We start from the raw sequence: 56,595 nt of genomic DNA, 5'->3' as shown, positions 1-56,595 counted from the left end.
ATTCGACAGATAACAGCGCCTGGCTGGATATGATCAAGTGGGATGCCGATGGCCTGGTACCCGCCATTGCCCAGGATGTTCACAGCCAACGGGTACTGATGGTCGCCTGGATGAATCGCGAAGCGCTCGCGCTGACCGCTAGCGAGGGCCGCGGCATATACTGGTCACGCTCGCGGCAAAAGCTCTGGCGCAAGGGTGAAGAATCAGGCCATGTGCAGGTGCTGCACGAGCTACGGCTGGACTGTGATGCCGACGTCATTATTCTGATGGTCGAGCAGTTGGGCGGGATGGCCTGCCACACCGGACGCGAAAGCTGCTTCTACCGGGTATTCAGAGAGGGCCAATGGCATAGCGTTGACCCCGTACTCAAGGACCCAGAACAGATTTATGAACACAAACATGACTGACACCCTGCGCCAGCTCGCCGAAGTTCTTGAGCAGCGTAAACAAGCCGATGCAGACAGCTCCTACGTAGCCAGCCTGCACGCCAAAGGTTTGAACAAGATCCTCGAGAAAGTCGGCGAGGAATGTACAGAAACGTTACTGGCTGCCAAGGATTGCCAGCACAGCGACGACAAGTCGGATCTGATTTATGAAACCGCCGATCTCTGGTTTCACAGCCTGGTGATGCTCAGCCATTTGGGCCTCGGGCCGGAAGACATTCTGCAAGAACTGGAGCGACGCTTCGACCTTTCCGGCCTAGCCGAAAAGGCCGCGCGACAACATACATAGGGCATGGCCCGCGGCATAGGGCATCAGCCCCTGGAGGTCTGAAATGGGTTTTGGCGGCATTAGCATTTGGCAACTGGCGATCGTACTGGTCATCGTCATCCTGCTGTTCGGCACCAAACGACTCAAAGGCGTGGGTAGCGATCTGGGTGAAGCCATCAAAGGCTTTCGCAAATCCATCAATACCGATGAAGACAAGCCGAATCACGAACACAAAAGCGGTGACACGCTAGACGTTGAGCCTCAACGCAAGCAGGAATCGCACACCAAGGACTGATCCTCATGTTTGATGTCAGTTTCCTGGAGCTGCTGGTGATTGCGGTCATTGCTCTGGTAGTGCTCGGCCCCGAGCGCTTGCCCGGTTTTATCCGCACCGTTGGGTTGATGATCGGTCGCGCCAAGCGCGGCTTTGCCGACGTGCGTGCGCAAGTCGAGCGCGAGATCGGTGCGGATGAAATCCGTCAGCAGTTGCACAATGAAAAGATCATGTCCTCGCTTGAGAAAGGCGGCAAGGATCAGGACAAGAACCTGAGCAAGCCTGTCTCGAATGTGAAACGCAATAGCAGCGAAAGTGTCACAGCAACTGATCAGACTACAGCTGCCGTGTCGGATCAAGAGGCCGCGCTAGAGCCAACCGACCTCACGAGCACAGCGGATCACCCAGGCACACTGGATAATCCGGACGCCACCGTAGCCGAGCCGCAGACACCACACCATGAGCGATAAGCGTACCCCGGTGCAGTTGGCCGAAGACATGCCCCTGGTAGCCCACCTGACTGAACTGCGCTCACGTTTGCTGCGCATCATTCTGATCTGGATGGTGATTTTCGCCGGCCTGTTCTATTTCGCCAACGACCTTTACACCTTTATCTCCGAGCCGCTGCGCGCCTTCATGCCCGAAGGCACGAGCATGATCGCTACCGACGTAGCCTCGCCCTTTCTTACGCCGTTCAAACTAGCGCTGGTCAGTGCGCTGTTTATCGCCATGCCCTTTGTGCTGCACCAGTTGTGGAGCTTTATAGCGCCCGGTCTGTACAAGCACGAGAAGAGGCTGGCCGTGCCACTACTGGCTTCCAGTATCGTGCTCTTTTACTCGGGGATGGCCTTCGCCTATTTCGTGGTCTTCCCCCTGGTCTTCGGCTTTTTTACCAGTACCGCGCCAGAGGGCGTGGCGGTGATGACCGATATCAACAAGTATCTGGACTTCGTGCTGACGCTGTTCATGGCGTTCGGGCTGGCGTTTGAAATTCCGGTGGCGACCATTCTGCTGGTGCTCGCCGGCGCGGTGGATGTAGCCAAGCTGCGGCAGATCAGGCCCTACGTGGTTGTCGGTTGCTTTGTCATCGGCATGGTACTTACCCCACCGGATGTGATCTCGCAGGCGCTACTGGCGATTCCCATGTGGCTGCTTTATGAGGTCGGCATTCTCTTCAGCTCAATGCTCAAACCCATCCAGCGCGATGCTGCCGAGACCGACCCGGAACAACAGCCACCCGCATGAATCTGCTGCTGCTGCGCGACGAGGATTTCATCAGTGCTGACCTTGTGCTGCTGCGCGGCAGGCGCTTGCAGCATCTGCTACAGGTGCATCAGGCAGCTGTGGGTGACAGCCTCAAGGTGGGCCAACTGGGTGGGATGATGGGCCGAGGCGAGCTCCTCGCGCTGAGCGCTGAGCACGCCGAGCTCAGCGTGCAACTGGACCAACCGCCACCTGCCAAACTGCTTTTGACGCTGCTGCTGGCGATGCCCAGACCCAAGATGTTCCGCCGCATACTGCAGCACTGCGCCACTCTGGGCGTTGCCGAGATCATTCTGCTGAACAGCTTCCGGGTGGAAAAAAGCTTCTGGCAAACGCCATTTCTGCAACCGGAGCAGATCGAAGAGAATCTGCTTCTTGGCCTGGAACAAGCCCGCGATACCGTCTTGCCGCGGATACAGATCGAAAAACGCTTCAAGCCCTTCGTGGAAGATCGCCTGCCAGCTCTCATCGCTGAGCGACTGGCTTTGGTCGCTCATCCTGGCGACTACCCAGCCTGCCCGCGCGCGGTCACTCAACCCACTGCCCTGGCTATTGGCCCGGAGGGCGGCTGGATTCCCTATGAAGTAGATAAACTGGTAGAGGCCGGGTTCCAGCCAGTGCAGCTTGGCGCGCGCATACTGCGCGTGGAAACAGCGGTTACCGCGCTGATAGGACGTTTGTTCTAAGGCTCCCGGCACCTCATCTACTCCCTCCGATATCGCAATTTTCCGAGCTCGACCATCACCCGTTTGGGCGCATGGCACAGTGCGTCCATCAAAGTTAGTCTTTGCCCTTATTGCAGACGCTTTGCGTGTTTGTCTCACGCACAGCTCGCGTCTGTTATTTCGGAAGTAGTCACCGCAAAGGATAACAACAATGAAAAACCCTATTAGCGCCAGCACGGCGCGCCCCACCCTCACCGCGCTCACCGCCGCGCTGATGTTCGCTACCTTGAGCGGCTGCTTTTCCGGCGGCGGGGGTGGCTCCAGCGCCAGCCCTACCCCGGAACCCGTCCCGGATCCCTTGCGAATCACCACTACCGAAGGCGATATTCAGGGTATCGAGACTGAAAGCATGCGGGTATTTCGCGGCATCCCCTATGCACAGCCACCCGTCGGCGAGCTGCGTTTCGCCAGCACGGTAGCAGCCGAGCCCCGTGAGGCGTTACTGGAGCTCAGCGATGCATTCGGCAATATGTGCCCACAAACCAATATCACCACTCGACAAGTCCAGGGTAATGAGGACTGCCTGTTTCTGAACGTCTACGCCCCGGCCGAAGCAGATGGCCTGCCGGTGATGGTGTGGATTCATGGTGGCGCCTTCGTATTTGGCAATGGCGGCGGCGAATATGATCCGACCCGACTGGTTGCCGAGGACATGGTGGTCGTGACCCTGAACTATCGGCTGGGGAACCTTGGATTTCTCGCCCATCCAGAGCTGGAAGACGACGCCGGCAATTTCGCTTTGATGGATCAGCAGCAAGCTCTGCGCTGGGTAAAAGAGAATATCGCCGAGTTCGGCGGCAACCCTGACAACGTCACGCTGTTCGGCGAATCGGCTGGCGGACATAGCGTCATGAGCCACATTGTGTCGCCACGCGCCGCTGCAGAAAATCTGTTCCAACGGGCGATTGTCCAGAGCGGCTCCTATGCGCCCTTCCAGCAGCCCAAGGCAGTGGCTCAGGCGCAAGGACAACAGATCGCAACGGCTCTGGGCTGTAGCGATCCGGCAAGTATCCCCAGTTGCCTGCGCTCCGCCAGTGTGACCGATCTGCTGGCATTGCAGGGCTCGCAGGGCATACCTGCGGTAGATTCTGAAGATGACCTGTTGCCGAAATCGATCATGCAAGCGTTGGCAGAACAGGATTTCAACACCGATCTGGATGTGATGATCGGCAGCAACCAGGATGAGGGCACGCTTTTTGTGGCGCTGGATGAGCTCAGTGACGGGCCGCTGGAAGACCTTGGCGAATCCGTCTATCGCCAGCGGGTAACCGACTTCTTCGCACCGTATCAGGGCATGGTGCCCTATGACAGCGAGCAAATCGCCACTGATTATCTGGCGCTGTATCAGGACGCGGATCGCCCGCTTTCCCAGGCCCTGTCGGCGATCTGGACCGAGTTCACCTTTGCCTGCAACAGCAGCGTGCATGCCGCCACTTTCGCCGCTGCGGATATGAACACCTTCCAGTACTGGTTCCGCGATGAGGACGCGCCTTACACACTGGTGCCACCGCAGGTTATACAGTTCGAGATGGGTGCCAGCCACGCCAGCGAAATTCCTTACGTGCTTTACCCCGAACAGTTGATGCGCGATCGGCATACCGGGGACGAGCAGCAACTGGAGTCACTCGCAACTGAGATGGTCGACTACTGGACCTCTTTTGCCCGCACCGGCAGCCCGGATACTGCGGATGGGGTCGCCGCAGCCTGGCCCCAGGCTGCCAGCGGTGAGCTGCTGCAACTGGATGTGCCGTCCGCCGAGGCGGTGGCCAGCAGTGAATTCACTGATTATCACCGTTGCAGCTACTGGGCAAACCCGCCACTGGATCTCTGATCCAGCTAATAGCGCTTCGCCGGAGTCATCCGGCGCAGCGCTAGTCTGTTCCACCTCTGACGGCTAGCGGTAACACCCCTGGCACTGTCCAGCCAGTACCTGCTTGCACCCGCACGTCCCTTGCCGTCACCGGCTCTGCGCATTCGGAACACACCACCACCGGTTTCATGATCTGGCCGCACCCCTTGTGCACATGTAGCACCGGTGCACCGCGCTCATCCGCCATATGCCGATCCCCCCAACTTACCAACGTCAGAATGGTCGGGTGCAGGCCCAGACCCTTTTGCGTCAGCCGGTATTCTTCGCGTAGCGGGCGTTGCTGGTAGGCCACCTTGGCCAATACGCCATGCTCGACCAGCTTCTTCAGCCGCCCGGCCAATAGATGCCGAGTGATGCCAAGGCGCTTCTCGAATTCATCGAAGCGACGCACACCGAGAAAACAATCGCGCAGCACCAGCAACGTCCACTTGTCGCCAATCACCGCCAGTGTTCGCGCCAGCGAACAAGGTTGCAGCTCCAACTCTTCCCACCGCATGAGCCTACCCTCAGTAGTCGATGGGGCAAGCCTAACTTGACAAGTTCTAAAAAGGAACTGATTATCTATTAGTTCCAAAAAAGAACCAACTAACCACCAATAACTTTCCAAGAGGACTGACTATGTCCACACCCCCTGTTGCAGTGGTGATCGGCGCTGGCGATGCCACCGGCGGTGCCATTGCCAAACGCTTCGCCCGTGAAGGCTTTAGTCTATGTGTAACCCGCCGAAACGCCGATCAACTGTCCGTGCTGGTGGATGAGATCCGGGCCGCAGGTGGCACCGCACATCCCTTTGGCTGTGACGCCCGGGTGGAAGAACAGATGGTCGAGCTGTTCGAGCACATAGAACGGGATATTGGCCCGATTGAAGTAGTGGTATTCAATATTGGCGCTAACGTACGTTTTTCGATCACTGAAACCACTGAGCGCGTCTACCGCAAGGTATGGGAAATGGCGGCGCTGTCCGGTTTTCTGACCGGACGCGAAGCGGCCAAGGCGATGTTGCCGCGGCAAAAGGGCACCATCATCTTCACCGGTGCGACCGCGTCCTTACGCGGTGGCGTGGGCTTCAGCGCGTTCGCCGGGGCCAAATTTGCCCTGCGCGCACTGGCGCAAAGCATGGCGCGCGAGCTCGGCCCCCAGGGCATTCACGTCGCGCATCCCATTATTGACGGTGCGATCGATACCGCCTTTATCCGCGATACCTTTCCCGAACGCTATGCGCTGAAGGATCTGGATGGCATTCTCAATCCTGAGCATATCGCCGAACAATATTGGCAGCTGCATTGCCAGCCACGCGACAGCTGGACCCATGAGTTGGACCTGCGGCCCTGGATGGAAACCTTTTGAGCACCCGAATAATCTGGCATTAAGGACGGCATAATGAACAAGAAACTCGAATTCTTCTTTGACTTTGGTAGCCCTGCGACCTATCTCGCCTGGACGCAACTGCCGGAATTGGCCAGTCGTACCGGTGCTGAGATTATCTGGCGGCCGATGTTGCTGGGGGGCGTTTTCCAGGCCACCGGTAATAGTTCACCAGCGACGGTGCAAGCCAAGGGCAACTATACCCGCAAGGATTTCCAGCGCTATGCACAGCGCTACGGCGTCACGCTCAACCACAACCCGTATTTTCCGATCAACACGCTACAGTTGATGCGAGGCGCAACAGCGTTTCTCGGCACCGACGACTTCGACCGCTATCTGAAAGCGATATTTACCGCGATCTGGGTGGATGAGCAGGATATGAACCAGCCGGAAGTGGTCGGCAAGGTGCTGGCCAAAGCTGGCTTCGACCCCACTGCCGTACTGCAACGCATCAGCGATCCGCAGGTCAAGGAGCAACTCAAGGTCACTACCACAGAAGCAGTGGACCGTGGCGTATTTGGCGCGCCGACCTTCTTTGTTAACGACGAGATGTTCTTTGGTCAGGACCGGCTGGAATTTGTCGAAGCGGCGTTAACTCGCTAACACCACTCAACAGGGCTAAACCTCAAGCAGAAAGGTCACTGGCCCATCGTTGATCAGATGCACCTGCATATCCGCGCCAAAACGGCCGCTCGCCGTGGGGGCGTGGATTTCCTTTGCCTGCGCCAGCAGATAAGCGAAGAGTTGCTCCGCGGCAGCGGGTGCTGCTGCGGTTGAGAAGCCGGGACGCAAGCCTTTGCGTGTATCGGCCGCCAGAGTGAACTGCGATACCAGCAACAAACCGCCCTGCACCTCCTGTACCGAGCAATTCATCCGCCCATCGACATCATTGAATACCCGATACTTGAGCAAGCGCTGGAGTAGTTTGTCAGCGGTGGCTCGGTCATCCTGCGGTTCGATACCGACCAGCACCAGCAGGCCCTGATCGATACTACCCACCACCTCGCCGCCGACTTCAACCCGCGCCTGGGTGACCCGCTGTAACAGCGCTTTCATCGCTGCATTACTCGCCTATTCCACCAGCGGCGGCAGGTTGAGCAGCTGTCGCGACAGGGTTTCGGTAGCCCGTACCAAGGCGTCAGCGATACCGGTTTCCGAAGCCGCGTGCCCCGCGTCGCGAATAATTTTCAGCTCACTGCCGGGCCACTTCTGATGCAGGCTGTGGGCATTATCCAGCGGGCAGACCATATCGTACCGGCCGTGCACAATGATGCCGGGGATATGGGCGATGGACTCCATGTTGTCGAGCAACTGATCAGCTTCGAGAAACGCGTGATTGACGAAGTAATGGCATTCAATCCGCGCAATCGCATAGGCCCGTCGGGCATCGCTGAAGCGGTCCACTACCTGCGGGCTGGGTCGCAATGTAGCGCACCGGCCTTCCCAGATCGACCAGGCCTTGGCCGCGTGCATGCGGCAGATTTCATCGTCACCGGTCAGCCGTTTGTAATAGGCGCCGACCATGTCATGCCGCTCATCTTCAGGAATCAGGGCCAGGTAATCTTCCCAGTAATCAGGAAATACATGGCTGGCGCCTTCCTGGTAGAACCAGCGGATATCCTGGTCACGGCAAAGAAAAATGCCGCGCAGAATCATGCCCATTACTCGGTCCGGATGAGTCTGCGCATAGGCCAACGCCAGCGTCGAACCCCAGGAGCCGCCAAACAACACCCACTGTTCTATCCCCAGATGCTTGCGCAGTACCTCCAGATCCTCCACCAGATGCTGCGTGGTGTTGTTTTCCAGGCTGGCATGCGGTGTGGAGCGGCCAGAGCCGCGCTGGTCGAAGGTGATGATGCGATAGACCGAAGGGTCGAAGAAGCGCCGGCTCAGACCGTCACAGCCCGCACCCGGTCCCCCGTGAATGAACACCACTGGCAAACCATCGGCTTGACCGCTTTCATCCACATACAATACGTGAGGCTTTTCCACGGCCAATTCATGGCGAGCGAAGGGTTTGATCTCCGGGTACAACAGCTGCATGATGACCGCTCCTGGCCTGATGGGCAGCCGGAACCGACTGCTATCTGATAGGCACAACATTACTGACCGAAGGGCACTCTGTCTATGCTACCCGTGCGTCGCATTCTCTTGTGTTGGCTGGCTGTTGGCACTATCGCACTGATGACTGCGGGCTGCGGGTCGCAAAGCGCCGACGAGCGCCTGAATCTCAAGCTTGACGAACTTCAGGACGGCCTGGAGGCGCGTTCCACCGACCGGGTAATGGACGTACTGCACAGCGACTTTCAGGCCAGGGGCGAGCTGGATCGCGACTGGGCGCGACGTACGATGGCACTGATGTTTCTGCAGAACCAGCGGGTCAACGTGCTGGTAATCAATCAGGAAACCGCAATTGACCCGGTCTACGACGGGCAGGCCGTCACGCAGGCGCAGGTCAGCTTGAGTGGTGCCGAGCGCTTTATTCCAGATAGTGCCCGGGTCTACTCGGTCAAGCTGAACTGGTTGGAAGAAGATGGCGAATGGCAGTTGCACCGGTTGACTTGGGAATAAGCCACCCGGTGATATCGCTATTACGCCAAGGAAGGATTCAGCCGCCGAAGGGTTTAACGCCGATCAGCGCGCCATGCAGCCACATGGCGAAGACCACCCAAGCGACCAGGCCCACGACCACTGCCGCTCCATCCATAGCCGCCCGGCCTTTTGGATAGGTCACGCCCGCCATCCGGTCGCGGCGACGCGAGACCACATACAGCGCCACAGCCCAGGCCAGGAAGCTGCCGAACAACAGCAAATCCGCCAAGGTGCCGTTGGCCAGCAAGTGGGCAATGGCCCAGAATTTGACCCCGAGCAACATCGGATGGCCCACGCGAGCCTTGATGTGGGTGCCAGGAATATAGGTCGCGGCGAGCAGGATGAAGGCAGGCACCGTCAACAATGCCGCCAGATGCCGGGTCCATACCGGGGATACCCATAGCCAGGTAGGATCCAGGCGCGCCTGACCGTAACCCCAGATGATCAGCAACAGGCCGACGAGCGAAGCAATGGCGTAGGCACCCTTGTACGGCAGCACTCCCCTTTTGCTGATCTGCTTGGCCCGCCACTGTGCGGCGAACAGGCGGGTGGAGTGCACCCCGAGAAACAGCAACAAACCAATCACCAAAGCCAGCATGGATACATCCTTTTCATTATGGTTATACGCACAGGCGCTTATCAGGGCGCACGGGCGGTCAGGCGTTGCCCGGCACCTGCGTAGAGTATCAGGGCGCCATCTTCAGTGAAATCAAAGCGCTGTAACGAAGCGAGCGCGGCCAACACTCGTTGCTCCTGCTGCATCAATGCCGGTGCGCAGGCCTTGCGGGTGGTAGCCGCCGTGGAGAGGGTCAGTCCTTCGCCCGACAGCGCGTATTCGCCACGGTAATTGTTGCAGGACGCCTGACCATAGAGCAGCCCATCGGGACCGAAATTCACCGTCACATGCGAGCGATCAATAATACCCGCTTCGTTAATGTCTTCGACCACCCATTCCACCCCCTGAATCAGCCGCAGAGGGTCACCGCCACAGCCGGCGTAATTGTGATCGTCATAGCTGAGTTCAACTGTCTGCGGGTAGAGCATGCCGCTCATGCTGTCAGTGCATAACGCTTCGTTCACTTGCATCTCGACCTGCGAATCGCCGGCTACTGCACTTACCAAGCGGCTACTGGTGGACTCCACTGCCTGGGTATATTCGGCAGCCTCGATCAACTCCTCCTCAAGCCGCGTCAGGCGTAGCGCACCAGCCTCCAGGTCGACACGCCAGAAAGGCTCATTGCCTCTGGCAACGAAGGGCTCGATGATCTCCCCAGGCGGTACGCAGAGCGGATAGCGCACCGCATCGATAATTAGATCCGCTGTGTTTCCTTTACTCCAGAACCGTGTATCGGGGTCGCCTTCGGCTTCATAGCGCGCACCTGACGCTGCCTCTACCGGGAGCAATATGTGCTTTTCGCCGTTCGCATCCAGTACCAGCGTGTCGCCTTCATAGCCGGCACTCACTTGCAGGCGCCCGCATTGCAACACGCTGCTGAACGCGGCAGCACGGTAAGGCATCAACGTCACTTGGCCAAGTTCGCGTATGCCCGCTTGCGGGCTGACGCTGATCGGTTCGGAAATCCAGGTAGTACGTTCGGCTTCCGTTAACGCCGCCCTGAGCTGGTAATCGCCATCCGCAGATAGATCGCTGGCGCTGAGCTCCAAGGCAAATTCAAGCGGTACCTGGCGGCCATTCAGACTGAACCGCTGCTCGGCAATCATCGCCTCATCCGGTGACGCCGAGTCGGACACGTCGCGCAATTCGATCAACGCCTGGCTGTTAGGCGCCAATGCGACCCGGGATCGATATACCAACTGACCACGCAACACCATACGATCGTCATCGGCATCCACCCCTGACGTTTGCGCTTCAGGCGGTGGCTGGGCGTCAACCTCCGCGTTGACTTCCTGAGGCGCGTCGGAACAACCCACCAACAGGAGCAAAGCGCCCAGCACGGTAGCAGCGATTCCCCAGCGGATTGGAGCAGGCGCAGAAGGGACTGGGAATAACGTCATGGCATTGCTCCACAAGCAAACGAAAATGGTTGAATAGTGTGAACTAGGACTTTGCGGGTGGGTCAGCGTTCCCCTGTCTCGCCCAATCGAAAGCGAGCAACAGCCAGCTTTTGATCAAGCATACTTACAATGCATGGGCCAGTGCAGCAATAACTATTCAACGCTTACTTTCGCACTACCCCCGCGTGCGCATGACAGCGTAGTGCGCCGAAGGTAAACTACTGCGCCTGCGGCCGCCCGAAACCTGCCCCGCTATTCTTTTGTATTCCACCTCTGCCGGAGTCACCGGCCAGGACACTCGCATGATTCGCATCAATGAACTGCAACTGCCGCTCGATCACCCAGTCGAGGCATTACGTCCGGCCATTGTTGCGCGCTTGAAAATAGCCGATATCGAACTGCTGGGCTTCACGGTGTTCAAGCGCAGTTATGACGCGCGCAAGAAGAACAGCGAGATCACCTTCGTCTACATTCTCGACGTCGAGCTGAGCAACGAAGCTCCGGTGCTCAAGCGCTTTGCCAAGGATCACAATATCCGCCCGGCTCCGGATACCGTTTACTACCCAGTGGCCCAGGCGCCCACCGACCTGAACGAACGGCCGCTGGTGATCGGCTTTGGACCCTGCGGGCTGTTTGCCGCATTGACGCTCGCGCAGATGGGTTTCAAGCCGATTGTGCTGGAGCGTGGCAGGGATGTGCGCAGCCGCACCAAGGACACCTGGGCGCTATGGCGCAACAAGGTACTCTCGCCCGAGTCCAACGTGCAGTTCGGTGAAGGCGGGGCCGGATTGTTTTCCGACGGCAAGCTCTACAGTCAGATCAAGGATCCGAAATTCTATGGCCGCAAGGTCATGCATGAGTTCGTCCGCGCTGGCGCGCCTGAGGAAATCATGTTCGTCAGCAAGCCGCATATCGGCACCTTCCGTCTCACCGGTGTAGTTTCGAGCATGCGCGAGGAGATCAAGGCGCTGGGCGGCGAGGTTCGGTTTGATAGCCGCGTAACCGATTTCCTGATCAACGACGGACGCATTGAAGGCGTGCAACTGGCCGATGGCGAAGAACTGCGCAGTCGTTATGTGGTGCTGGCGTTGGGACACAGCGCGCGCGACACCTTCCGCAAGCTGCATGAGCGCGGCGTTTATGTCGAAGCCAAACCCTTTGCCATCGGCTTTCGTATCGAGCATCCGCAATCGCTGATCGACACCGCACGGCTGGGTAAATACGCCGGCCACCCGCAACTTGGCGCTGCGGACTATAAGCTGGTGCACCACGCCAGCAACGGGCGTGCGGTCTACAGTTTCTGCATGTGCCCAGGCGGTATGGTCGTAGCGGCGACGTCAGAGCCAGGGCGCGTGGTTACCAACGGCATGAGCCAGTACTCGCGCAATGAGCGCAATGCCAACGCCGGCATCGTAGTTGGCATCCACCCTGAGCAGGACTTCCCCGGTGGACCGTTGGCCGGGGTGGAACTGCAGGAGCAGCTTGAGTCCCGCGCCTTTGAACTGGGCGGCAGCGACTATTGCGCGCCCGGCCAACTGGTCGGTGATTTTATTCGCGCCAAAGCTTCCAGCAGCCTTGGTGAGGTACAGCCTTCGTACCAGCCTGGCGTACTGCTCGGCGACCTGGCCGCCGCCCTGCCCGCCTACGCCATTGAGGCCATACGTGAAGCGCTGCCGGCCTTTGGCAAACAGATTCGCGGCTTTGACCGCCAGGATGCGGTGCTCACCGGCATCGAAACCCGTACCTCCTCCCCAGTGCGAATCAAGCGCGATAATATCTCGCTGCAGAGTCTCAATACCCGTGGCTTGTATCCTGCGGGCGAAGGTGCAGGCTACGCTGGCGGGATTCTTTCCGCGGGCGTAGACGGGATCAAGATCGCCGAAGCCGTGGCCACGGCAATGCTGGCGGACAGGCAGGCCTGATACTCAAGCGTCCTGTTCGCTGGTGAATCCACGGCACACGGCGGCCAGCTTATTACCGTCCGGGTCCCGCACATAAGCCGCGAAAAAGTCCGCGTTGTACTGTGGCCGCAACCCCGGCTCACCTTCACTGGTGCCGCCTGCTGCCAGTGCTGCGGCGTGGAACGCACGCACGGCCTCCCAACTATCGGCCTTGAGTGCGACCATGTTGCCGTTGCCGAAGGTGGCAGGCTGGCCATTGAACGGCTTGCCTAGCCACAACGCCAATTCCCGACGTCCGTCTTCCTCGTAGGTGCCCCAACCAGCAATATCTTCCCAGCCATCCTCATCCTGCGGGTCACAGCGCTGCAGCCCGAGTGGTGCCAGCGTTGCATCATAGAAACGCACCGCACGCTCCAGATCGTTGGTACCCAGGCTGATATAGGTAAACATTGTGGACTCCCAGCATCGGAACGCCTGTCGCTCAGCATAGCTCGCGGAAATAGACGCCGCTCAAAAACTCGAACCCGGCTGTTTGAGAAAGGCCAATTCCGCCAGGCTTGAAGGCCTGCCCAAGACCGCGTTGCGATGCGGATAACGCCCAAAACGCTCAAGTATCTCCCTGTGCTTCCACTCAAATTTCAGATTGTCTTCCAGCCCCTCGGCAGAAAAAAGCTGGACTGCCATCTCGTGGATCGGCAGCGACTCACTGTGCATGAACGGCATGTACACGAACCGCCGCCGCTCGACCGGCAACTCCTGATCAGCGCCCTGCCGCACCGCTTCCTGCGCCAGCACCAGTGCCATGCCATCGCTGGCGAAGGCACGTGGCGTGTCGCGCCAGATATTCCGGGAGAACTGATCCAGCACCAGGATCTCAGCGAGGCGCCCCTCGGGCGTTGCCCGCCAGCTTTCCAGCTCCCCGCGTTCGCCCTGCCGATGCACGGCAGCAAAACGCTCGGCGATCTGCCGATCAAACCCCAGATTCACCTTCCACCACTGAGCCGGTTTGATCTCTTCAAACCAGAATCGATTAATCTCATCAATCATCAGTCTGCAACCTTAAGTCGGGTTGGTTCATATTCATGCAGTGTGCATAGAAGCTTGTAGTGGCTGGCCAGTCGGCGAAGATCGCCTTCACCCCCACCTGTTGCGCCAGCACATCAATCACGGTCAGCACATCACTGTCCCGGCTGATCGCCTCCTGGACGCTTTGGTAGTACCAGCCACCGCCCTGCGCTAGAGGACCGCTGCGCTCAACCGACCAGGCAATCAGATCGAGCCCGGCACGTCTGGCATTTCGCGCGTACTCAGAGGGGACGATACGCTGCTGATCATCCAGACTGAGCAGTTTCCACAAGGCCGGGGCCAGTATCGCAACGCCCTGGGCTTTCAGGTCCGTCATGTAATCCAGCGAGGCGCTCTCATCGGTGAGCGCGCGATCATCAAGATAGACGGCCTGACGACCGAACGCCGGAAACTGATCAATCCAGAACAGCACATCCCTCAATCGAAACGACTGCGGCATCACATCGGCGGGTTCCACACCGGCATCGATATAATCCTGAATCATTTGCCGGGCATAGTCCTCCTGGGTGTACTCGCCCTCGAACGGCATACTCACCACCGGCGTCTTCAGTTCCGGGACGAACTTGACCCCAAGCTGTTTGAACAGGGCAATGCTTTCGCGATGGCTCAGCACAGTGCCGCGCGCGGCGTACAGGTCGGTGCGCCAATCGGCGGTGCCGCCGAGGTAGGCCTGCGGCGTGGTGGCCGTTGGATCAAAGGCATCCATTTTGCCTTGCAGCGTTTTGAACTCGGCCAGCGTGATGTCGCTGGTGCGGCATTCGGCCTGGGCTGGACGCCCGCTGTCTGGATCGGCTGGAACAAAGGGCTGGGTGCACTTGGCATTCAGCGCTGGCACGGCGACGATGTTGGTCGTGGTGTGCAGGTCATCCTGGGCATGCCGGCAAACCAATTGGCGATCCCGGGTAAAGGCCACATCACACTCAATAACCCCTGCACCCATGCGCGCCGCGGCAACATAGGACTCCAGAGTATGCTCTGGAAACTGCAATGGCGCGCCGCGGTGCCCAATGGAGAACGTCGAAGGCTGGATATTTGAGGTGTCGCAGGCTTGCAGCGACCGCTTCAGTGGGCCCTCCTCCAGGCCATCTGCCAGCCAGAGCGGGCGTGGTCCCAGCTCAATCCGCGGGGCGCTCCGCAGCTCAGCCCAGGCCGCAACCTGCTGATCTGCATGCGCGTGAGGGTCTTGCTCAATTGCCTGCGCAAGGCTCGGCGTCGCTGCTGCCACTACACTACCGCTCAGCAACAGCGCCATCGCCAGGGTCTGAAATTTCATCCTGTCTCTTCTCGCTAAAGGGTGAAGAACGGGTAAGCACTATAGCGTTCCTATCGGCTTTGGTGCCGTGTGCCATAGCTCGATGCATTGAGCCCAGTCTACCTCCCACGCAATAAAAAACCCGCCAGAGTCACCCCTGGCGGGTTTGGTCAGCTAACTGAAGCTTAGCTCTTGCCAGCGCGCTTGCGCTCGTTTTCGGCGAGCAACTTCTTGCGCAGACGGATCGACTTGGGCGTGATTTCGGCCAGTTCGTCGTCTTCGATAAACTCCAGCGCCTGCTCCAGGGTGAAGCGTATTGGCGGTACCAGTGCGATGGTTTCATCTTTACCGGAGGCACGCATGTTATCCAGCTTCTTACCCTTGGTAGGGTTAACGCCCATGTCGTTGTCACGGCTGTTGATACCCACCAACATGCCCTCGTACACTTCATCGCCATGGCCCAGGAACAGCTTGCCACGAGCCTGCAGGGTTTCCAGCGAATAGGTCAGCGCCTTGCCGGTAGCAACAGAGACCAGTACGCCATTCTGACGACCGCTCATTTCGCCTGACTTCAACGGGCCATAGTGGCTGAAGATGCTGGTCATGATACCGGCACCGGACGTCATGGTCAGGAACTGGTTACGGAAGCCGATCAGACCGCGAGCCGGAATGGTGTACTCCAGGCGTACGCGACCCTTGCCATCCGGAACCATGTTGGTCAGATCACCCTTGCGCAGGCCCATCTGTTCCATCATTGCGCCCTGGTGCTGCTCTTCCAGGTCGATAGTGACGTTCTCGAAAGGCTCCTGCTTCTCGCCGTCGATCACACGGATGATGACTTCAGGACGGCCTACGGCCATTTCAAAACCTTCACGACGCATGGTTTCGATCAGTACCGACAGGTGCAGCTCACCACGACCGGATACCTTGAACTTGTCAGCGCTGTCGCCTTCTTCCACACGCAGAGCCACGTTGTACAGCAGCTCCTTGTCCAGACGCTCCTTGATGTTACGGCTGGTGACGAACTTGCCTTCCCGGCCGCAGAACGGCGAATCATTAACCTGGAAGGTCATGCTTACGGTGGGCTCGTCAACCGACAGCGGCGTCATCGCTTCAACATTCTGCGGATCACACAGCGTGTCGGAGATGAACAGCTCGTCAAACCCGCTGATGCAGACGATGTCGCCAGCGGCAGCTTCGTCCACGTCAATGCGGTGCAGACCGTGGTGACCCATCAGTTTGAGGATACGGCCGTTACGACGCTTGCCATCGACATCGATAGCAACCACCGGCGTATTCGGCTTGACGCGGCCACGGGCGATACGGCCCACGCCGATCACACCCAGGAAGCTGTTGTAGTCCAGAGCGGAGATCTGCATCTGGAACGGGCCTTCGCGGTCAACCTGAGGTGCCGGGACGTTATCGACAATAGCCTGGAACAGCGGGGTCAGATCGTCAGCCAGATTGTCATGCTCGAGGCCGGCAACGCCATTGATGGCCGAAGCGAAAACGATCGGGAAATCGAGTTGCTCTTCAGTGGCGCCCAGGTTGTCGAACAGGTCGAACATCTGATCCACAACCCAATCTGGACGCGCGCCTGGGCGGTCAACCTTGTTGACCACAACGATCGGACGCAAACCAGCCTGGAAGGCCTTCTGAGTCACGAAGCGAGTCTGCGGCATGGGGCCGTCCTGCGCATCTACCAGCAGCAGTACGGAATCAACCATCGACATCACGCGCTCTACTTCGCCGCCGAAATCGGCGTGACCGGGGGTGTCCACGATGTTGATGTGGTGATCGTTCCAGTTGATAGCGGTGTTCTTGGCAAGAATGGTAATGCCGCGCTCTTTTTCCTGATCGTTGGAGTCCATCAGGCGTTCGGTGTCGAGCTCATTCCGCTCGAGGGTGCCAGATTGGCGCAGAAGCTTATCAACCAGAGTCGTTTTACCGTGGTCAACGTGGGCAATAATGGCAATGTTGCGGAGTTTCTCGATCACTATGGACATCCTGGATTGCCCGACCGCGGTCGAGCTAACTGAAAAAAGAGGTGGGCATTATACAGACCCAGAGGTGACAGTGTATGTTTTTTGTACGCATCAGCCGATAATCCGCTATTTGCGAGGGTAATTTGCCGAAAACAAACGCCTGAGTGATGTAAGGTACAGCATATAAGCGCATTATATGTCGGCCAGGAAATACGCTGGCCAGAGAGCACCAAAATAAGGCGCCTGATTATATAAAGGCACCATTTTGGTGCGCTTAAAGATTGCACCGATTCAGCTCACTCGCTGTAATCCCGTTACAGCGCGGTTTACAGCGAATGCTCCGAAATGGCACATCTTTTGCTCACTTGTAATGCAAGCGGTAATGCAAGCGGTTGTGCGGGTATATACCGCTCGAATTTAGAAGCGCCGGGCCAGATGCCCGGCAAATGATTCCTTCTGGAGGAAACCATGTCGAAAGCGATTCAATTGATCAAAGAATTTGACGTGAAGTGGGTTGACCTGCGCTTCACCGATACCAAAGGCAAGCAGCAGCACGTCACCATGCCGGCTCGTGATGTCAAAGATGACTTCTTTGAAGAAGGCAAAATGTTTGACGGCTCCTCGATTGCCGGCTGGAAAGGCATTGAAGCTTCCGACATGATCCTGATGCCCGATGACAGCACTGCTGTAATCGACCCCTTCACCGAAGAACCTACGCTGATTCTGGTGTGCGACATCATTGAGCCTTCCACCATGCAGGGCTACGAGCGCGACCCGCGCGGTATCGCCAAGCGTGCCGAAGAGTATCTGAAGTCCACTGGCATTGGTGACACCGTGTTCGTCGGTCCCGAGCCCGAGTTCTTCGTATTTGATGAAGTGAAGTTCAAGTCCGACATTTCCGGTTCCATGTTCAAGATCTTCTCCGAACAGGCCTCCTGGAATACTGATGGCGACATCGAAACCGGCAACAAGGGTCACCGTCCAGGCGTCAAGGGTGGTTACTTCCCCGTGCCGCCAGTCGATCACGATCACGAAATCCGTACTGCCATGTGTAATGCCATGGAAGAAATGGGCCTGACCATCGAAGTGCATCACCACGAAGTGGCGACTGCTGGTCAGAACGAAATTGGCGTACTGTTCAACACCCTGGTTGCCAAGGCGGACGAAGTGCAGACGCTGAAGTACTGCGTACACAACGTTGCTGATGCATTCGGCAAAACAGCTACCTTCATGCCCAAGCCTCTGTATGGCGATAACGGCTCCGGCATGCACGTGCACATGTCCATCTCCAAAGATGGCAAGAACACCTTTGCTGGCGAAGGCTATTCCGGCCTGTCCGATACCGCCCTGTTCTTCATCGGCGGCATCATCAAGCACGGCAAATCACTGAACGCGTTTACCAACCCGTCTACCAACAGCTACAAGCGTCTGGTACCCGGCTTCGAAGCGCCGGTCATGCTCGCCTACTCGGCGCGTAACCGTTCCGCTTCTATCCGTATTCCTTACGTTTCCAGCCCGAAAGCCCGTCGTATCGAGGCTCGTTTCCCCGATCCGGCTGCCAACCCCTACCTGTGCTTCGCCGCACTGTTGATGGCTGGCCTGGACGGCGTCCAGAACAAGATTCACCCTGGCGATGCTGCAGACAAGAACCTGTACGATCTGCCGCCCGAAGAGGCCAGCCAGATTCCTCAGGTTTGCGGCAGCTTGAAAGAAGCGTTGGAGTCCCTGGACGCCGACCGCGAGTACCTGACCAAAGGTGGCGTGTTCACCGACGAGCTGATCGATGCCTACATCGAACTGAAAGCCGCCGAAGAACTCAAGGTTCGCACCTTCGTTCACCCGCTGGAATATGACCTGTATTACAGCGTCTGATACAGACGGTGTAATACCAGAAAGGGCGCCCATTCGGGCGCCCTTTTTTTTACTCGTGCGTCAGACCTTGCCAGATATCCAATTGAGTGCAAGTCTTAACGCAGACTATAAAGGAGTTACACGTCATGCCGCGTAGTTACCTGTCCCTGGCGTTAGGCGCGCTGCTCACCCTGGCGAGCGTTTCGGCCCTGGCCCAGATCTATACCTGGAAAGATGCCGATGGCAACACTATCTATAGTGACCGGCCGCACCCCAATGCCAAGACCATCGAATTGCAGCCCACCAATACCGTGCAACCGCCTTCCAACCCGCAAGCGTCGCAAGGCAACAACGCCTCCGGTAATGGCAATGACGATGAGCAGAGCTCGGGCCGCAGCTATCGCGATCTGCAGATCGCCAGCCCGGCGAATGATGAGGCCATTCGCAGTAACGAGGGCACGCTGAGCGTGACTGTGAATACCGATCCACCGCTGTCCAGCGGGCATCTCATGCGCGTAGTGATGGATGGCGAACTGCGCGAAGAAGCCGTTGCGGGAAATGGCCAGGCCACGCAGACTTTGAATCTGAACAACATAGATCGGGGCAGCCATACCCTGGCTGCAGTGGTGTATGACGCACGGGGCAATGTAGTACAGAGCACCGCGGCCATTACCGTGCATATCCAACGCACTTCAGTGAATCAACCCGGTCGCACCGGCAGCAACCAGGCACCACGCCCGGGCAACCCCAACCCGGGCGGCGGCAACAGCGGCGGCTCGGGCAGCAACTGACCTTCGCCAGGGCAGCCCTCCGCACAGCCGCGTATCACCGCGCACCATTTTTGTGCATACTCGGAAAGCGAGCAGCTTTTTCCGTGCACTGCCTTTATGCCTCGGCGCAGGAGCGCGCTTGGCATGCGCTGATCTGAGTCTGGCGGACAAGGCACCCACCTGATGCAAAAGCAGGTTGGAAACCCTGCTGCCAGGCCTTGCAGTCGCGCAGCAGCCCCTTCCACGTCACCTGCCGCATGCCATTGGTCGTCGAAAGCGTGATATGACGCACATCAATCGAGACCACGCCCTGTATTGGTTCGCTTCTTGCATTTGTCTGCACAACCCGAGGGAGTAGTAATGCTGACTGATCGCTTTTTACGCCAGATTCTCGATAACCTGACCACAGCCGTCATCATGCTGGATGCTGAGCTGCGCGTGAATTACATCAATCCGGCAGCCGAGATTTTGCTCGCGGTCAGCGGCCAACGTGTCGCTCGGCAACATTTTGGTGAACTGTTCAATGACTCCGAGGCGGCAATCCAACCTCTGGAAGCAGCCATCCTCAGCGCCAACCCTTTTACCAAGCGTGAAGCCCAGCTCAATCTGACCAACGGCCAGACCTTGATGGTGGATTATTCCGTGACCCCTATCGGCAACCAGAACACCAGTTGGCTACTGATGGAGCTGCACCCGCGCGATCGGCTACTGCGCATTACCAAAGAAGAAGCGCAGCTGTCCAAACAGGAAGTCACCAAGGTCCTGGTCCGCGGCCTGGCCCACGAGATCAAGAACCCGCTGGGCGGCATTCGTGGCGCGGCGCAGCTACTGGCCCGTGAGCTACCGGAGCCATCATTGCGTGACTACACCGACGTCATTATTGAAGAGGCAGATCGCCTGCGTAATCTGGTCGACCGCATGCTTGGGCCCTATCGCCCACCCAATCTGCAGCCGCTGAATATCCATGAAATCACCGAACGCGTGTTCAGCCTTATCGAAGCCGAAACCCAGGGCGAACTGACCCTGCGCCGGGATTACGATCCGAGCATCCCGGACATCATGGCCGACCGCGAACAGTTGATTCAGGCACTACTGAATATAGTCCGTAACGCCATGCAGGCGATCGCCGAAAGCGGCGCACTGCGCCAGGGCCGCATTACCCTGCGCACCCGCGCATTACGCCAGTTCACCATCGGCCAGGTACGTCATCGCCTGGTTTGCCGGTTGGAAGTAATCGACAACGGTCCCGGCATTCCCGCCGAGATCGTCGAAAGTATTTTTTATCCCATGGTCAGCGGCCGTGCCGAAGGCACCGGGCTCGGGCTCTCCATCACGCAAAATATCATCAGCCAGCACCAGGGCCTGATTGAATGCGAGAGCACCTCCGGCCGCACCGTGTTTACCCTGTTCCTGCCACTGGAACCCATACCGGGAGACTAACCCTATGAGCCGAGCTGAAAATGTCTGGATTGTTGATGATGACCGATCCATCCGCTGGGTGTTGGAAAAGGCATTGCAGCAGGAGGGCATGGAGCCGGTCAGCTTCGATAATGCCGACAGCGCTCTGGCACGGCTGCAGCGTCAGCACCCGGACGTCCTGATCAGCGACATCCGCATGCCCGGGACCAGCGGCCTGGAGCTGCTGGCGAGTATTCGCGAGCAGTTTCCCAAGCTGCCGGTGATCATCATGACCGCGCACTCTGATCTGGACAGCGCAGTGGCGTCCTACCAGGGCGGCGCGTTCGAATACCTGCCCAAGCCTTTCGATGTGGATGAAGCCGTTGCGTTGGTGCGCCGTGCGTTGGCCCATAGCCGCGAGCAGGATGGCCAGGAGCCGGATCCTGCACAGGCGCGCACGCCGGAAATCATCGGCGAAGCCCCGGCCATGCAGGAAGTCTTTCGCGCCATCGGTCGTCTCTCGCACTCCAACATCACGGTGCTGATCAACGGCGAGTCGGGCACCGGCAAAGAGCTGGTCGCCCATGCCCTGCATCGCCACAGCCCGCGTGCGCGCAATCCGTTTATTGCGCTGAACATGGCGGCGATCCCCAAGGATCTGATGGAATCCGAATTGTTCGGCCACGAAAAAGGTGCCTTCACCGGCGCCGCCGTGCAGCGCCGCGGACGCTTTGAACAGGCCGACGGCGGCACGCTGTTTCTGGATGAGATCGGTGACATGCCGGCCGAGACCCAGACCCGGCTGTTGCGCGTATTGGCCGACGGCGAGTTCTATCGAGTCGGCGGGCACACGCCGATCAAGGTAGACGTGCGCATCATCGCTGCCACCCACCAGAATCTGGAAGGCCTGGTACAGGCCGGCGGCTTCCGCGAGGATCTGTTCCACCGCCTCAATGTAATCCGCATTCACATTCCCAAGCTGGCCGAGCGCCGTGAAGATATTCCCGCGCTGGCGCAGCACTTCCTTGCGCGCGCCGCGCAGGAGCTTGCGGTGGAACCCAAGGTCCTCAAGCCGCAGACTCAGGACTATCTGCGCAACCTGCCCTGGCCGGGTAACGTGCGGCAGCTGGAAAATACCTGCCGCTGGATCACCGTCATGGCCTCAAGCCGTGAAGTGCTGATCGAAGACCTGCCTCCGGAAATGCTCACTCAGCACCAGGACAGTGCGCCAGATGGGCATTGGGAGCACAGTTTGCGCACTTGGGCCGACCAGGAACTGGCCCGTGGCGTGTCCAACCTGCTCGATATCGCGGTACCTGCATTCGAGCGGATCATGATCGAAACCGCCCTCAAGCATACCGCCGGTAGACGCCGGGATGCCGCGCAGTTACTGGGCTGGGGCCGCAATACCCTGACTCGCAAGATCAAGGAACTGGGGATGAATATTGACGGCAATGACGAGGACGAAAGCGAATAAGCGACACTCCATGCGAAACTGGCACGCTTGATGCTTTAGTAATAGTGGGTGTATTTGGGGTGACTCTGGTTCAGGCAGGCCAGAGTCGCCTTTTTTTATGGGCGATCGAAAAGCAGCTGGAAGCTGGAAGCTGGAAGCTGGAAGCTGGAAGCGTAATCAGTTTTGGGCTTGGGTAGCGGCCGTCAAACACTTCTTCTGCGACAACATTACTTTCCTGCACGAGTGCAACTTGCCGCTTCAAGCTTGCCGCTTGCCGCTGCGGGCGCCTACACTGCGCGACCATTATGCCACATCCGAAGCGCCCGCCATGTTCCATATCGCCCTGCTCGAACCTGAGATTCCGCCGAATACCGGCAACATCATTCGTCTGTGTGCCAACACCGGTTGCCAATTGCATCTGATCGAACCGTTGGGGTTTGAGCTGGATGACAAGCGCTTGCGCAGGGCGGGGCTGGACTATCACGAATTTGCTGCGGTGAAGACCTACGCCAATCTGCAAGCCTGCCTGGCAGCAGTCAAACCCGAGCGGGTTTTTGCCTTGAGCACCAAAGGTAAACACGGATTCAGTGAGGTGGCGTTCAAGCCGGGGGATTTGTTTCTGTTCGGGCCGGAAAGCCGGGGGCTGCCTGCCGAGATACGCGATGCTCTGCCGCAGGACCAGGTGCTGCGCGTGCCAATGATGCCCGGCAGCCGCAGTCTGAACCTGTCCAACAGTGCTGCCGTGCTGATCTACGAAGCCTGGCGCCAGCAAGGTTTTGCCGGCGCCGGGCTTTGATCAAGATCAGTCGCGGACTTTAACCACGACCTTGCCCACGGCCTTGCGCGAGCTCAGCACTTCAAGCGCGTCTTCGTACTGATCTAGCTTGTAGGTCAGCGACACCAGCGGCTTGAGCTTGCCTTCGCTGAACCAGGCGAACAGTTGCTGGAAGTTTTCCAGGTTGGCCTGCGGCTCACGCGCCGCGAACGAGCCCCAGAACACCCCGACAATGGACGAGCCCTTGAGCAGGGCCAGGTTGGCCGGAAACTCGGGGATGCGGCCGCTGGCAAAGCCTACTACCAGCAAACGACCCTTCCAGTTGATTGAGCGCACCGCCTGGTCAAAAAGGTCACCACCGACCGGATCATAGATCACATCCGCGCCCTGGCCCTTGGTCAGTTCCTTGACCGCATCCTTGAGGCTCACTTCGCTGTAGTTGATCAGCTCATCGGCGCCAGCAGCTTTAGCCACTTCCAGCTTCTCGGCGCTGGAGGCAGCGGCGATGACCCGAGCACCCATGGCCTTGCCGATTTCCACGGCGGCCAGACCCACGCCACCGGAAGCACCGAGGACCAGCAGGGTTTCGCCCGGCTGGATGTTGGCGCGCTGCTTGAGCGCGTGCATGGAGGTGCCGTAGGTCATGCTGAAACCAGCGGCGGTGACGAAGTCCATATCCTTGGGCATCGGCAATACGCGCATCGCGTCAATGGCGATCTGCTCGGCAAAGCTGCCGAAGCCGGTCAGGCCCATGACCCGGTCACCCGGCTTCAGGTGTTTGACCTTCTCGCCCACACTGGAAATCACACCCGCCGCTTCACCACCGGGTGAAAACGGAAATGGCGGCTTGAGCTGATATTTGCCTTCGATGATCAGGGTGTCAGGGAAGTTGACCCCGGCAGCGTGAATGTCGAGAACCACTTCATTGGCTTTGGCGACCGGATCAGCGGCCTCTTCCAGTACCAGGTTGCTCGGCGGTCCAAAGGATTTGCACAATACGGCTTTCATGACGACTCCATTGTTATCAGGGCGGTTATCAGGTTTTCACACAGTCTAGTCGCATGCAGGGCCGCCGGGTCAATGACCATGCCTTGAATTGATTGATACCCATAAGAATGCGACAGGGAACCTGGGCACCGTTCACCTTTACCAGGAAAGTTTGGCGACGCGGGCCGGCTCGGCTATCCTGACGCCAACGTTAAGGGAGTCAAAGCTGATGCGATTGAGAACCACCTTGTATGCGCTGCTGTTATCCGCTGTAGTCGCGTTGCCGGCCCAAGCCAATGAAGAGGCCGCACCAGCAGGGCCGCAGTATGTGGAAATGAAGCCATCGTTTGTCGGCACCATCGGTCCCGGTCCGCGCATTCAATATATGAAAGTCGATGTGGCGCTGCGCGCCAATGATCCGACTGCGGTGGAGCGCATCCAATATCATGACCCACTGATTCGCAATGCTCTGGTATCGCTGTTCGGGCGCCAGACTCCTGAAGAGCTGGCGACGCTGGAAGGCAAGGAGCAGCTCAAGCAGCAAGCCCTGGAGGCCGTGCGTGCGGTACTGGAGGAAGAGGAAGGCAAGCCGCTGGTGGACGACCTGCTGTTTACCAATCTGGTGACACAGTAACCGCACTGCCCGAGCCAACGCGCCTGGATATCAGGCGCGCTGACTCAGATAGGCCTCGACGAAACTGTCAAAATCCACTTCATCCGCTGCTTCAATGGCCGCCTGCTCTGCCAGCGAGCTATCCGCCTGGGCTTTGCACGCACGCAGCGTTTCAGCGTCCAATGGCCGGCTGATAAATTCGCGAGCATGTGCCTGTGACTGTGCCAGAGCGAAGCGGAAAAAACTGTTGTCGTGCTCGGCCAGCGCCTCTAGAACCCGCGCGGAAGGAGTAAGCGCGGCGTCTTCAAGCTTCGCCCGCTGCAGTGCCAGGCTGGCACTGTAGTCGCTGGTTTGATGGCTGCTATCCAGCAGGCTCGCGCACTTGGCGATGTCTTCCAGCAACGCCAGACCCCACTCCTTCAGCTCCCGTGGCTGGCCGCCATCGGCCAACTGCAAACCAGGCTCGCGCCCGCGTTTGACCGCCAGCGCGAAGTTGTCACCGGTCTCGGTGCAGGCCTCTTCGGTCAGCGCCGGGCTGTCCTGCAGCGCGCAGTAGAGCAGGAAGCTGTCGAGGAAGCGGGCGCTGGTCGGCTCTATGCCCAACGGCACAAAGGGGTCGATATCCATACACCGCACTTCGATGTACTCCACTCCGCGCGACGCCAGTGCGTAGACCGGCTTCTCGCCGCTGCGCGTGACACGCTTGGGACGGATCGGACTGTAGAACTCGTTCTCGATCTGCAGCAGGTTGGTATTCAGTTGCTGCCACTGACCCTGGGCATCATGCGTCCCCAACTGGTCGTAGCGCGCATAGGGCAGGCTGATGGCTTCCTGCATGCTGGTGATATAGCTGTCCAGGCTGTTGTAACAGACGTTGAGGCCGGACTGGGCATTGTTGTTGTAGCCCAGGTCGCTCATTCTCAGACTGGTCGCATAGGGCAGGTACAGACTTTTCTCACCCAACGGCAACAGCTTGTGATCGCGGCCTTGCAGAAAGGTTGCGCAGACCGCCGGCGAGGCACCAAACAGATACATCAGCAGCCAGGCATAGCGGCGGAAGTTACGGATCAGATCCATATAGCGCTCGGACTGATAGTCCTGGGCCGAGCGCGCATCACCGGCCTGCTCCTGCAATACGGCCCACAGTTGTGGCGGCAAGGAGAAGTTGTAGTGAATACCGGCAATACACTGCATGGCCTTGCCGTAGCGGATAGCCAGGCCACGACGATAGACATGCTTGAGCATGCCGATATTCGAGGTGCCGTACCAGGCAATCGGAATGTCGGCATCCACCGCCGGTAATTTGCACGGCATGGACTCGGTCCAGAGCAACTCATTGTCCAGCTGGCTGTAGACGAAGCGGTGAGTGACGTCCAGATGCTCGAACAGGGTGTCCAGGCTGGTGCTCACTGGCGTAATCAGTTCGATCAGCGCTTCGGAGTAATCGGTGGTAATGGTCGGATGCGTCAGCGCCGAGCCCAACGCCAGCGGGTGCGGCGTGCTTGCCAGGCCACCCGTTGGCGTGGTCCGCAGGCTTTCTTTCTCTATCCCATGCTGGCAACCATTTAACCGCTCGCGGTAGGTCGGTTGAGCCAGCAGTTCCAGGGTATTGCTAAACGTTGGTGACAAGGTTGCCACTCCTAGCTGTCAGGCTGGCCGCGAACTGCGCACCAGCGTGAACTTGAATAAGTATGGATCAGATCCGCGCAAAGGTACCCAGCGCTTTGGCCACCAATGCGCCGTCCTGCCAGATCTCCCCGTCCACCACCACGGTGCGGGTACCAGCATGTACGACCTTGCCAAAGCACTCCAGTTCGCCGCCAATCACCGCGCGCGTGTAGTTGATCTTGCATTCTACTGTAGCAGTGGATTCATGCGGCTCCAGAACGCTGAACGCGGCAGCGCCCATGGCCGAATCGAGCAGCGAGAAGATCACCCCACCATGAACCCGCGCAGTCCCGTTGAAATGCTCCTCGCGGATGGGCAACAACAAGGTGCACAAGCCCTTCTCGATGGACTTGAATTCCACACCCAGCATCTTGGTGAATGGGCTCATGCGGTTCCTCGCGATCTCTTGCAGATTCGGGTGTTGGCTCATGGTCAGCGCTTCTTCAGGTCTTTGGCATTGGCAAACAGGTTGGCAAAGGTACCACCGGCCGACGCTGGCGCACCAGCCCCGCCAGCCTGATTGCGCCCCTGACCCTTGCCCTGGTTTCGATTGCGCTCACCCTGCGGACCAGACGACTGACCAGCCTTTTCACCGGCGGCGCCGGGCTCGTCCGACAGCCGCATGGTCAGGCTGATGCGCTGCCGCGGAATATCCACTTCCATGACTTTGACCCGGACAATATCCCCGGCCTTGACCACTTCCCGCGGATCCTTGACGAACTGCTGCGAGAGCATGGAGATATGCACCAGCCCATCCTGATGCACGCCAATATCGACGAAGGCACCGAAGTTGGCCACGTTGCTGACCACACCCTCCAGCTGCATCCCCGGTTTGAGATCGCGGATGCTCTCGACCCCTTCCTGGAAGGTCGCCGCCTTGAACTCCGGTCGTGGATCCCGGCCGGGCTTGTCCAGCTCCTTGAGGATATCGGTGATGGTCGGGATACCAAAGTGCTCGTCGGTATATTGCGATGGTTCCAATTGACGCAGAAACGTCGAGTCGCCGACCAGACTCCGGATATCACGACCAGTCTGACTGGCAATGCGCTCGACCAGCGGATAGGCCTCGGGATGCACCGCCGAGGCGTCCAGCGGATTGCTGCCGTTCATTACCCGGAGGAAACCTGCGGCCTGTTCAAAGGTCTTGTCACCCAGACGGCTGACCTTGAGCAGCTCACGGCGGCTGGCAAAGGCTCCATGCTGATCGCGATAGTCGACGATGTTCTGTGCGATGCTCGGATTCAGCCCCGAGACGCGGGTCAACAAGGGCGCGGAGGCGGTGTTCAGATCCACGCCCACCGCGTTCACGCAATCTTCCACCACCGCATCCAGACTGCGTGCCAGCTTCACCTGTGACACGTCGTGCTGGTACTGGCCTACGCCAATGGACTTGGGATCGATCTTCACCAGCTCGGCCAGCGGATCCTGCAGACGCCGAGCAATGGACACCGCGCCGCGGAAGGTCACATCCAGCTCGGGAAATTCCTTGGCGGCCAGTTCCGATGCCGAGTACACCGAGGCGCCCGCCTCGGACACCATGATCTTCTGCATCGGCAACTGCGGGCAGAGTTTCAGTAACTCACCAGCCAGCTTGTCGCTTTCCCGCGAAGCCGTACCATTGCCAATCGCGACCAGGGTAACGCTGTGCTTCTTGCTCAACGCCGCCAGCACCGCCAGCGACTCGTTCCACTGATTACGCGGCGCATGCGGGAAAATCGTCGTGTGATCGACCAACTTGCCGGTCGCATCCACCACCACCACTTTGACCCCGGTACGCAAACCCGGATCCAGCCCCAGCGTGACCCTTGGTCCGGCGGGCGCCGATAGCAACAGATCTTTCAGGTTGCTGGCGAATACCCGAATCGCTTCGTCTTCTGCGCCTTCACGCAGATCACCCAGCAGCTCGGTTTCCAGGTGGCCCAGCAACTTTACCCGCCAGGTCCAGCGCACCACTTCGGCTAGCCATTTGTCCGCTGCGCGGCCCTGGTCCTTTATCGCAAACGCCTGGGCAATCATGCCCTCGCACGGGTGCGGCGTACCGGCAGGCACATCGCTGTCACCCAATTCCAGGGCGATACTCAGCATGCCTTCGTTGCGGCCACGCAGAATCGCCAGCGCGCGGTGCGAGGGGACCTTGCTCAGTGCTTCAGAATAATCGAAGTAATCGCGAAACTTGGCGCCGTCCTGCTCTTTGCCAGGCACCAGCTTGGAGACCACGCGGCCGTCTTCCCGCAGCGCACGGCGCAGCGTTTCCAGCAGGCTGGCCTGCTCGCTGAAACGCTCCATCAGAATATATTTGGCGCCATCCAGAGCCGCCTTGGTATCGGCAACGCCCTTGTCGGCATCCACATAACCGGCGGCGGTCTGCTCGGGATCCAGTGTCGGGTCGCCAAACAGCAGATCGGCCAACGGCTCCAGGCCGGCTTCGATAGCAATCTGGCCCTTGGTCCGGCGCTTGGTCTTGTACGGTAGATACAGATCTTCCAGTCGGGTCTTGGTTTCAGCCCCGCAGATGTCGCGCTCCAGCTCGGCCGTCAGCTTGCCCTGATCAGCGATGCTGTTGAGAATCGCCTGGCGTCGGTCCTCCATTTCCCGGAGGTAGCGCAAGCGCTCTTCGAGATAGCGCAGTTGGGTATCGTCCAGACTACCGGTAACCTCTTTACGGTAACGGGCAATAAACGGCACGCTGGCGCCTTCATCAAGCAGTCTGACAGTGGCGTCGACCTGTTCCGGGCGAACCGCCAGTTCATTGGCGATGCGCGAGGCAATAGATTCCATGCTGAAGTATCCAGATCAAAGTTGGCAGGCCCGGCAGTATAACCGACGAAACCCGATATGGGGTGACAGCACCGAGGGTGGAAGAATTCTGGCCAAAGCGCCGCGAAACTTGTACAAAAGAAACCTCTTGTAACAATGCCTGAACACCCAAACAGGCCGCTTCAGCCACAATGCTTACAACTTGAACAAGGTGAGAAAGCGCATGACCAGCGAAGGCGAAAAGATCCTGATTGTTGATGACGACGTTCGATTGCGCAGACTGCTCGAGCGCTTTTTGACCGAGCAGGGTTACCGGGTACGCGCGGTGGAAAACACCGAGCAGATGGACCGTCTGCTGGCCCGCGAACTGTATTCCCTGATCGTGCTCGACCTGATGTTACCCGGTGAAGATGGCTTGACTGCCTGCAAGCGCCTGCGTGATCAGGAGAACACTACCCCGATCATCATGCTCACCGCCAAGGGCGATGAAGCCAGCCGGATTCTTGGTCTGGAACAGGGCGCTGATGACTATTTGCCCAAGCCCTTCAATCCCCGCGAACTGGTAGCACGGATCAAAGCGGTGCTGCGCCGTCAGGCGCCACAAGTACCCGGGGCACCCGGTGGCGAAGATGAAGAAGTGACCTTTGGCGAGTTTGTACTCAGCCTGGCTACCCGTGAACTGCGCCGTGGCGAAGAAGTGCACATGCTTACTACCGGTGAGTTCGCGGTACTCAAGGCCCTGGTGCAGCACCCGCGCGAACCGCTAACGCGCGACAAGCTGATGCAACTGGCGCGCGGACGCGAATGGGATGCGCTGGAGCGCTCGATCGACGTACAGATCTCCCGCCTGCGCCGCATGCTCGAGCCCGATCCCTCCAAACCCCGGTATATTCAGACGGTATGGGGTGTCGGCTACGTATTTGTGCCGGATGGTAAGCATTCGTGAAGGGCGGCCCTGGCTGGCATCCGTTGCTGCCACGCAGCTTCTTTGCCCGCACCATCCTGCTGGTTCTGCTGGTCACCTTGTTCTCCAAATTGCTCACCATGTTCTACCTGATGAGCAACGAGGATCTGCTGGTCGACCGCCAGTACAGCCACGGGACTGCCATGTTGATCGGCTCTTATTGGGCCGCGGGCCCGGAAACCCGGGCCGACATCGAAAAAATGACCGGCATGATGCTGGTCCCGCACTACCAGGTACCGCCCGGCGAAGTGCACTGGCCGTACACCGGCATATTCACCAATCAATTACGCGCCGAGCTTGGGGATCGCACCGAGGTCCGCGTGCGCATTCAGGGTGAGCCGTCAATCTGGGTGCACCAGCCGGCTTATCAGGACAACTGGCTGAAAGTACCACTCTATGCGCACCCGCTACGTGGGCAGCGGATCTGGATGGTGGTGCTGTGGTTTGTGTTGATCGGCATTCTGTCTACTGCCGCCGCGTGGATATTCGTCCGCCAGTTGAACAAGCCCCTGAAAAAGCTAGAACAAGCAGCCAGACGTATCGGTAGAGGGCAAAGTGTGCGTCTGCTCGACACCAACTGTCCGGCGGAAATCGCTGAGGTGTATCGGGCCTTTAACCAGATGGCCCAGGACGTCGAACAAGCCAACCGCGATCGCTCGATGCTGTTGGCCGGCGTCTCCCACGATCTGCGAACGCCGCTGACGCGCATGCGTCTATCCACCGAACTGCTGTCCAGCGCCGAGCCGGATCTGACCGAGGGCATGATTCGCGATATTGAGGATATGGACGCCATTCTCGACCAGTTCATGGCATTTATGCGCGATGGCAGTACTGAGGCGGTTGAGCCGGAGGACATCAACGACATCATCATGGAGGTGGTCGCACCGCTGAATACCGGCGAGGAAAAAGTCCGCCTGTGCCTGGAGCCGGTGCCCAAGGTAAAGCTCAGACGCCTGTCGATCAAACGGGTGATGAGCAATCTGATCGACAATGCACTGCATCATGGCGGTAGCGGGATCGAGGTCTGCACCTATGTCACGCGGGCCGCAGCTCAACCCTATCTGGTGGTAGCGGTGCTGGACCGCGGGCCGGGGATCGATCCGACCGAATGTGAATCACTGTTCGTGCCCTTTACCCGTGGCGACCGGGCCAGAACCACTACGGGCACCGGTCTGGGTCTGGCGATCGTCAAGCGCATCGCCGAAACCCATGGGGCGACAGTGCAGCTGCTCAACCGCAGTGGCGGCGGTACCGAAGCGCGGCTCAGCTTTCCGATCTGAGCCGGCGCTCAACCACGCAATAATCCGGCCTGCTCCAACGCTGACTCGATCGCCTGCAGATCCGGAATCATCAACAGTTCCGGTTCATCCGCCAGCTGCACTCGCTGGCTGACGTAAGGGCCCGGCGCGCCAGCTTCACTGATTTCGCCACGCAACACCTTGCGCGAGCGCGGGATGCTCCAGACGCGCATGCCAATAAAATGCACCCCCTCACGGTCACCAATCGCATTCATGATCAGCGTTCGGGGCTGCCGGCCGCTATTGTCCTGCGCCTGGCCGAGCAATACATAGGGATCAACCAGCGGTACCTGTTGATCGCGCCAGCGCGTCCAGCCGAGAAACCAGGCTGGCGCACCCGGCACGTCACGGGTAATGCGGAAGCTGACCAGTTCGGCTACCGCGACGTTGGGCAGCAACAGGCCCTGTTCGGCGAGCGGAACAATCAGTCCGTTCAGACTTTCCAGTGCATCTGACATAGCCTTTCCTCTTGATGGGTTTTCACCGGCGCTTACAACGCTACCGGCCACTCCTGCGCCAGCCAGGCCCGTAACGCCTCCGCCAGCTCTGCCGGGTTGCCCTGACGGCTACTCAAACCCGCCGCCATGACCGCTTCAGGCATCACCGAGCAGGCTGCGCTGTTCGGGTCTTGCGTCCACACCTCGACGCCCTGCTGGCGCAGCCGCCGGCAAGCCTGCACGCCGTCTTCGCCCATACCGCTGAAAATAATCGCCCCGCAGGCCGGAGCGAACGCGTCGCCCACCTGGTCCAGCAACGTCTCGATTGACGGCTGATACAAACCCGGCCAAGGCGTATCACTGAGGCGCACCCGACCTTCCGGAGAAAAGCTCAGGCTGCGTTTGATCGGTGCGACCAGCACATCGCCGTCATGCAAGCCGCTGCCCGCGACACAGTTGATAATGCGCCAGTCATTCTGGCGGCCAATAATGCCAGGCAAACGCTCTTCGAATCCGGCATCGATATGCTGTGCGTAGATAAAGGCGACCGGCAGGTCCGCCGGCAGGCTATCGAGGAAGATCTTCACCGCAGCGGGACCACCCAGGGAAGCGCCCAATAACCAGACACAACGTGCGGGAGGTCTGACCGGCTGACTGTCTGTGATCGCGTCACTGACCGTCAGCATACTCGGCAACTGACCCGCGGGCGCAGGACCCAATAACGGCAGCAGCTTGTTGTAAAGGCGGCGTTCCCAACGCGGATAATCTTCACTGTCAGGCGCTGGAATTTCGCCTGCACCGAGCAGTACTGGAACCGCGCTGTGTTCCAGTAGCCAGTCTGACAGCGCCGACTCCTCCGGCAGCTCAAGCAGCCAGGCGTCAGTATTGATACTGGCCAGCCGCTGACAATCCAGCTGACCGGGATCAGCGCAAAAGCTGACCCGGTAGCCAAAGTGCTGCAGCACCTCGGTCAACAACCGGCGCTTGTCCGGATTGCCGGCTAACAGGCCGATGGCGGGCGCAGTTGCCTCAGCCACGAACCTTGACCAGTTTGCCTATCGCCTCCAACAGTTGAGCCTCCTGATAGGGCTTGCCCAGATAATCATTCACGCCGATGGTACGGGCGCGCTCGCGGTGCTTTTCACCGGTTCGCGAGGTAATCATGATGATCGGCAGATCCGCCAGGCGTTCGTCGTGGCGTACCAGCGTGGCCACTTCAAACCCGTCCATGCGCGGCATTTCAATGTCCAGCAGCATGATGTCCGGATGCACGTCCTGCAGCCGCGCAATAGCTTCGATCCCGTCCTTGGCGGTAATCACCTCCATGCCGTGACGCTCCAGCAACCGCGAGGTCACCTTGCGTACCGTGATCGAATCGTCCACCACCATAACCAGGGTCGAGCGCTCGTCTTCCTTCTCGGTTATCGCATGCGCCCGTTCTGCGGCCAGCCGCTGTTGTGATTGCAATGCCAACTGAGCACGAATGACCGCCAACAGATCGAGAATCACCACCACCCGTCCGTCGCCGAGAATGGTCGCGCCAGCGATCCCCGGCACGACGGCAAACTGTTTGCCCAGCCCCTTTACCACGATCTCGCGCGAACCGGCCAGCGCGTCAACCTGCACCGCCACCGTATGCTCGGCGCCGCGCACCAGAATTACCGGCAGCGGCAACGTGTGCCCGCTCAAACGTGGCTGCTGGCCAGTGACCAGCAGATTGCCCAGGTAGCGCAGATCATAGCGCTTGCCGGCGTATTCGAACGGCGGCGCGTCAGGCGCGTAATAAGCCTCCAGTTCATAACCGGAGACACGCACGATACCTTCGATGGTATTCAGCGGGATCGCGTACAGGTCATCGCCGGAATAAACCATCAATGCGCGGTTAACCGACACGGTGAACGGCAGGCGGATGGTGAATACACTGCCCTTCCCGGGCTCGGTATCCAGACTCATGCTGCCGCCGAGCTGCTTGACCTCGGCGTTGACAACGTCCATGCCGACACCACGCCCGGAGATCTGGGTAATCTTGTCGGCGGTGGAAAACCCCGCTTCGAGAATAAATTGCAGGATCTCCTGATCGGTCAATTCCGCGTCGGCGTCCATCAGCCCGCGTTCAATCGCCTTGCGCTTGACCGCATCGAGATTGATGCCGGCGCCGTCATCGGCCAATTGCAGCACAATCTCACCGCCTTCGCGGTGCAGATCGATACGGATGCGCCCTTCTTCCTGTTTACCCTTGGCTGCACGAACCTCAGGTAGCTCGATACCATGATCGACGGCGTTACGCAGCATATGCTCCAGCGGTCCGATCATCCGCTCCAGCACGCTGCGGTCCATCTCGCCCTCGGCATTGCCGATGTCCAACACCACCTGTTTGCCCAACTCACCTGCCACCTGCCTGACCACTCGGCGCATCCGTGGCAGCAAGCGATCGAAGGGCACCATGCGCGTGCGCATCAGGCCTTCCTGCAACTCGGTATTAACCCGAGCCTGTTGCAGCAACAGGGTTTCGGCGTCGCGACTCTTGGCCGCCATGGTTTCCTTCAGATCCAGCAAGTCAGACGCCGATTCGAACAACGACCGGGACAGCTGCTGGAGCTGTGAATAGCGGTCCATTTCCAGGGGGTCGAATTCTTCGTATCCACCCTGTTCGATCTCTTCCTGGTGACGCGAAAGAATCTGCGCCTGGGTTTCCATATCAAGACGTCGCAACTGGTCACGGACCCGCTCGATAGTGGCGTCCACATCGTGCAGCGTGTTACCCAGGTCGCTGACCTGCTGTTCGATACGGCCCCGGAAAATCGAGGTTTCACCGGCCAGGTTCACCAGCTCTTCCAGCAATTTGGCGGAGACCTTGACGGTTTCCTGCCCGGAGACGCGATTCTGGTTGTCGTCGCCAGCCTCGCTGGCCTGCATCGCGCTTTGCAGAATCGCCTTGACCTGGGCCAGCGTTTGCCGTGGCGCCAAGTCGGTTTGCGTCTGCTCTGGTTCAGGAGCCACCACTGGCTGGCTGGCCACCGGCAGAGCCGGCATGCTCCAGTCAGCCGGGCCCAGATCCACACCACCCGACAATCCTTCCAGCGCCGTCATCAGCGCCAGCAGACCATCGTGCAAGGCTTCGCTGGGCATGCCCTCCATCTGCAACGCGGCTTCCAGCTCTCGAGCCTGCTCGGCCAGTGCGGTCTGACCGGCCATACGCGCGCTGCCCTTCAGGGTCTGCACACGATGAATCAGTTCTGCGCCCGCCTTTTGATCGTTCTCCCGTTGCAGCAGCAACTCCTGGCAAGGCGCCATGAGTTCGACCGCCTCCTCGAGGAACATCGCCAGTAGCGGATCAGCCGCCGGCTCGGCCGGCTGCTCACCTGGATGCAATTCAGCTTCCGCAGCGGCGTCTGTCGCGGTGGCAATGGGCGCTTGACCGGGCAACTGGGGCGGGAGATCGGGCCGCGCACGGAAACCTTTGATCGCGGCGATCAATCCAGAGCCGTCGCTGATAATTCGACCCGCTACGACCCCTTCAACCATTTCTGCCAGGCTGTCGTGACACGCATGCAGAAGATCGTTGAGCCCGTCGCTGGGCTGGTAGCGCTGGTCGGCGAGCCCTTCGTAGAGGAATTCCAGCTCGTGAGCGAGATCCCCAACCGGCGGGATTTCGGCCATGCGTGCGCCACCCTTGAGGGTGTGCAGGTCACGCTGAAGCGATTCGACTGCCAGGCTGTTACCCGGGTCAGCGATCCACTGCTGCAGGCTCGCCGAGGCGCTATCGATGATTTCCTGCGCCTCTTCAAGAAAGATTTCTACCAGTTCGGCGTCGGTCACTGCATCCTGCGGATTCCAGCTACCTGCCGAGGGCGTGATCATCTTCGCCACAGTTGCCGCCGCGGCCGCGGGGAGTAGCTCGCGCAACGCGCCAATTTCCATCACCGCAGGCGGAATATGCTGATGCGCAGCGACCTGATCCATCATGCCGATAAGGCGCTCATGTCCGGCGGCAAGCGCGCTGATAGCCATTTCGTCAAGCTCGACACGCCCGGCAACCAGTGCCTCATGAACGTCTTCCAGGCATTGAGCCAGGGCTTCGATCGGCGGCAGATCCACTTCACCGGCGACATCAGCCAGCGCACGCAAGCTTTGACGCAGCCCCTGACTGTCCAACTCGACATCCTGACCGCGCTGACGCGCTTCCAGCACATCCGCTGCATCCATCAGTTGATCGATGCCTTCAGTAAGGAAAATCGACAACAGGCCCACGCTGGCGGCGCCGCTCTCGAGCTCATCGCGGCCGCTGTGACGAGCCGCCATGCCCTGCTCACGCACCTTGTCGAGTTGCTGGAGAAACTCTGGTGTACCGGGGATGGGCTGTTCAGGCGTGGTGTCGAGCTGAGCAACGCCGGCCTCGATCAATTGCACTGCGTCGGCCAACAGATCGGCCAGCGCCTGGTCGACCGAAATCAGATTGGCCTTGAAATCCTTGGCCAGTTTTTCCAGCGGAGTCGCCAACACGGCGATGGGCTGGATGCCGGCCATGTGCGCACTACCCTTGAGCGTGTGCAACGCGCGCTGCAATGCATCGCTGACCGGCCTCGGCAGCGCTTCCGCGCATCTGTCGAGAAAGGCATTGATCTGTTCGATATGCGACTGGGTTTCGTTGCGAAAGATCTCCAGCAGTATCGGGTCCAGACCACTTTCAGTGGTCTGGACAGCGGCTGGCTCGATCTTCGAATCTTCAGTATCTGGCAACTCGGGTGCAGGCTCTTCGGCGGGCAGCTCCTGTTGCGGCTCCAGCTCGGCCGTTTCCCATTCCTGCTCCTGTTCAGCTTCGAACTCGATGTGCTCGGCAGGCTCCTCCGCTGCAGCCTCGGTCTCGCTATCGACTTCCTCACAGATCAGATCGCTGCTGTCAGCGCCCTCGATCTCGCTGTCGATCTGCGGCTCGTTGTCAGCGGCACCCTCAGCCTCGATCTGGACATCGAACAACAAATCCTCACCCGACTCGCCCTGGGACAATGCATCGGCCAGCGCCGCCAAGCGGGCGACCTCCGGTAAAGGCTGCTGACGATTATGTTCAAAATCCTCTACCAGGCGCGGCATCACCGCGCGGACTGAATTAATCACCTCGAAAATCGCCGGTGACAGATCGATGCTGCGATCAATCACCCGGTTGAGCATGTTCTCTACCGACCAGGCCAGCTCGGCGAGAATGCCGGCCTTGACCATACGCCCACTGCCCTTGAGGGTATGGAAAGCACGGCGCACTTCCGCACGCGCCTTGTGGTCATCATCATTGGCCTGCCACAGCGGGGTAAATTCGCTGAGCGTGTCCAGTACTTCGCCCGCCTCCTCAACGAAGATTTCCACCAGTTCGGCGTCCATCTCGTCGTCATCATCATCCTGCTCTGCGATCGACGACTCGACCTCAGCAGCCGGCCGAAGCGACTCTTCGGGCTCCTGCTGTGGCTCTAGCGCTTCGGGCGAAGTCACGAACGCAGCATCCGATACCGTCTCGGCAGGGCCCTCGTCCAGGTCCTCGAACGTCATGGCGTCCGGCTCGGGGGTCGGGGCGGGAGAAGCTGTTTCTTCTTTAAGCTCCGTCTCTGGCGCCAGCGGTGCGGCGCTGCTGCCGATGACGCCATTGAGGTCATAGCCCAGCGTTTGCAGGCGCTCCGCCGCCACGGCGAGAATATTGTCACTGCGCTCGGCATCATCTTCTGCCAAGCGTTCCAGATAATAATCAACGCTGGTGATCACATCGGCCAGCGCATCCAGCGCGACCCAGTCCGGCACCGCTTTGGGGCCTAACAGCTGGTCGTTGATATATTGCCGACAACTGCGCACCGTCGCCGCGGCGCGCTCCAACGGCAGCATACCCAGGCCGCCGCGCACGCTATTGAGCAATTCGCTGACGGGCTCCAACTGGGCATGATCCCATTGGCTGGCAATGAAAGCGTTGATGGCTTCGCGCGTTTGCTCCAGCGCGTTGCGTGCTTCCTGTATGACCTGCTGGTGCACCAGAACCATGTCCTGAGCCGCCGCCATGCGTTGCATGTCGGTACCGGCAGCGTTTCCGCCGTCATTGCGTTCGATACCCAGAATGCCCTGCAAACTGGCTTCCACGTAGAGCAGCGCGCCAGCCACATCCATCAGTGAGGCATCGTTGACTTCGCTCTGCCCGCTGGCCAGTTGTTCGACCTGCTGAATCTGCTCCTGCAATACGCGACGAGGCTGCCCCAACCCGAGCATCGCCAGGGTATCGGCTATCTGCTTCATGCTGGGTGCCAGCGCAGTCAGATCGTCCATTTGGCTGCGATCACTGCGTACAAACAGGTCCAGACGATCCTTGACCTGCATCAGCTCTTCACCCAACGCCTCAACCACCGACTGCATCGCGCTGCGATCAGGGCCAACCAAGCGTGAGCCGGTGGCCTGATTGGCGATATCGTCTTCGGTCAGCAGGGCCTTGAGTTGATAACGTTGTTTGAGCGCATCCAGGCGCGGGCTGCCGCCTGGACTCTTGGCCACGTAAAACAGCAGGTTGCGCAGCAGTTCCTGCGCCGGCGGTGTATCCAGCGCCGCGGGACCCTGGTCCAGCAGCACCCGTACCTCGCGGTCGGCCTGGCGCAACAGTTGCCGAATGGCCGCGCCATTTTCAATCGTGCCGTGCTCGACCCCTTCGACGACACCAGCATAAGCGGCCCACAAATCGGCATGGGCAGAGCCCCGGCATTGCGCCTGCAAGCGACTGAAGACCTTGCCCAGCTGCCGCGCATTGCCGGATACGTCCTGGCCACGGATGATGCCCGCCTGGGCAATCTGCATGGCCTGACGCAATTTGCGCAATTGCCATACAGTGTGTTCATCGCTGAAATTGGTCAGCCTCTCGGAGGCGTCCACCGGCTCGCCGGTATCGACGTCCGGGCTGAACAACGCGGTTTCCGATAGCAGCTTTTCGCCACGCGCGGTGCGCATGTCATTGAGCAGTGGCAGCAACACCAACGGCAGATCGCGTCGACCGCTCTGGACCCGGTCAAGGTAAGTGGGCAGCTGCAATATCGCTTGCATCAGCACGTCCAGCGCCTCGCCTTCACGGCTGGCACTGCCATGCATCAACGCCTGAGCGAGCTTTTCCATTTCCTCTGCAAGCAGGGCTGCGCCGTAAAATTCGACCATCTGCAGCGTGCCGTGGACCTGATGGATATAGGTCAGACAGAAACGCAGTCGAGTCGAGTCTCCCGGGTTCTCAACAAAGGCTTCAAGGGCCTGACGCGCCTGATTCAGCGTCTCGGAAATTTCGCCTTTGACCCAGTCGAGGGCGACATAATCATGCCGATCACCCATATTCACTCCAGCCGTCCATTAGTATCCCGCCGCACGTAAGCCTGCACCCGGTCATCGGGCAGCCGCTCCAGCAGGGGATTGTTCCAGTCCACTATTTCACCCAGTCCGATCATCAGCATGCCGCCAGGAGCCAGCCGTTTGGCCAGCAGGTTCAGCAGATCGCGGCGACGCCAACGTCTAAAATAGATAAGTAGGTTCTGGCAGAAGATGATATCCAGGTCCTGAATCGGAGCCTGGGCCATGTCCAGGATGTTGAGCCTGGTAAAGCAGATTCGATCACGCAACGCCGGGACTATTTGGTACTGCGTTTCAAAGGGTTCCTTTTCGCCAGCGCGCAGCCACTGATGCTTTTCCGTGTCGGTCAGGCCACCTAGTCGGCTGCCAGGATATTGCCCAGCACGGCCTTGTTCCAGTGCCTTGAGACTGATGTCGGTAGCCCATATGGCGTAGCCGGGCTGCTTGTTCGCAGCCAGCTGCATGGCCTCTTCACTGACCATCGCCAGCGAATAGGCTTCCTCGCCACTGGCGCAGCCAACACTCCAGAGTTGCAGCGGACGCTCCTGAGTGCGCCCCGCAAGCTGCGCCTGCAAATGCCGGGTCACCGCATCATAGGAGGGCCGGTGCCGCATGAAACTGGTTTCGCGTACGGTCAGGCGGTCAATCAGCGCAGACCATTCGATCGCACCGGTCGGGCCCTGGGTGACATGCTCGTAGTAGGCCTGATAGTCAGCCATGTTCAGCTCGCGCATGCGCGCGCAGAGGCTGGTCTGCAGGAACACCTTGCGCTGATCATTGACGCAGACACCCGTCCGCGACTCAAGCAGTGCCTGCCACTGATGGAATTGTTCAGCATCCATCTCCGGCAGTTGCTGCAATGACCAGTTTGGCGTTCTCTGCACAGTATGTCCCTTGCTCATGCCGGCTTACGGGCAGCCTCAAGGCTGCCCGACATCTCTTCTCAGTACTGCTGCGGCAGGGTGAAACCATCTACCGACTGGCGCATGGATTCGGCCTGCACCGCCAGCTCACCAATGCTGCGCGCGGTCGCCGTGGTACCTGCCGACGTCTGCGAGGTAATCTCCTGGATCACGTTCATGGTGTTTGAGATATGGCCGGCCGAAGAAGCCTGTTGGCGAGCGGCATTGGAGATGTTCTGAATCAAGGCCGCGAGGCTGGTCGATACTTTCTCGATCTCTTCCAGTGCGACACCGGCGTCCTGCGCCAGACGGGCACCGCGTACTACTTCAGAGGTCGTCTGCTCCATCGAAATAACCGCTTCGTTGGTGTCAGTCTGAATCGTCTTGACCAGCGCTTCGATCTGCTTGGTTGCCGCAGACGAACGTTCCGCCAGACGCTGTACTTCGTCCGCTACCACGGCGAAGCCGCGGCCTGCGTCACCGGCCATGGAAGCCTGGATCGCGGCGTTCAAAGCCAGAATGTTGGTTTGGTCGGCAATGTCGTTGATCAGACTGACGATATCGCCAATCTCCTGAGACGATTCACCCAGACGTTTGATCCGCTTGGAGGTGTCCTGGATCTGCTCGCGAATGGTATCCATGCCGGTGATGGTGTTCTGCACCACCTCGTTACCCTTGTTGGCGATGGCTACCGAGCGCTCTGCTACCGCAGAGGATTCGGCGGCGTTCGCTGATACCTGGTCAATCGACACGGCCATCTCGTTCACAGCTGCCGATGCTCCGGCAATTTCCTGCGCCTGGTGTTCGGACGCTTCGGCCAGATGCATCGCCGTGCCCTGAGTTTCCTGGGCAGCCGAGGATACCTGCAGCGCGGTTTCGTTAATCGTCTGTACCAGCGCGCGCAGTTGGTCGATGGAGAAGTTGATCGAGTCGGCAATCGCCCCGGTGAAGTCTTCGGTTACCGTCGCCTGGGCGGTCAAATCACCATCGGCGAGGTCGGCAATCTCATCCAGCAGTCGCAGAATCGCCGCCTGGTTCTTGTCGTTCTTCTCGGCGGTTTCAGCCAGACGAAGACGCGTTTCGCGAGTCATCTGCAGACCGATCAGCAAGATCGAACCCAGCGCGATCAGCGCCAGCACGTAGCCCAGCACGGTGTTGATCCAGCGCGCGTCGCTGCGCGCCTCGAAACCGGCGGTGAGTGCGGATACGTTATCCAGCAACAGCTGCGAGTCAGTGAAGGTCTCGCTCGCGGCCAGACTCACCTGATACAGCTCGGGCGAGGTCAACAGAATCTCGTCTACCGATTCTGAAACGAAGGTGAACAGATCGGCGATGTCGTTCAGTCGGATGATTGCATCCGGGTCTGTTACCCGCTCAATCCCAATCGATGGGTTGCCTTCAATCATGCCCTGCAGTACACGACCAAACAGGCTGGCATCACGGCCAAAACTGTCGGCGGCCATGACCGCATCCTCATCACCAGCCAGTACCCGGTTTACCGAGTTGAGGATACGTTCGGCAAGCAGCGACTGACGCTGGGCAATCGCCACCTGATCCGCAGCAGCGTTACTGGAGATCAGCACATCTACCACGTCCTCGTACTCGACCTGCAATTGCGGAATCGTATCTGAGAGGGTCAGCGCCACTTCGTTCAGAGACAGAACCGTGGCTTCGCTGGCAAGAATTTCGTCGGCATTGCTGCGCACCCGGTCCCAGTTAGCCTGCACCGTCTGCAGCTGATCCTGCAGTGACTGCGGCGTAGCCGGCAGACCGGTTTCCTCGCGGCCATTGGTCAGATATTCGAAGCGCTGCTGGAAGTCATTACGCGCCTCCAGCAACAGACCAAACGCCTCGGGCGTGCCGGTAGCCGCCTCACTGGCAGACTTGGAGATCTGCTGCGATAGTACCCGCAACTCACCGGCGTGACCGATGTATTCCGTGTCGTAGGCACTCTGAATGTTCAGGTACAGGAAGTTGACGAAGAGCAACAACAGCGAGACGATCAGCGCGGCAAACAGGCCGGTGAGCGTGCGGTTACCGCGCATGTTGGACAGTATCTGTTTATCGAACTTTTTCATCATCTGGCCCCTACCTGGCCTACAACATTATTCTCGTTACCCGTGATTTAGTCGCGACACCGACACTCCGGCCATCGCCCCTCCCTCAATCAGATCGCCACGTCGAGAAACGCCTGATCGCGTGCCAACGCCCGGAAATTGAATACCAGTGACGATACCGACTCCTGAACATAGGCTCCCACCACGAAAGGTCTGAAGCCTTCCTCAATAGCGGGCAATTCGGTGCTGAAGCTGCTGACGGGAAAATGCTGCATTCCCAGCAGCTCATCTACCAGCAAGCCCACAAACAGATCATCGCGGTCCAGTACCAGGACGCGTCGCTGCTTACGGGGGCTGCTGCTAGTGGAATCAAAGAACCGGCTCAAATCGACGATGGGTAACAGGCGTCCGCGCACGTTCGCAACGCCTCGTACCCAGGTCTTGACCCGGGGCAATGCGGTATACCGAGGTTCATGCAGGATTTCACTGACTTCGCCCATGGCCGCCACCATAGGCTGCCCGGCGAGCCGAAAGCCCACACCACTCCATGTCTCGCTGACAACGTCCTGCGCTGGCAGACCTATGGCCTGACGGCGACATTGCGTTGCCAGCTGCTGGAGAAGATCGAAAGGATGAATTGATTCTGCCATGCCGTGCCTGTTCTGGTTGTTATGCGGCAACATGCCAGCGGCTGAATCAGCCGCCCAGCACCGACTTCAATGTCTTGATCAGCGTATCTTCCTCAACCGGCTTGGTGAGGTAGTCTTTGGCGCCTTGACGCTTGCCCCAGACCTTATCGGTTTCCTGGTCTTTGGTGGTGACGATAATCACCGGAATATGCGCCGTTTCAGGGTCTTTGGTCAGTTGCCGTGTTGCCTGAAAACCGTTCAGGCCAGGCATGACGATGTCCATCAGCACCGCGTCCGGCTTTTCCTGCCGAGCCAATGCCACCCCATCTGCTCCATTTTCGGCCTTGAGTACTTCGTGGCCATGTTTTTCCAGCATGCCAGTCAGCTTGTACAGCTCAGTAGGCGAATCATCTACTACAAGAATTCGGGCCATTTTACTCCCCCGGTAAGGCAATAAGGCTGCAACCGGCTTATGCGCCGGATGCACCCGCTAAATCATCGGATTGTGGAACATGGGCACGAATCGCGCCCAGCAGCTCTTCCTTGCTGAAGGGTTTGGTCAGGTATTGATCTGAACCAACAATGCGCCCCTTGGCTTTATCAAACAGCCCGTCCTTGCTGGACAGCATGATCACCGGGGTACCCCGGAAGGCGCTGTTGTTTTTTATCAGCGCACAGGTCTGATAGCCATCAAGACGCGGCATCATGATGTCAACAAAGATAATATCGGGGTGGTGGTCAGCGATCTTGGCCAGCGCATCGAAACCATCGACGGCGGTGATCACTGTACATCCGACCTTTTTCAGCAGGGTTTCTGCTGTACGGCGGATGGTCTTGCTGTCGTCAATGACCATGACTTTCAGGCTTTCGAAATTTTCTTCCATTATGACCAGCCCTTGTTATTGATGGTGGGTGGTTAGCGCAAATGGCCTGTTGCCAGCGCACAACCAGCCAATCCCTTTTCCGCGTACTTTTAACATAGTTTATGCAGCCAATCTATTGAGGCGGCACCGTTTCACGCTTTTCTGCTGCAATGCATCAGATATGAGACATCCGTCAACATTAGTCAACCTTTCATCGCGAGCAAGGCTGGGAGTACACTCAGCCATTCGAAACTGAGCCATATTGCTAGCCACATTGCTCAACCAAGTTGCTCACCTATAGCGGACCAACCACCTTATGCGCATTCGTCTTGGCATTGTCATGGATCCCATCCACGCCATCTCCTACAAGAAAGACAGCTCCCTGGCCATGTTGCTTGCCGCCCAGCAGCGTGGCTGGGAACTGCAGTATATGGAGCCTCAGGATCTCTACCTGGCTGACGGCCAGGCAATGGGTCACATGCGCGAACTCAAGGTGCATGCCGATCCACAGCACTGGTTCGATCTGCAAGAACACCAGCACACACCACTGGCCGATCTGGACGTGATCCTGATGCGCAAGGATCCGCCGTTTGATAACGAGTTTCTCTACGCCACGCATATTCTGGAAGCCGCCGAGCGCGCTGGTGCAATGGTGGTCAATCGCCCCGCGAGTCTGCGCGACTGCAATGAAAAGCTGTTTGCTACCCAGTTTCCCCAATGCACCCCTGAGAATGTTGTCACCCGCCGCGCCGACATTTTGCGCGCTTTTGCGAAAAAACACCGTGACGTCATTCTCAAACCGCTCGATGGAATGGGCGGATCGATGATATTTCGCATCCAGGAGAACGATCCGAACCTCAGCGTGATCATCGAAACCCTGACCCAGTTCGGTCAGCAGCAGATCATGGCTCAGCGTTACCTGCCGGAAATCAAGGATGGCGACAAGCGCATCTTGATGATTGATGGCGAGCCGCTGCCGTATTGCCTGGCGCGCATTCCCCAGCAGGGCGAAACGCGCGGCAACCTGGCCGCCGGCGGTCGTGGCGAAGCACGCCCCTTGACCGAGCGTGATCGCTGGATCGCCAATCAGGTAGGCCCGAGCCTGCGCGAACGCGGCCTGCTGTTTGTCGGCCTGGATGTGATCGGCGATTACCTGACCGAAATCAACGTCACCAGTCCGACTTGTATCCGTGAAATCGACGCCGCTTACCAAACCGATATTGGCGGGCAGTTGATGGACGCAATTGACCAACGTCTCAAAGCGCGCAGGGGCGCATAGACTTTTTCCGGCGCGCGCGGCAGACTTCGCAGGAAAATGTCAGCCGCCGCCAGCCTACGGACAGCATGAATAAAGCCGTGACACCCTCGGAAATCGCCAAGCAGCCCGACCCACCGGTGGTTACGGCGCGTGATCGCCTGGGTTTTACCCTATTTCTGGCTGCGGTGCTGCACGCCCTGGTTATTCTGGGTATCACCTTCGATCTGCCCACGCCCAGCGAGCTGTCAAAAACCCTGGAAATCACGCTCGCTACCCAACCTTCCGAACAACAGCCGGAAAAAGCTGACTACCTGGCTCAGATGAATCAGGAAGGCAGCGGCACGCTGGAAGAAAAGGCTGCACCCAGCACCACCGAAGAGGCGGTGTTCCAGGATACCGAGGTCAATGAGGTGGAACCGCCGCAGGAAGCCAGCGCGCCGGAACCCGAGCCAGTACGCGAACAACAGGTCGTCACCACCACCGCGCCGCAGCCGGACCGCGTCGCCAAGGCGCCGCCAACCCCCGATCCGGTAGATACCAGCGTGACCCTGCAGCGCTTTGACGTCACTCGCCTGTCCCAGGAAATCGCCAGCCTGGAAGCGCAATTGGCCGAAGAGCGCCAGCAGTACGCCAACCGCCCGCGCGTGCACCGCCTCAACGCTGCGTCGACCATGCAGGACAAGGGTGCTTATTACAAAGACGCCTGGCGGCGCAAAGTCGAGCGTATAGGCAATCAGAACTATCCGGCCGAAGCACGCGACAACAGCATCTACGGCAGCTTGCGCCTGCTGGTGTCGATCAATCGCGACGGCACGCTGCGTGAAGTGCAGGTGCTGGAGTCCTCCGGACACCGCATTCTGGATAACGCCGCCCTGCGCATCGTGCGCCTGGCGGCACCCTACGCGCCCTTCACTGGCGATCTGATGGACGTCGATGTGCTGGAAATCATACGCACCTGGCGCTTTGAGCCGGGGAACCGGGTTTCGAGTTTCTGACATACCCCATGCCGCCCTTGGCGCTTGAAGCTTATCGCGCAAAGCCCAATACTATGGTCATGAGCCAAACCAAACCGAATTACCTCAAGCACCACTTCCTCATAGCCATGCCGCATATGGCAGACCCGCGTTTCGTCAATAGCTTGATATACCTATGTGATCACAACGAGGACGGCGCCATGGGCCTGGTGATCAATCAGCCCAGCGACCTGCATCTGGCCGACATTCTCGAACAACTGCAACCGGCGGTCGACCTGCCCGGCAAGGTTGCCAGCTTCCCTGTGTATAACGGCGGCCCGGTGCAGACCGAACGCGGTTTCGTGCTGCACCGCGGCCCGGAGCAATGGGAAGCGAGCATGGATCTGGGACAGTTACAGCTGACCACCTCGCGCGACATCCTGCTCGACATGGCGCACGGTATTGGCCCTTCCGAGGTATTGCTGGCGCTGGGTTATGCTGGCTGGGACGCAGGCCAACTGGATCAGGAACTGGCTGAAAATGTCTGGCTCAGCTGTCCGGCCGATCCGCATATTCTGTTCGAACTGCCCAGTGAAGAGCGGCTGTTAGCCGCCGCGCGCAGTCTGGGTATCGATTTGCGTCTGCTGACCAGCCAGGCCGGACACGCTTGATGGCACTGCAGCGAGCCATGGCCTTCGATTACGGCACCAAGCAGATTGGTGTGGCCGTAGGGCAGACCTTGACCCGCCGCGCCGAACCCGTAGCAGTCCTGCGCGCCCGCGATGGCGTTCCCGACTGGAACGACATCGCCCGCCTGATCAGCGAATGGAAGCCCGATACATTAGTTGTCGGCCTGCCGCTGAACATGGACGGCAGCGCGAGCGAGATGAGCGGCCGCGCGGAGAAATTTTCCCGCCGCCTGCATGGCCGCTTCAACCTGCCAGTCCACTGCATCGACGAACGCCTTTCTACCTTCGAAGCCAAACAGAGCCTGCGTGACAGCGGCCGCACTCCGGCCAGCTACCGAGACAATCCGGTAGACAGCCTGGCTGCGGCGCTGCTGCTGGAAACCTGGCTCAACGAACAACCCGAGGAGACGCCATGAGCGCCTTGCCCGAGGTCGGCCCATTGCTGCAACGCATGGCCGACGAACTGACCGACTACCTGAAGCAGCGGCAGATTAGCGAGCCGGCCTTTGTCGGCATTCATACCGGCGGCGTCTGGGTCGCGGAGCAGCTGCGCAAGCTATGCCTGCCCGATGCGCCAATGGGCACGCTGGACATCGCCTTCTACCGCGATGACTTTGCCCAGAACGGCCTGCAGCCCGGGGTGCAACCCTCCGAGCTGCCCTTTTCGGTAGATGATCGCCACCTGATTCTGGTCGACGATGTGCTGATGACCGGGCGCACCATTCGCGCCGCGCTGAATGAGCTGTTCGACTATGGTCGGCCAGCTTCCGTTACGCTGGTGACCTTGCTGGATATCGAAGCACGGCAGCTGCCCATTCGCGCCGATGTGCTGGGTAGCAGCCTGGTGTTACCGGCCGGCCAGCGCGTCAAGCTGACCGGGCCTGACCCTTTGCAGCTCACCCTGAACCCTGTTGCCAAACACTGAGAGGCCCATGAGTACTCCATCAAGCCATCTGCAACTCAATTTCCAGGGTCAGCTGCGACACTTTCTGACTATCGAAGGCCTGTCCCGCGAGCTGCTCACCGAGCTGCTGGACACTGCCGACTCCTTTCTTGAAGTGGGCGAACGGGCAGTCAAGAAGGTCCCGCTGCTGCGCGGCAAGACCGTCTGCAACGTATTCTTCGAGAACTCGACGCGCACTCGCACCACCTTCGAGCTGGCGGCCAAGCGGCTGTCGGCCGACGTGCTGAACCTGAACATTCAAACCTCCTCGACCAGCAAGGGTGAAACGCTCTACGACACCCTGCGCAACCTGGAGGCGATGGCCGCCGACATGTTTGTGGTCCGCCACGGCGACTCGGGCGCGGCACATTTCATCGCTGGCCATGTGTGCCCGGATGTGGCGATCATCAACGCCGGTGACGGCAACCACGCGCACCCGACCCAGGCGATGCTCGACATGCTGACCATTCGCCGGCACCGCGGCGATTTCACCAAGCTGTCGGTGGCGATTGTCGGCGATATTCTGCATTCACGCGTGGCCCGCTCGAACATGCAGGCACTGCAGACCCTCGGCTGTCCGGACATTCGCGTGATCGCCCCGCGGACGCTGCTGCCGGCCGGCATCGATCAGTACGGCGTGCGCGTGTTCAACGATCTGCGCGTCGGCCTGCGCGATGTGGATGTGGTGATCATGCTGCGTTTGCAGAAGGAGCGCATGCAAAGCGGCTTGCTGCCGAGCGAGGGCGAATACTACCGGCTCTACGGCCTGACCCGGGAAACCCTGGCGCTGGCCAAGCCGGATGCACTGGTCATGCACCCCGGGCCGATCAACCGCGGCGTGGAGATTGAATCCGAAGTGGCCGACGGCGCCCAATCGGTGATCCTCAATCAGGTCACCTACGGCATCGCCGTGCGCATGGCCGTGATGTCCATGGCCATGACCGGACAGAACGCCCAGCGCCAGCACAATCAGGAAATCCTGTTAGCCGAACAGGCCAGGAAATCAGGTCAGGAAACCCCAGCATGCGATTGACCATTGAAGGCGCCCGGGTCATCGACCCGGCCAGCCAGTTTGACCAGATCACCGATCTGCACATCGCCGCAGGCCACATCGTCGGCATCGGCGAGGCCCCGGAAGGCTTCAGCGCCAATCAACGCATCGACGCTCGCGGACTGATCGCCAGTCCCGGCCTGGTGGACTTGAATGTCAGCCTGCGTGAGCCCGGTCGCACCCGCAAAGGCACCATCGACAGCGAAACCCGCGCCGCCGCCGCCGGTGGTGTGACCAGCCTGTGCAGCCTGCCCGACACTTTGCCGGTGCTGGATACCCCCGCCGTCGCCGAGCTGATTCTGGACCGCGCCGAACAAGCCGGTCAGGTTCGCGTTTTCCCCTTTGGCGCACTGACCCGCGGGCTGGATGGCGAGCACCTGAGTGAACTGGTAGCCCTGCGCGATGTAGGCTGCGTGGCCTTTACCCAGGGCCTGGCGTCGATGAAGAGCAACCGCATTCTGCGCCGCGCACTGGAATACGCGGCCGGCTTTGATCTGCCCGTGGTATTCATGCCCCAGGATCCGGATATTGCCGAGGGCGGCAGCGCCCACGAAGGCGCCACTGCTGCACGGATGGGCCTGGTAGGTATTCCGGAAACCGCGGAAACGGTAGCCCTGGCCCGCGACCTGCTGCTGGTCGAGCAGACCGGCGTGCAGGCACATTTCAGTGGCCTGACCAGTGCCCGGGCGATGGATATGCTCGCTGATGCCCAGGCCCGCGGCCTGCGCGTCAGCGCTGACGTCGCCATGTATCAATTACTGCTGTGCGATGAGGATCTGGAAGGCTTTTCCAGCCTGCTGCACGTGCAGCCGCCGCTGCGCAGCAAGCAGGATCGCCATGCCTTGCGCCAGGCGGTGCAAAGTGGCGTGGTACAAGCCATTGCCTCGCACCATCAGCCCCACGAGCAGGAAGCCAAGCGTGTGCCCTTTGCCGCTTCCGCGCCGGGTATCAGCAGCGTGGAAATTCTCCTGCCGCTAGCTCTGACCTTGGTGGCCGACGGCCTGCTGGAGCTTCCTGCGCTGCTCTCACGACTAACCTGCGGCCCCGCCGCCGCGCTAAATTTGCCAGCAGGCAGCATCAGCCTGCACGGACGCGCGGACATCACCCTGTTCGACCCGGTGGCCGCCAGCCTGATTGGTCACAACTGGCTGTCCAAGGGCGCCAACTGCCCCTTTATCGGCAAGGGCGCACCGTGCAAGGTCACGCACACCATCAGCAATGGCAAGTTGGTTTATCAGGCCTGAGCGACAACATAAAGGGGATTCGCTGGCCCTCAGGCCGAACATTCGGCCAGAGGGCTATTTGAGAAGGTGCTACGCCGAGAATGTCACGTCTAGCGGAAACGCATCAGCGGCGGTACTGACAACAAATCTCCCGCTTATCGGCGGTGATCGTCTACGTCCTCTTCCAGGGCAAAATCGTTCTTGCCGCCCATCATCAACTGCTTGCCGTCGGTTTCCGAGCCCAGTTTGATCAGCAGGCGCAGATCGTTGGCCGAGTCGGCATGCGCCAGCGCATCTTCATAGGTGATTTCGCCCTGGCTGTAGAGGCGGTAAAGCGCCTGGTCGAAGGTCTGCATGCCGAGCTCGGTAGAGCGTGCCATCAATGGCTTGAGCTCATGTACCTCACCCTTGCGAATCATGTCGGCAGCAAGCGGCGTGTTGAGCAGTACTTCGATTGCGGCACGACGCCCCTTGCCATCCGGTGTCGGAATCAGTTGCTGGGCAACAATCGCCTTGAGATTCAGCGACAGATCCATCCACACCTGCTGATGCATATCCGTCGGGAAGAAGTGAATAATGCGATCCAGCGCCTGGTTGGCGTTGTTGGCGTGCAGCGTCGCCAGACACAGGTGGCCAGTCTCGGCGAAAGCCACGGCGTGATCCATGGTTTCCTTGGTCCGCACCTCACCGATCAGAATCACGTCCGGCGCCTGGCGCAGGGTGTTCTTCAGCGCTATCTCGAAGGAATCGGTATCAATGCCGACCTCGCGCTGGGTAACGATGCAGTTCTGATGCTGGTGGATAAATTCGATCGGGTCTTCGATGGTGATGATGTGACCGCTGGAGTTCTTGTTGCGGTAACCGATCATAGACGCCAGCGAGGTGGATTTACCGGTACCGGTTGCACCGACAAAAATCACCAGACCGCGCTTGGTCATCGCCAACTTCTTGAGTATCTCCGGCAGGCGCAGATCTTCCATGCTCGGAATGTTCACTTCAATGCGTCGCAGCACCATGCCCACCAGGTTGCGCTGGTAGAAAGAGCTGACCCGGAAACGGCCAATACCGCGCGCACTGATGGCGAAGTTGCACTCGCGCTTCTCGGCGAATTCACGGCGCTGGGATTCGGTCATCACACCCAGGACGGTTTCGCGCGTCTGCTCCGGTGAAAGAGGCGTCTTGGTCACGGGCAAAATCTTGCCGTTGACCTTCATGCTCGGGGCCACGCCGGCGGTGATGAACAGGTCAGAAGCACCCTTCTCGACCATCAGCCGCAATAATTTCTCGAACTCCATGATGTGCCTCTTCTCACTTCCGGGCGCAGGCATTTATGCCTGCATCGCTGTAATGGCCGCGCTTTAGAAACTGTCGGTATTCTTGGCTTTCTCGCGCGCACTTTCCTTGGTAACCAGGCCCTTGGCAACCAGGCCCTTGAGGCACATATCCAGCGTCTGCATGCCGATGTTGCCACCGGTCTGAATAGCGGAATACATCTGCGCAACCTTGTCTTCACGAATCAGGTTACGGATCGCCGGCGTGCCGATCATGATCTCGTGTGCCGCGACCCGGCCGCCGCCGATCTTCTTCAGTAGCGTTTGCGAGACCACCGCCGTCAGCGACTCGGACAACATCGAACGCACCATGGATTTTTCTTCGGCCGGGAACACGTCAACCACCCGGTCGATGGTCTTGGCCGCAGAGGTGGTGTGCAGGGTGCCGAAAACCAGGTGACCGGTTTCCGCGGCGGTCAGTGCCAGGCGGATGGTTTCCAGGTCACGCATCTCACCGACCAGGATGATGTCCGGGTCTTCCCGCAGTGCCGAGCGCAGGGCTTCAGCAAAGCCGAGCGTATCGCGGTGCACTTCACGCTGGTTGACCAGACACTTTTTCGATTCATGCACGAATTCGATCGGGTCTTCGATGGTCAGTACGTGCTGGTATTTGGTGTTGTTCAGGTAATCGAGCATCGCCGCCAGCGTGGTGGACTTGCCCGAACCAGTCGGGCCGGTGACCAGCACCAGACCACGCGGCACATCGGAAATCTTCTTGAACACGTCGCCCATGCCCAGATCGTCCATGCTCAGGACCTTCGAGGGGATGGTACGGAATACCGCACCGGCGCCACGATTCTGGTTGAACGCGTTAACCCGGAAGCGCGCCACACCGGGCACTTCAAAGGAGAAGTCGGTTTCGAGGAATTCTTCAAAATCCTTGCGCTGCTTGTCGTTCATGATGTCGTAGATCAGACCATGAACCATTTTGTGATCCATGGCCGGTACGTTGATGCGGCGTACGTCGCCATCGACACGAATCATGGGCGGCAGTCCGGCCGACAGGTGCAAGTCCGACGCGCCCTGTTTGGCGCTGAAGGCTAACAGCTCGGTAATATCCATAGGGTTCCCCATAACAACCAGCAAGCATGTAGAATGCCAGAAGATTTTATTAGATTGGCAGGTATTAATGTCCGTAATGTCTACGATAGCAGAGAATATTGCAAACGTTCATGAGCGTATTCAGCGTTCTGCAGTCGGTGCCGGACGAAATCCCCAGGAGGTGACGCTGGTGGCGGTCAGCAAAACCCGTCCAGCCAGCGCGATCCGTGACGCCTGGGCTGCCGGCATCACCCATGTGGGCGAAAATTATCTGCAGGAAGCACTGGATAAACAAGCGCAGTTGGCAGACCTGCCGCTGACCTGGCATTTCATCGGTCCCATTCAGTCGAACAAGACCAAATCCATCGCCGAACACTTCGACTGGGTGCATGGCGTGGACCGGCTGAAAATAGCCCGCCGCCTGTCCGAGCAACGCCCCGCTGAGCTCCCGCCGCTGAACATCTGTTTACAGGTGAATATCAGCCGTGAGCCAAGCAAGTCCGGCGTCATGCCGGAAGAGCTGGCGGCGCTGGCGGCGGAAGTCGCCGAACTGCCCAACATCAAGCTGCGTGGGCTGATGGCCATACCCGCACCGGCCCAGGACAGCGACGGCCGTCGCGCGTCCTTGAAGGCGCTGCGCGAAGCCCTTGAGGCCCTGCCTTTGCCGTTGGATACCCTGTCCATGGGCATGAGCGATGACCTGACCGAAGCGGTTCAGGAAGGCGCCACGCAAGTACGTATTGGTACCGCGCTGTTTGGCGAGCGCACCCCCACTCCACCCCCATCCGCGCAAGGATAAACCCCATGAGCACTCCGACCATCGGATTCATCGGCGCCGGCAATATGGCTACCAGCCTGATTGGCGGCATGCTGCAGCAGAACATCAAGGCCAGCCAGATTCTGGCCAGCGATCGCACCGCCGAGCAGGTCGAGCGGCTGGGCAAGCAATTTGGCATTCGTACCACCACCGACAACGACCTGCTCGCCGCTGAATGCGACGTGCTGGTACTGGCGGTCAAGCCGCAGGTGATGCAGGCAGTCTGCCGCGCCCTGCCGGCCCAGCGCAAAGCCGGCCAGTTGATTGTCTCCATCGCGGCGGGCATCAGCTGCGCCAGCCTGGAGAACTGGCTAGGCGAAGGCACCGCTATCGTGCGTTGCATGCCCAACACGCCATCGCTGCGCCGCCAGGGTGTCAGCGGCCTGTTCGCCAATGCCCAGGTTAGTGAAACGCAGAAGCAACAGACCGAAGCTATCCTCAACGCCGTGGGCATCAGCCTGTGGCTGGAGCGCGAAGAGCTGATCGATGCGGTCACCGCGGTATCCGGCAGCGGCCCGGCCTACTTCTTCTACATGATGGAAGCCATGACCGCCGCTGGCGAGCAGCTTGGGCTGCCGCGTGACACCGCCGAGCGCCTGACGCTGTTTACTGCACTGGGCGCCGCCGACATGGCCGTGCACAGTGACGTGGACGCCGCCGAACTGCGCCGCCGCGTCTGCTCGCCCGGCGGCACCACCGAGCGCGCGATCAACAGCTTTGCCGACGATGACCTACCTGCGATCGTCGCGCGTGCCATGCAGGCCGCTGCCGCACGCGCCGCCGAAATGACCAAAGAACTAGCCTGAGGAAACCGCATGAACAGCCTTAATATGGCCGCCATCTATATCGTCCAGACCCTCGGCAGTTTGTACCTGCTTATCGTGTTGCTGCGCTTTGTGCTGCAACTGGTCAAGGCCGACTTCTACAACCCGGTATCGCAGTTTATCGTGCGCGCCACCAAGCCGTTGCTGATGCCGCTGCGTCGCATCATTCCCGGCTTTGGCGGTATCGACTTCGCCTCGCTGGTGCTGGCGCTGATCTTGCAGATGCTGCTGATGACCGTGATCATCAAGCTGATGGGCTATGCGCTGCCGAACGTGCTGCAATTGCTGGTCTGGTCGATGGTCGCGCTGACCGCGCTGTTCCTGAAGATCTTCTTCTTCGCCCTGATCATCAGCGTGATTCTGTCCTGGGTCGCGCCGACCAGCAGCAACCCCGCCGCGCTGCTGGTGCACCAGCTGTGCGAACCGGTACTAGCGCCGATCCGCAAGATTCTGCCGTCGATGGGCGGGCTGGATCTGTCGCCGATCTTTGGTTTTATCGCGCTGCGCCTGTTCGACATGCTGATCATCGCCAATATCGCCGCCGCCACCGGCATGCCGCGCGGGCTGACGCTGGCGATCTGAGCCGGCGATGCCTTTCTACCAGTGGCGCGGCGCCGACCTGATTCTGGATTGCCACCTGCAGCCCAGCGCCAAGACCCTGGGCTTTGCCGGGCAGCACGGCGAGCGGCTGAAAATCCGCATCAGCGCACCACCGGTTGATGGCAAGGCCAATCTGTTGCTGCTGGCCTTTCTGGCTGACGAATTTGCCGTCAGCAAGCAGCAGGTCAGCCTGCTCAGCGGCCAGCAGAGCCGGCAGAAACGCGTTCTTATCCAGGCGCCCAAGCGGTTGCCAGAGGGGTTGGAGATAGCCCCGCCGGGAAATATTGCGTCCAGCGATGGCGCTCTTTAGACTGGCGCCTCGATTGTTGGCACCGCCCCTGGCTGGCCACCGCCAACCTACAAAGGAACTGCCTATTCATGTCGACATTCCCTGCCGACTCCGTCGGACTGGTAACACCCCAGCGCCTTAGCTTCAACGAGCCGTTGAAACTCGCCTGCGGCAAGTCGCTGGAACAGTTCGAGCTGGTGTATGAAACCTACGGTCAACTGAATGCCAGCCGCAGTAATGCGCTGCTGATCTGCCATGCGCTGTCCGGTCACCATCATGCCGCTGGCTTCCATAGCGCCGACGAGCGCAAGCCCGGCTGGTGGGATGCCTGCATCGGACCGGGCAAGGCGATCGACACCAACCGTTTCTTCGTTGTCAGCCTGAACAACCTCGGCGGCTGCCACGGCTCCACCGGCCCCTCCAGCATCAACCCGGCCACCGGCAAAGCCTATGGCGCCAGCTTCCCGGTACTGACCGTGGAAGACTGGGTACACAGCCAGGCGCTGTTGGCCGACCAGTTGGGCATCGACGCCTGGGCCGCTGTGGTCGGTGGCAGCCTCGGCGGCATGCAGGCGCTGCAATGGGCGATCAGCTACCCGGCACGCATTCGCCACTGCCTGGCAATTGCCACCGCGCCGAAACTCTCGGCGCAGAACATCGCCTTCAATGAAGTGGCACGCCAGGCGATCATTACCGATCCGGATTTCCACAACGGCGATTACGCGGCCTTCGGTGTGATTCCCAAACGCGGGCTGATGCTAGCGCGCATGGTCGGGCATATCACCTACCTGTCCGACGATTCCATGGGCGAGAAATTCGGCCGCGAGCTGCGTACCGATGTGCTCAACTACGACTTCACCAGCGTCGAGTTCCAGGTGGAAAGCTACCTGCGCTATCAGGGTCAGGAGTTCTCCGAGCGCTTTGACGCCAACACCTATCTGCTGATGACCAAGGCGCTGGATTACTTCGACCCCGCCGGTGCCCATGGCGGCAACCTGGCGAAAGCTCTGGAAGGTATTCAGGCGCGCTGCATGGTCATGTCCTTCACCACCGACTGGCGCTTCTCGCCGGCCCGTTCACGTGAACTGGTCGACGCCCTGCTCGCCGCACGCAAGCAGGTCAGCTACCTGGAAATCGAAGCGGCCCAGGGCCACGACGCCTTCCTGCTGCCGATTCCCCGCTACGTGCAGGCCCTGCAGGCGTACATGAACCGTATCGAGGTGGATGCATGACTATGCGCGCGGATCTGGAAATCATTCAGGAGTGGATCAAGCCCGGCAGCCGCCTGCTCGATCTGGGCTGTGGCGACGGCGAACTGCTGCGCTACCTGTCCGAGCAGCGCAAGGTCACCGGCTACGGTCTGGAAATCGACCCGGAGAAGATCAACGCCTGTATCGACAACGGCGTCAACGTGATCGAACAGAACCTGGACACCGGCCTGAGCAATTTTGGCGACAATACCTTCGACAGCGTGTTGATGACTCAGGCGCTGCAGGCCGTGCACTACCCCGATCAGGTGCTGGAAGAGATGCTGCGCATCGGCCGCGAAGCGATCCTGACCTTCCCCAACTTCGCCCATTGGCGCTGCCGTTTATATCTGGGTACAAAGGGTCGCATGCCCGTGAGCGAGTTCATGCCCTACACTTGGTACAACACGCCCAACATTCACTTCTGCACCTTCAAGGATTTCGAAGCGCTGTGTCGCGAACGCTCGATTCGCATCCTTGACCGCCTGGTGGTTGATCAGACCCATCGCAGCGG

Annotated in this window: 55 protein-coding genes (2 of these 55 running past the window's edge); 32 read left to right on the top strand and 23 right to left on the bottom strand. The window is 59.5% G+C overall.

Annotated elements, in window-relative coordinates:
- The 7 genes from hisI to EAO82_RS03175 form a co-directional block, all read left to right on the top strand.
- Window positions 1-407 carry the 3' portion of a phosphoribosyl-AMP cyclohydrolase gene (gene hisI / locus EAO82_RS03205; RefSeq protein WP_096346632.1) on the top strand. 7 nt of this gene lie to the left of the window's left edge, so 407 of the gene's 414 nt are visible here — the last part of the coding sequence; the start codon falls outside the window, past its left edge; its stop codon occupies window positions 405-407.
- A complete protein-coding gene (locus EAO82_RS03200; RefSeq protein ID WP_096346631.1) occupies window positions 400-732 on the top strand; it encodes a phosphoribosyl-ATP diphosphatase in 333 nt (110 codons plus the stop codon). The genes hisI and EAO82_RS03200 overlap by 8 nt, the downstream gene beginning before the upstream one ends.
- Window positions 733-775: 43 nt before the next feature.
- Window positions 776-1,006, top strand: coding sequence for a twin-arginine translocase TatA/TatE family subunit (gene tatA, locus EAO82_RS03195; RefSeq protein WP_096346630.1), 231 nt, complete (start codon window positions 776-778; stop codon window positions 1,004-1,006).
- A 5-nt stretch (window positions 1,007-1,011) separates the two neighbouring features.
- Window positions 1,012-1,455: a Sec-independent protein translocase protein TatB gene (gene tatB, locus EAO82_RS03190; protein ID WP_096346629.1), complete on the top strand. Its 444-nt coding sequence runs from the start codon at window positions 1,012-1,014 to the stop codon at window positions 1,453-1,455.
- On the top strand, window positions 1,445-2,230 hold the full coding sequence (gene tatC, locus EAO82_RS03185) for a twin-arginine translocase subunit TatC (RefSeq protein ID WP_096346628.1): 786 nt from the start codon (window positions 1,445-1,447) through the stop codon (window positions 2,228-2,230). Before tatB ends, tatC begins: the two co-directional genes overlap by 11 nt.
- Complete coding sequence (locus tag EAO82_RS03180; protein ID WP_096346627.1) at window positions 2,227-2,934, top strand: 16S rRNA (uracil(1498)-N(3))-methyltransferase; 708 nt, start codon at window positions 2,227-2,229, stop codon at window positions 2,932-2,934. The genes tatC and EAO82_RS03180 overlap by 4 nt, the downstream gene beginning before the upstream one ends.
- A 190-nt stretch (window positions 2,935-3,124) precedes the next feature.
- Complete coding sequence (locus tag EAO82_RS03175; RefSeq protein ID WP_096346626.1) at window positions 3,125-4,804, top strand: carboxylesterase/lipase family protein; 1,680 nt, start codon at window positions 3,125-3,127, stop codon at window positions 4,802-4,804.
- Window positions 4,805-4,844: 40 nt separating this feature from the next.
- On the opposite strand, the gene EAO82_RS03170 is transcribed toward EAO82_RS03175, so the two are convergent.
- Window positions 4,845-5,339 (bottom strand): winged helix-turn-helix transcriptional regulator, encoded by a 495-nt coding sequence (locus EAO82_RS03170; RefSeq protein ID WP_096346625.1) that lies wholly within the window; start codon window positions 5,337-5,339, stop codon window positions 4,845-4,847.
- A gap of 122 nt (window positions 5,340-5,461) precedes the next feature.
- Between EAO82_RS03170 and EAO82_RS03165 the strand changes: the two genes are divergently transcribed.
- The gene (locus EAO82_RS03165) at window positions 5,462-6,190 is read left to right on the top strand and encodes an SDR family oxidoreductase (RefSeq protein ID WP_096346624.1); all 729 of its coding nucleotides are present in this window, start codon (window positions 5,462-5,464) and stop codon (window positions 6,188-6,190) included.
- A gap of 33 nt (window positions 6,191-6,223) precedes the next feature.
- The gene (locus tag EAO82_RS03160) at window positions 6,224-6,811 is read left to right on the top strand and encodes a 2-hydroxychromene-2-carboxylate isomerase (protein ID WP_096346623.1); all 588 of its coding nucleotides are present in this window, start codon (window positions 6,224-6,226) and stop codon (window positions 6,809-6,811) included.
- Between the two features lie 15 nt (window positions 6,812-6,826).
- Here the strand turns inward: EAO82_RS03160 and dtd are convergent, their stop codons facing one another.
- Both dtd and pip read right to left on the bottom strand, forming a co-directional pair.
- Complete coding sequence (gene dtd, locus EAO82_RS03155) at window positions 6,827-7,264, bottom strand: D-aminoacyl-tRNA deacylase (protein ID WP_096346622.1); 438 nt, start codon at window positions 7,262-7,264, stop codon at window positions 6,827-6,829.
- Between the two features lie 15 nt (window positions 7,265-7,279).
- Window positions 7,280-8,251 carry a prolyl aminopeptidase gene (gene pip / locus EAO82_RS03150; protein WP_096346621.1) on the bottom strand — a complete coding sequence of 324 codons (972 nt, stop codon included), beginning with the start codon at window positions 8,249-8,251 and terminating at the stop codon, window positions 7,280-7,282.
- A gap of 84 nt (window positions 8,252-8,335) precedes the next feature.
- On the opposite strand from pip, the gene EAO82_RS03145 reads away from it, so the two are divergent.
- The gene (locus EAO82_RS03145; protein ID WP_231703272.1) at window positions 8,336-8,779 is read left to right on the top strand and encodes a hypothetical protein; all 444 of its coding nucleotides are present in this window, start codon (window positions 8,336-8,338) and stop codon (window positions 8,777-8,779) included.
- A 37-nt stretch (window positions 8,780-8,816) separates the two neighbouring features.
- On the opposite strand, the gene EAO82_RS03140 is transcribed toward EAO82_RS03145, so the two are convergent.
- On the bottom strand, window positions 8,817-9,398 hold the full coding sequence (locus EAO82_RS03140; RefSeq protein WP_096346620.1) for an NnrU family protein: 582 nt from the start codon (window positions 9,396-9,398) through the stop codon (window positions 8,817-8,819).
- A gap of 41 nt (window positions 9,399-9,439) precedes the next feature.
- Window positions 9,440-10,816 (bottom strand): META domain-containing protein, encoded by a 1,377-nt coding sequence (locus EAO82_RS03135; protein WP_096346619.1) that lies wholly within the window; start codon window positions 10,814-10,816, stop codon window positions 9,440-9,442.
- Window positions 10,817-11,118: 302 nt separating this feature from the next.
- Here EAO82_RS03135 and EAO82_RS03130 point away from each other — a divergent pair, with 302 nt between their 5' ends.
- Window positions 11,119-12,738, top strand: a complete 1,620-nt coding sequence (locus EAO82_RS03130) for an NAD(P)/FAD-dependent oxidoreductase (RefSeq protein WP_096346618.1) — start codon at window positions 11,119-11,121, stop codon at window positions 12,736-12,738.
- A 3-nt stretch (window positions 12,739-12,741) separates the two neighbouring features.
- On the opposite strand, the gene EAO82_RS03125 is transcribed toward EAO82_RS03130, so the two are convergent.
- The 4 genes from EAO82_RS03125 to typA form a co-directional block, all read right to left on the bottom strand.
- The gene (locus EAO82_RS03125) at window positions 12,742-13,167 is read right to left on the bottom strand and encodes a VOC family protein (RefSeq protein ID WP_096346617.1); all 426 of its coding nucleotides are present in this window, start codon (window positions 13,165-13,167) and stop codon (window positions 12,742-12,744) included.
- A 60-nt stretch (window positions 13,168-13,227) separates the two neighbouring features.
- A complete protein-coding gene (locus tag EAO82_RS03120; RefSeq protein ID WP_096346616.1) occupies window positions 13,228-13,764 on the bottom strand; it encodes a DUF924 family protein in 537 nt (178 codons plus the stop codon).
- On the bottom strand, window positions 13,757-15,076 hold the full coding sequence (locus tag EAO82_RS03115) for a glycerophosphodiester phosphodiesterase family protein (protein ID WP_096346615.1): 1,320 nt from the start codon (window positions 15,074-15,076) through the stop codon (window positions 13,757-13,759). Before EAO82_RS03115 ends, EAO82_RS03120 begins: the two co-directional genes overlap by 8 nt.
- A 164-nt stretch (window positions 15,077-15,240) precedes the next feature.
- Window positions 15,241-17,052 (bottom strand): translational GTPase TypA, encoded by a 1,812-nt coding sequence (gene typA / locus EAO82_RS03110; RefSeq protein WP_096346614.1) that lies wholly within the window; start codon window positions 17,050-17,052, stop codon window positions 15,241-15,243.
- A 456-nt stretch (window positions 17,053-17,508) separates the two neighbouring features.
- Between typA and glnA the strand changes: the two genes are divergently transcribed.
- The 5 genes from glnA to trmL all read left to right on the top strand — a co-directional run bounded on the left by glnA (window position 17,509) and on the right by trmL (window position 23,311).
- A complete protein-coding gene (gene glnA, locus EAO82_RS03105) occupies window positions 17,509-18,912 on the top strand; it encodes a glutamate--ammonia ligase (RefSeq protein WP_096346613.1) in 1,404 nt (467 codons plus the stop codon).
- Window positions 18,913-19,037: 125 nt separating this feature from the next.
- Window positions 19,038-19,682, top strand: a complete 645-nt coding sequence (locus EAO82_RS03100) for a DUF4124 domain-containing protein (RefSeq protein WP_096346612.1) — start codon at window positions 19,038-19,040, stop codon at window positions 19,680-19,682.
- 339 nt (window positions 19,683-20,021) lie between these two features.
- Window positions 20,022-21,101, top strand: a complete 1,080-nt coding sequence (glnL, locus tag EAO82_RS03095; RefSeq protein WP_096346611.1) for a nitrogen regulation protein NR(II) — start codon at window positions 20,022-20,024, stop codon at window positions 21,099-21,101.
- Window positions 21,102-21,105: 4 nt separating this feature from the next.
- The gene (ntrC, locus tag EAO82_RS03090) at window positions 21,106-22,536 is read left to right on the top strand and encodes a nitrogen regulation protein NR(I) (protein ID WP_096346610.1); all 1,431 of its coding nucleotides are present in this window, start codon (window positions 21,106-21,108) and stop codon (window positions 22,534-22,536) included.
- A gap of 307 nt (window positions 22,537-22,843) precedes the next feature.
- Window positions 22,844-23,311: a tRNA (uridine(34)/cytosine(34)/5-carboxymethylaminomethyluridine(34)-2'-O)-methyltransferase TrmL gene (trmL, locus tag EAO82_RS03085; RefSeq protein WP_096346664.1), complete on the top strand. Its 468-nt coding sequence runs from the start codon at window positions 22,844-22,846 to the stop codon at window positions 23,309-23,311.
- A gap of 6 nt (window positions 23,312-23,317) precedes the next feature.
- On the opposite strand, the gene EAO82_RS03080 is transcribed toward trmL, so the two are convergent.
- Window positions 23,318-24,298 (bottom strand): NADPH:quinone oxidoreductase family protein, encoded by a 981-nt coding sequence (locus EAO82_RS03080; RefSeq protein ID WP_096346609.1) that lies wholly within the window; start codon window positions 24,296-24,298, stop codon window positions 23,318-23,320.
- A gap of 208 nt (window positions 24,299-24,506) precedes the next feature.
- Between EAO82_RS03080 and EAO82_RS03075 the strand changes: the two genes are divergently transcribed.
- On the top strand, window positions 24,507-24,911 hold the full coding sequence (locus EAO82_RS03075) for a flagellar basal body-associated FliL family protein (protein ID WP_096346608.1): 405 nt from the start codon (window positions 24,507-24,509) through the stop codon (window positions 24,909-24,911).
- A 30-nt stretch (window positions 24,912-24,941) separates the two neighbouring features.
- Here the strand turns inward: EAO82_RS03075 and gshA are convergent, their stop codons facing one another.
- The 3 genes from gshA to EAO82_RS03060 form a co-directional block, all read right to left on the bottom strand.
- Window positions 24,942-26,519, bottom strand: coding sequence for a glutamate--cysteine ligase (gene gshA / locus EAO82_RS03070; RefSeq protein ID WP_096346607.1), 1,578 nt, complete (start codon window positions 26,517-26,519; stop codon window positions 24,942-24,944).
- A gap of 67 nt (window positions 26,520-26,586) precedes the next feature.
- Complete coding sequence (locus EAO82_RS03065; RefSeq protein ID WP_174958687.1) at window positions 26,587-26,946, bottom strand: PaaI family thioesterase; 360 nt, start codon at window positions 26,944-26,946, stop codon at window positions 26,587-26,589.
- A 44-nt stretch (window positions 26,947-26,990) separates the two neighbouring features.
- Complete coding sequence (locus EAO82_RS03060; RefSeq protein ID WP_096346605.1) at window positions 26,991-29,336, bottom strand: Tex family protein; 2,346 nt, start codon at window positions 29,334-29,336, stop codon at window positions 26,991-26,993.
- Window positions 29,337-29,538: 202 nt separating this feature from the next.
- On the opposite strand from EAO82_RS03060, the gene ompR reads away from it, so the two are divergent.
- Both ompR and EAO82_RS03050 read left to right on the top strand, forming a co-directional pair.
- Window positions 29,539-30,261, top strand: a complete 723-nt coding sequence (gene ompR / locus EAO82_RS03055) for a two-component system response regulator OmpR (RefSeq protein ID WP_096346604.1) — start codon at window positions 29,539-29,541, stop codon at window positions 30,259-30,261.
- Entirely contained in the window at window positions 30,258-31,559 is a 1,302-nt protein-coding gene (locus EAO82_RS03050) for an ATP-binding protein (protein ID WP_231703271.1), read from the top strand. Before ompR ends, EAO82_RS03050 begins: the two co-directional genes overlap by 4 nt.
- A gap of 8 nt (window positions 31,560-31,567) precedes the next feature.
- Here the strand turns inward: EAO82_RS03050 and EAO82_RS03045 are convergent, their stop codons facing one another.
- The 8 genes from EAO82_RS03045 to EAO82_RS03010 all read right to left on the bottom strand — a co-directional run bounded on the left by EAO82_RS03045 (window position 31,568) and on the right by EAO82_RS03010 (window position 43,836).
- Window positions 31,568-32,035: a chemotaxis protein CheW gene (locus EAO82_RS03045; RefSeq protein ID WP_096346603.1), complete on the bottom strand. Its 468-nt coding sequence runs from the start codon at window positions 32,033-32,035 to the stop codon at window positions 31,568-31,570.
- Window positions 32,036-32,067: 32 nt separating this feature from the next.
- Window positions 32,068-33,051, bottom strand: a complete 984-nt coding sequence (locus tag EAO82_RS03040) for a chemotaxis protein CheB (RefSeq protein WP_096346602.1) — start codon at window positions 33,049-33,051, stop codon at window positions 32,068-32,070.
- Window positions 33,044-39,349, bottom strand: coding sequence for an Hpt domain-containing protein (locus EAO82_RS03035; protein WP_096346601.1), 6,306 nt, complete (start codon window positions 39,347-39,349; stop codon window positions 33,044-33,046). The genes EAO82_RS03040 and EAO82_RS03035 overlap by 8 nt, the downstream gene beginning before the upstream one ends.
- 2 nt (window positions 39,350-39,351) lie before the next feature.
- Window positions 39,352-40,248, bottom strand: a complete 897-nt coding sequence (locus EAO82_RS03030; protein WP_410402932.1) for a CheR family methyltransferase — start codon at window positions 40,246-40,248, stop codon at window positions 39,352-39,354.
- Between the two features lie 59 nt (window positions 40,249-40,307).
- Window positions 40,308-42,344, bottom strand: coding sequence for a methyl-accepting chemotaxis protein (locus tag EAO82_RS03025; protein WP_096346662.1), 2,037 nt, complete (start codon window positions 42,342-42,344; stop codon window positions 40,308-40,310).
- Between the two features lie 89 nt (window positions 42,345-42,433).
- Entirely contained in the window at window positions 42,434-42,973 is a 540-nt protein-coding gene (locus EAO82_RS03020) for a chemotaxis protein CheW (RefSeq protein WP_096346661.1), read from the bottom strand.
- A gap of 46 nt (window positions 42,974-43,019) precedes the next feature.
- Window positions 43,020-43,385, bottom strand: a complete 366-nt coding sequence (pilH, locus tag EAO82_RS03015; protein ID WP_096346599.1) for a twitching motility response regulator PilH — start codon at window positions 43,383-43,385, stop codon at window positions 43,020-43,022.
- A 37-nt stretch (window positions 43,386-43,422) separates the two neighbouring features.
- The gene (locus tag EAO82_RS03010; RefSeq protein WP_096346598.1) at window positions 43,423-43,836 is read right to left on the bottom strand and encodes a PleD family two-component system response regulator; all 414 of its coding nucleotides are present in this window, start codon (window positions 43,834-43,836) and stop codon (window positions 43,423-43,425) included.
- Window positions 43,837-44,131: 295 nt separating this feature from the next.
- Between EAO82_RS03010 and gshB the strand changes: the two genes are divergently transcribed.
- The 7 genes from gshB (at window position 44,132) to EAO82_RS02975 (ending at window position 49,953) form a co-directional block, all read left to right on the top strand.
- On the top strand, window positions 44,132-45,094 hold the full coding sequence (gene gshB, locus EAO82_RS03005) for a glutathione synthase (RefSeq protein ID WP_096346597.1): 963 nt from the start codon (window positions 44,132-44,134) through the stop codon (window positions 45,092-45,094).
- A 65-nt stretch (window positions 45,095-45,159) separates the two neighbouring features.
- A complete protein-coding gene (locus tag EAO82_RS03000) occupies window positions 45,160-46,068 on the top strand; it encodes an energy transducer TonB (protein ID WP_096346596.1) in 909 nt (302 codons plus the stop codon).
- 59 nt (window positions 46,069-46,127) lie between these two features.
- Complete coding sequence (locus tag EAO82_RS02995; RefSeq protein ID WP_096346660.1) at window positions 46,128-46,697, top strand: YqgE/AlgH family protein; 570 nt, start codon at window positions 46,128-46,130, stop codon at window positions 46,695-46,697.
- Window positions 46,697-47,131, top strand: a complete 435-nt coding sequence (ruvX, locus tag EAO82_RS02990; RefSeq protein ID WP_096346595.1) for a Holliday junction resolvase RuvX — start codon at window positions 46,697-46,699, stop codon at window positions 47,129-47,131. The genes EAO82_RS02995 and ruvX overlap by 1 nt, the downstream gene beginning before the upstream one ends.
- Window positions 47,128-47,640 (top strand): bifunctional pyr operon transcriptional regulator/uracil phosphoribosyltransferase PyrR, encoded by a 513-nt coding sequence (gene pyrR / locus EAO82_RS02985; protein ID WP_096346594.1) that lies wholly within the window; start codon window positions 47,128-47,130, stop codon window positions 47,638-47,640. Before ruvX ends, pyrR begins: the two co-directional genes overlap by 4 nt.
- 7 nt (window positions 47,641-47,647) lie before the next feature.
- Entirely contained in the window at window positions 47,648-48,691 is a 1,044-nt protein-coding gene (locus EAO82_RS02980) for an aspartate carbamoyltransferase catalytic subunit (RefSeq protein ID WP_096346593.1), read from the top strand.
- Window positions 48,682-49,953, top strand: coding sequence for a dihydroorotase (locus EAO82_RS02975; protein WP_096346592.1), 1,272 nt, complete (start codon window positions 48,682-48,684; stop codon window positions 49,951-49,953). The genes EAO82_RS02980 and EAO82_RS02975 overlap by 10 nt, the downstream gene beginning before the upstream one ends.
- A gap of 134 nt (window positions 49,954-50,087) precedes the next feature.
- On the opposite strand, the gene EAO82_RS02970 is transcribed toward EAO82_RS02975, so the two are convergent.
- Window positions 50,088-51,227, bottom strand: coding sequence for a PilT/PilU family type 4a pilus ATPase (locus tag EAO82_RS02970; RefSeq protein ID WP_096346591.1), 1,140 nt, complete (start codon window positions 51,225-51,227; stop codon window positions 50,088-50,090).
- Window positions 51,228-51,290: 63 nt separating this feature from the next.
- Entirely contained in the window at window positions 51,291-52,325 is a 1,035-nt protein-coding gene (locus EAO82_RS02965) for a type IV pilus twitching motility protein PilT (RefSeq protein ID WP_096346590.1), read from the bottom strand.
- Window positions 52,326-52,401: 76 nt separating this feature from the next.
- Here EAO82_RS02965 and EAO82_RS02960 point away from each other — a divergent pair, with 76 nt between their 5' ends.
- From EAO82_RS02960 to metW, 6 genes are all read left to right on the top strand, one after another.
- On the top strand, window positions 52,402-53,103 hold the full coding sequence (locus EAO82_RS02960; protein WP_096346589.1) for a YggS family pyridoxal phosphate-dependent enzyme: 702 nt from the start codon (window positions 52,402-52,404) through the stop codon (window positions 53,101-53,103).
- A 5-nt stretch (window positions 53,104-53,108) separates the two neighbouring features.
- Window positions 53,109-53,927, top strand: a complete 819-nt coding sequence (proC, locus tag EAO82_RS02955; protein WP_096346588.1) for a pyrroline-5-carboxylate reductase — start codon at window positions 53,109-53,111, stop codon at window positions 53,925-53,927.
- Between the two features lie 9 nt (window positions 53,928-53,936).
- Window positions 53,937-54,527 carry a YggT family protein gene (locus EAO82_RS02950; RefSeq protein ID WP_096346587.1) on the top strand — a complete coding sequence of 197 codons (591 nt, stop codon included), beginning with the start codon at window positions 53,937-53,939 and terminating at the stop codon, window positions 54,525-54,527.
- Window positions 54,528-54,534: 7 nt separating this feature from the next.
- Complete coding sequence (locus tag EAO82_RS02945; protein ID WP_096346586.1) at window positions 54,535-54,855, top strand: DUF167 family protein; 321 nt, start codon at window positions 54,535-54,537, stop codon at window positions 54,853-54,855.
- 68 nt (window positions 54,856-54,923) lie between these two features.
- A complete protein-coding gene (locus tag EAO82_RS02940) occupies window positions 54,924-56,066 on the top strand; it encodes a homoserine O-succinyltransferase MetX (protein ID WP_096346585.1) in 1,143 nt (380 codons plus the stop codon).
- A gap of 2 nt (window positions 56,067-56,068) precedes the next feature.
- Window positions 56,069-56,595, top strand: the 5' portion of a protein-coding gene (gene metW, locus EAO82_RS02935; protein ID WP_096346584.1) for a methionine biosynthesis protein MetW. Its footprint extends 64 nt past the window's final position; 527 of the gene's 591 nt are visible here — the first part of the coding sequence; its start codon is at window positions 56,069-56,071; its stop codon lies beyond the right edge, outside the window.

Origin of the sequence: Halopseudomonas pelagia, assembly GCF_009497895.1 — a bacterium.
GTDB lineage: Bacteria > Pseudomonadota > Gammaproteobacteria > Pseudomonadales > Pseudomonadaceae > Halopseudomonas > Halopseudomonas pelagia_A.
This window is presented reverse-complemented; position numbering and strand designations above follow the sequence as displayed.

Excerpts from the sequence above, each read along its gene's own strand:
- EAO82_RS03010 (WP_096346598.1), bottom strand. The coding sequence starts at position 43,836 with ATGGAAGAAAATTTCGAAAGCCTGAAAGTCATGGTCATTGACGACAGC.
- EAO82_RS03145 (WP_231703272.1), top strand. The coding sequence starts at position 8,336 with ATGCTACCCGTGCGTCGCATTCTCTTGTGTTGGCTGGCTGTTGGCACT.
- EAO82_RS03045 (WP_096346603.1), bottom strand. The coding sequence starts at position 32,035 with ATGTCAGATGCACTGGAAAGTCTGAACGGACTGATTGTTCCGCTCGCC.
- EAO82_RS02950 (WP_096346587.1), top strand. The coding sequence starts at position 53,937 with ATGAACAGCCTTAATATGGCCGCCATCTATATCGTCCAGACCCTCGGC.
- EAO82_RS03130 (WP_096346618.1), top strand. The coding sequence starts at position 11,119 with ATGATTCGCATCAATGAACTGCAACTGCCGCTCGATCACCCAGTCGAG.
- glnA (WP_096346613.1), top strand. The coding sequence starts at position 17,509 with ATGTCGAAAGCGATTCAATTGATCAAAGAATTTGACGTGAAGTGGGTT.
- EAO82_RS03060 (WP_096346605.1), bottom strand. The coding sequence starts at position 29,336 with ATGGAATCTATTGCCTCGCGCATCGCCAATGAACTGGCGGTTCGCCCG.
- EAO82_RS03170 (WP_096346625.1), bottom strand. The coding sequence starts at position 5,339 with ATGCGGTGGGAAGAGTTGGAGCTGCAACCTTGTTCGCTGGCGCGAACA.
- tatA (WP_096346630.1), top strand. The coding sequence starts at position 776 with ATGGGTTTTGGCGGCATTAGCATTTGGCAACTGGCGATCGTACTGGTC.
- EAO82_RS03100 (WP_096346612.1), top strand. The coding sequence starts at position 19,038 with ATGCCGCGTAGTTACCTGTCCCTGGCGTTAGGCGCGCTGCTCACCCTG.
- ntrC (WP_096346610.1), top strand. The coding sequence starts at position 21,106 with ATGAGCCGAGCTGAAAATGTCTGGATTGTTGATGATGACCGATCCATC.
- EAO82_RS02945 (WP_096346586.1), top strand. The coding sequence starts at position 54,535 with ATGCCTTTCTACCAGTGGCGCGGCGCCGACCTGATTCTGGATTGCCAC.
- EAO82_RS03200 (WP_096346631.1), top strand. The coding sequence starts at position 400 with ATGACTGACACCCTGCGCCAGCTCGCCGAAGTTCTTGAGCAGCGTAAA.
- glnL (WP_096346611.1), top strand. The coding sequence starts at position 20,022 with ATGCTGACTGATCGCTTTTTACGCCAGATTCTCGATAACCTGACCACA.
- pyrR (WP_096346594.1), top strand. The coding sequence starts at position 47,128 with ATGAGCGCCTTGCCCGAGGTCGGCCCATTGCTGCAACGCATGGCCGAC.
- EAO82_RS03035 (WP_096346601.1), bottom strand. The coding sequence starts at position 39,349 with ATGGGTGATCGGCATGATTATGTCGCCCTCGACTGGGTCAAAGGCGAA.
- EAO82_RS03000 (WP_096346596.1), top strand. The coding sequence starts at position 45,160 with ATGAATAAAGCCGTGACACCCTCGGAAATCGCCAAGCAGCCCGACCCA.
- EAO82_RS03165 (WP_096346624.1), top strand. The coding sequence starts at position 5,462 with ATGTCCACACCCCCTGTTGCAGTGGTGATCGGCGCTGGCGATGCCACC.
- EAO82_RS02995 (WP_096346660.1), top strand. The coding sequence starts at position 46,128 with ATGAGCCAAACCAAACCGAATTACCTCAAGCACCACTTCCTCATAGCC.
- EAO82_RS03065 (WP_174958687.1), bottom strand. The coding sequence starts at position 26,946 with ATGAGCCCATTCACCAAGATGCTGGGTGTGGAATTCAAGTCCATCGAG.
- EAO82_RS03120 (WP_096346616.1), bottom strand. The coding sequence starts at position 13,764 with ATGATTGATGAGATTAATCGATTCTGGTTTGAAGAGATCAAACCGGCT.
- ompR (WP_096346604.1), top strand. The coding sequence starts at position 29,539 with ATGACCAGCGAAGGCGAAAAGATCCTGATTGTTGATGACGACGTTCGA.
- pilH (WP_096346599.1), bottom strand. The coding sequence starts at position 43,385 with ATGGCCCGAATTCTTGTAGTAGATGATTCGCCTACTGAGCTGTACAAG.
- EAO82_RS03020 (WP_096346661.1), bottom strand. The coding sequence starts at position 42,973 with ATGGCAGAATCAATTCATCCTTTCGATCTTCTCCAGCAGCTGGCAACG.
- EAO82_RS03080 (WP_096346609.1), bottom strand. The coding sequence starts at position 24,298 with ATGAAAGCCGTATTGTGCAAATCCTTTGGACCGCCGAGCAACCTGGTA.
- EAO82_RS02940 (WP_096346585.1), top strand. The coding sequence starts at position 54,924 with ATGTCGACATTCCCTGCCGACTCCGTCGGACTGGTAACACCCCAGCGC.
- tatB (WP_096346629.1), top strand. The coding sequence starts at position 1,012 with ATGTTTGATGTCAGTTTCCTGGAGCTGCTGGTGATTGCGGTCATTGCT.
- EAO82_RS03175 (WP_096346626.1), top strand. The coding sequence starts at position 3,125 with ATGAAAAACCCTATTAGCGCCAGCACGGCGCGCCCCACCCTCACCGCG.
- EAO82_RS03135 (WP_096346619.1), bottom strand. The coding sequence starts at position 10,816 with ATGACGTTATTCCCAGTCCCTTCTGCGCCTGCTCCAATCCGCTGGGGA.
- gshB (WP_096346597.1), top strand. The coding sequence starts at position 44,132 with ATGCGCATTCGTCTTGGCATTGTCATGGATCCCATCCACGCCATCTCC.
- EAO82_RS03075 (WP_096346608.1), top strand. The coding sequence starts at position 24,507 with ATGCGATTGAGAACCACCTTGTATGCGCTGCTGTTATCCGCTGTAGTC.
- trmL (WP_096346664.1), top strand. The coding sequence starts at position 22,844 with ATGTTCCATATCGCCCTGCTCGAACCTGAGATTCCGCCGAATACCGGC.
- proC (WP_096346588.1), top strand. The coding sequence starts at position 53,109 with ATGAGCACTCCGACCATCGGATTCATCGGCGCCGGCAATATGGCTACC.
- EAO82_RS02970 (WP_096346591.1), bottom strand. The coding sequence starts at position 51,227 with ATGGAGTTCGAGAAATTATTGCGGCTGATGGTCGAGAAGGGTGCTTCT.
- EAO82_RS03115 (WP_096346615.1), bottom strand. The coding sequence starts at position 15,076 with ATGAAATTTCAGACCCTGGCGATGGCGCTGTTGCTGAGCGGTAGTGTA.
- EAO82_RS02960 (WP_096346589.1), top strand. The coding sequence starts at position 52,402 with ATGTCTACGATAGCAGAGAATATTGCAAACGTTCATGAGCGTATTCAG.
- EAO82_RS02975 (WP_096346592.1), top strand. The coding sequence starts at position 48,682 with ATGCGATTGACCATTGAAGGCGCCCGGGTCATCGACCCGGCCAGCCAG.
- ruvX (WP_096346595.1), top strand. The coding sequence starts at position 46,697 with ATGGCACTGCAGCGAGCCATGGCCTTCGATTACGGCACCAAGCAGATT.
- EAO82_RS03180 (WP_096346627.1), top strand. The coding sequence starts at position 2,227 with ATGAATCTGCTGCTGCTGCGCGACGAGGATTTCATCAGTGCTGACCTT.
- tatC (WP_096346628.1), top strand. The coding sequence starts at position 1,445 with ATGAGCGATAAGCGTACCCCGGTGCAGTTGGCCGAAGACATGCCCCTG.
- EAO82_RS03125 (WP_096346617.1), bottom strand. The coding sequence starts at position 13,167 with ATGTTTACCTATATCAGCCTGGGTACCAACGATCTGGAGCGTGCGGTG.
- EAO82_RS03160 (WP_096346623.1), top strand. The coding sequence starts at position 6,224 with ATGAACAAGAAACTCGAATTCTTCTTTGACTTTGGTAGCCCTGCGACC.
- EAO82_RS03025 (WP_096346662.1), bottom strand. The coding sequence starts at position 42,344 with ATGAAAAAGTTCGATAAACAGATACTGTCCAACATGCGCGGTAACCGC.
- pip (WP_096346621.1), bottom strand. The coding sequence starts at position 8,251 with ATGCAGCTGTTGTACCCGGAGATCAAACCCTTCGCTCGCCATGAATTG.
- dtd (WP_096346622.1), bottom strand. The coding sequence starts at position 7,264 with ATGAAAGCGCTGTTACAGCGGGTCACCCAGGCGCGGGTTGAAGTCGGC.
- EAO82_RS02980 (WP_096346593.1), top strand. The coding sequence starts at position 47,648 with ATGAGTACTCCATCAAGCCATCTGCAACTCAATTTCCAGGGTCAGCTG.
- EAO82_RS02965 (WP_096346590.1), bottom strand. The coding sequence starts at position 52,325 with ATGGATATTACCGAGCTGTTAGCCTTCAGCGCCAAACAGGGCGCGTCG.
- EAO82_RS03140 (WP_096346620.1), bottom strand. The coding sequence starts at position 9,398 with ATGCTGGCTTTGGTGATTGGTTTGTTGCTGTTTCTCGGGGTGCACTCC.